Below are 57,671 nucleotides of genomic sequence, written 5' to 3'. Positions count from 1 at the left end.
GTCGTATTCGCTTCTTTCCGGCCAGCAGCATTTCTTTGGCTGAAATAAGGGTCAGCTTCTGCTCGGCGCTCAGGTGCATCACGCCGTGCTGCGCCTGAAACTGTACCGGACCTTGTGCCGAAATCAGTCTCAGCTTGCCGTGTTGGGCAAACATTCCCACGCTGTCGCCTGCCAGTCCGGTGATATGCCCTTCAGCCCCCATGCTGATGTCACCACCGGCATTCAGGGCGATATTCTTCGCTGCCGCCAGGTGCAGATGCTCTGCGCTGGTAAAAGCCATCCTCTCAGGGGCCGAGAAGTGGATCATCTCATTGAGGGTTTTCAGCCGTGTGGCGAACATCGTCTGCTGACTGGCAATGTCAGCTTCCAGGGCTTTTGCCTGCCGGGTGGCGCTGGCAAGCCCCTCGATTTGTGCGCGGACAGCCTCAATCTCCCGGAGTGCCACGTCCATATCCAGCACATCGCCTTCGCCGTGCACTTTGCCATCGGCTGTGACCAGCAGCCCTTTTGCCACACGGATAACCCCGAACTCATCGGTGCGCAGTTCGAACCCGGTTCCCCGTGGTTCGTTCTCCGTGTCGACGATGTGTCCCTGGTTCAGTTTGGCCTGGCGTATCCACAGGTAGTTATAGCCCTGTTCGGCGTCTTCGCGGCTGAAGTCCAGCTTCACCCGGTAGCGGCCCGTTTCGTCGAGATGGGCATACGGCGCATTCTTTTCGTCGCTCTCGACGCGGGCCGTAAGTGTCCCGGCAATCACCGGACGCGGCGTCGTTTTCGGGCGGAAGCAGTACTGTTCACTGTAAGGCATGCCCCATACCGAAACATGCAGACGGGTGTCCCGGGCCGCGCGGAAGGTGATGAGCGTAATGACCATTCCCTCTTTCAGCTCCGGCACATCACTGTCGCCGGTCTCCAGCACCATGCCCGGCGTCAGGTGGCTGGCGTTACTGAACAGGTGCAGGCGAATGGCATTATTGAGGGCGTGCTCATGCTGAATGCGGGCGTAAAAGGCGCCGCTTTCGGTTTCCGGCTCAGAGATGGTGTCATCCCCTGCTTCACGGTACGGGGCCGCGTAGTGATAATGTTCACCGGTGGTGGCCGCCTCATTTCTGACGCTGACCTGTGCATCCATCGGCGTACTGGCCGGGCATTAGCGGTTATGAATATGGGCGGATTACAGCTGTACCTGATGTTCGAGATAGTTTTGTTGTTTCATATGGCGAATTAAAACGCGTCCCTCGAGCATAAACTCAGTGCCATAGGGGGATTTTGATTCGTGGGGCACTTCCTTCATATTACGATTAAGCTCTATCCACTCAACATTAATATTGATTTAGCCATATCATTAATTATAAAGAGTCAAACTGTTCAAGACAATTCAAATACAACGATAACACGGTGGCAATACAATTAGTTATCTTTACTGCGCTGCTTAATAAAATCAATACATTCCTTTATTCATCGCGATACGCGAAACCATCGCAATTACGATAATCAAGTTTTTTTCAACTGCAATCGAATTTATTTCAATGGATGAATTTAAGAAAAAACTCACCCCATAACTTCCTATAGGCATAACACAAGTTCTCTTTCAATCAGAAAGCTAACATATGCTTCTAATTGCTCAACGCTTTCAACGCTAATCATGATCCTTTAGCTTTCCATAATTGAATAGCAGTTATAATCTGCCGAGGCCACTACGCATGCGAAGCATTATTTTCTTCATATCCCACACACCATCTGTACCCTGGCAATGACGGGATATCAAGTAATCGGCGTTATAGAATAAATAAAGGTGAAACACCCAAGAGTCACTATTTAGCAAGAGTCACTGACGGTTACAGGTTAAACATCAGGTTTTTCCAGTGAACGAATCACCAGGAAATCCTGAGAGATGCCAACATCATTTCCCGTTGCTTGTCTGTTATGAATAAACCAGGCATACATATCTGAGGGCGCATTATCTTCGGGGAAAGGCTGAGGCTGACCAAGATAAGCAGCATGGGCATAATCAAGAAAACGTCTCGCTCGCCTCAATGCAGGCCTGTAGATATCAGGCACGATTTGGATACGCTTATCATTTGGATTGTTTTCCATACTGTTCTTCATTCTTATTGCAGCATCATGGACATCGTCCAGCCACCCCCAATTTTTGTGCAACACATCGAGTTCATTCTGGTAGTGCCTTGAAGTTTCTTTTGCCTGTGGTGAAATCCCCAATAACCCGGCAGAAGCGCCGGCGGAGGCTAAAATATCGCCACGTTGTTTTTCATACTTCATGCATTCACAGCGGTATTGATAATATTGTCGCCCAAGCCACTCAATATAGCTGTCCAGATGACGGTTCTGCGCTCCGATACTGACGGCGTTAAAAGGCACCGCTTGCTGATACAGCTTTGTCCATTGAGCGACAGACTTGTTCTTAACCTTGTCCTGCATGATGAAATAGGCAGCAACATCAGTATCAGTCTGATCTAGTGTTTGTAAATCTGGAAATGGAACACCAGCCATCGTCGCGGTCCGGTACATCCGGTGAAGGGCCACCCGACAAAGTTCTGCACTCGGTTTTTGTTCATTTGGCTTCAGGCCTCCCCCTACATCCTCCGCGCAGCCGGGTAACAGCTCTTCCTTGTGCTTATTATTACTTCCCCCAAGACAATAGACGCTCCGCCATGGCCGGTTTTCATGGGCTGCGACCAGATGCAGTGCATTTTTAACCGTATCCGGCAATGCCGATTCCTGATCAACAGACTTATCGCCCATCAGCACGCTAATGCCTTTTATTGGCCCCCCGAAAGCAGAAATAAACCAGTCCACGCCATTATTATTACTGGCAGGTGTATGACGGGCACAATCAAACAGGCCTGTAAAAACAATCTCTACGGGGATCCCCTGATAACTATATTTATCTCCCTGTTTCTGGCAAATATCATCAAGCAGCGTATCAATAAATTTACGTGCAAGCGTTGCTCCGACATCATATCCAAAAAGCGAAATGGAGATCAGTTTTACAGGTACCGAGCTATTGGTTTTGGCTCGTTCAAAAAACCGCTCAAAACGTAATTTTGCCGAACTTATTCGTGTATCGACACCGGTAACTAGCATATCTGCAATCACGGGATTATCACGCAACCAGGGGGTTGCCTCAATACCAGATTTTTTTGCGGCATTTTTAGCTACATCGCCCACCAGCGTTTTCCACTCCGAAGGGCTTATCAGTTTTTTTCCGGAATCCTTTAGAACCTCCCACCAGTTACCACTTTTCAAATAATCCAGGCCGGCATCTTTAGCTATTTCTTTTGGCTGGTCTTTCAAATCATCCAGTACAGAGCTTTGCGCACTATCCATTATGGTATGCAACTTCTCAGTGAGTTCTTCCTGAAATGGTGTGCCAAGTCCTGATAAATAAAATTTATCATAGCTTACATCAACCGTGTTTTCTTGAGGGCTAGGGTATGCTCTGAATAATCTGGCTACGTTAGTAAGGCGCTGCTCCGACGCATCCTGTTGAATATTTCGATGGATACCATCAAAAAAGAAACCGACATGCCATGTCCGCGAGCAATTTTCCAATCCGACATCATCTGCCTGCTGGGCACGACTGGCAGCAGCAATAATACTTTCGATATCCATCAATTTTGCTCCTCCTTTGCAGTTTGACCTTGAGTATCAGGACGTTTTTCATAAGGCGACCAGGCATTATCGCTCCAGCCCAGTAGCACTTTATCTCCAGGCAAAAAGTGGACATGTAGATCATTCTCTCCCCACTTTCTTTCTGGCATTGGCATAACTATCCGACGAGTTTCTTTACGAAGGCCCGCATTGTACTGAGCACGTGTGGTGCTTAATGTCCATATTACTTCCGCCGTTTTCCCGCTGATGCTGCCGCAACAAGTAGCCGCTCCTCCGCCACCTGAATAAGGATTTTTTTTATATGCAGACGCATTGGGTCCCGCCACTCCGTTAACACTAAACCCCAAAATAGGCCTGTCAATTTCACTGTGAATGATCAATGTTACTGGACCCGTCGGCGGCCCCCAGACGGATGCCCAGATTAGCCAGCCACCGTATGCCAGAACCACCGCCAATAAACTGCCACAGATCCATTTACCCCAGCGGGCATAACCGCGATTCACGGCATTATTAACGTTGTCGTAAGACTTAAAAAATCCCATTTTTATTTCCCCAGCTCACCAGCTATTTAATATTTTCTGGCCGCTTTTCATAGGGAGACCAGGCATTATCACTCCAGCCCAGTAACACCTTATCCCCGGGCAAAAAGTGAACATGCAAATCATTCTCTCCCCACTTTCGTTCAGGTAAAGGCATTACAATACGGCGAGTTTCTTTGCGAAGTCCCGCATCGTACTGCACCCGCGTGGTGCTTAATGTCCATATTACTTCCGCTGTTTTCCCACTGATGCTGCCACAACATGTTGCTTTTCCACCACCGTGAGCAAACGCATTTGGCCCCGCCACACCATTCACACTGAATCCCAGAATTGGCCTGTCAATTTCACTGTGAATGATCAATGTTACTGGACCCGTCGGCGGCCCCCAGACTGCGGCCCAGATTAGCCAGCCACCGTATGCCAGAACCACTGCCAATAAACTGCCCCAGATCCATTTTTTACAGCGGGCATAGCCACGATTAACGGCGTTATCAATGTTGTCGTAAGTCTTAAAAAATCCCATTTATTATTTCTCTGATTGAAGCACACACCATTAACCGTTCAGATTTTCAGTACTGTATATCCGCAAGGTTAACCAACACCTCTGCCAGCGACTGTGTTCCATTCAGCACCTTTGGTAATGCAACCTTCAGTGCATCTGATTCCAGCTCCTGCCGCCCGCCATTAAGGTAATACAACACGTACAATTTCTGATCCGCAGGGGATAACGAACCCAACTCTTTACTTTTATTCAACACTTTGATCACCATCAGTCGCTGCGCGCATGGTGGAAATACTTTGCTAGTCGGCATCTTCTGCCATTCTTTCAGAATACTGGTCACTTCCGGCTTATCCGTAATCTGCTGCCAGGTCGCTTTATCAAGCCTGATAATATGATTAGTGGGCTTATCTACTTCAGAGGGCTTTATGGAAAGTGCCTGCCACTGCGTTTCTCCAGGTAACCACCACCGTGTGATGCCATTGAACAGAAAGGTATGCCAGTCACAGTCGGCACGCTGCGCCAGCGTTTCCATGACATGACTGGCATAGAAGCGCGTCAACTCTGTAGACCCATCTGGTTGAACAATGGTGCAGCCGCGGGATAGCTGCACTGCCAGCATTGATGGATAACACGTTGAAACAATGACTGCGGCGCATCCCTGCAAAGACGCCAGGTAGTCAGGTAGCCGCTCTGCATTATCAATTTCCAGCAACCAGGGACCGTAGTTCTGAAACTCTGTCAATTGAGGATGGATATACAGAGAATGCAGCCTGAGAGCATGCTGCACTTTAAATGCCAGAAAATCGGCCTCCGGCTGCGCACCCGCTTCAAACAGAAGGCAGATATTCTCGTCTGGACTGCAGGATAACGCTGTAATGAGTTCTGTACTGTCCATTGTTATGCTCCCTGCACTATCGCATCGTTCGCCTGTATCGCTTTAAGCAGACAAGGAATACAAATTTTATTTTCGATTGGCGGGTACAAGACTGGCATTTCTATCCTCTGCGAAGCACCACCTTCCGTGTCCAGTCGGCTGGCCTTGCGGGTGTACGTTCCCGCCGTTTCGTATTTGATTTGTCCCTGCTCAATGAGGATGGAACTCCCGCCTCCGACCAGACGTATTCGCTTTTTACCGGCCAGCAGCATCTCCGTTGCGGAGATAAGCGTGAGCTTCTGCTCCGCGCTCAAATGCATCGCCCCATTCTGCGCCTGAAACTGTACCTGCCCCTGTGCCGAAATCAGTCTCAGCTTGCCGTGTTGGGCAAACATTCCCACGCTGTCGCCTGCCAGTCCGGTGATATGCCCTTCAGCCCCCATGCTGATGTCACCACCGGCATTCAGGGCGACATTCTTCGTGGCCGCCAGGTGCAGATGCTCTGCACTGGTAAAAGCGATCCCCTCGGGTGCGGAGAAATGGATCATCTCATTGAGGGTTTTCAGCCGTGTGGCGAACATCGCCTGCTGGCTGGCAATGTCAGCTTCCAGGGCTTTCGCCTGGCGGGTGGCGCTGGCAAGCCCCTCGATTTGTGCGCGGACAGCCTCAATCTCCCGGAGTGCCACATCCATATCCAGCACATCGCCTTCACCCTGCACTTTGCCATCGGCGGTGACCAGCAGCCCTTTTGCCACACGTATAACCCCGAACTCATCGGTGCGCAGCTCAAACCCGGAGCCCCGTAGCGCGTTCTCCGCGTCCACGATGTGGCCCTGGTTCAGCGCCGTGGCCCCGAACGGCGTGCTGAGTGCGATATGCTCATTCTGGCGCTGGTCTTCCATCCGCAGTTCGTTCTGACCTGCGGTGCGCAGGATGTTCTGGCTGCGGTTATCGCGGGTGACCACATCTGGATGCTCAGAGTCATGGAACGCATAGGCGATGTACGGCCGGTCCGGGTCACCGCCGTCAAAGGCAATCCCCACTTCGGTGCCATCAATCAGCGGCGTGTGCCAGCCATAGGTTTCTCCGGCGTACGGTTTGGCCTGACGTATCCACAGGTAGTTATAGCCCGGCTCTGCGTCTTCACGGCTGAAGTCCAGCTTCACCCGGTAACGTCCCGTTTCATCGAGGTGCGCATACGGCGCATTCTTTTCGTCGCTCTCGACGCGGCCCGTAAGTGTCCCGGCAATCACCGGACGCGGCGTGGTTTTCGGGCGGAAGCAGTACTGTTCACTGTAAGGCATGCCCCATACCGAAACATGCAGACGGGTGTCCCGGGCCGCGCGGAAGGTGATGAGCGTAATGACCATTCCCTCTTTCAGCTCCGGCACATCACTGTCGCCGGTCTCCAGCACCATGCCCGGCGTCAGGTGGCTGGCGTTACTGAACAGGTGCAGGCGAATGGCATTATTGAGGGCGTGCTCATGCTGAATGCGGGCGTAAAAGGCGCCGCTTTCGGTTTCCGGCTCAGAGATGGTGTCATCCCCTGCTTCACGGTACGGGGCCGCGTAGTGATAATGTTCACCGGTGGTGGCCGCCTCATTTCTGACGCTGACCTGTGCATCCATCGGCGTACTGGCGGCGCGGTAGTTGTAATCTCGGGTGGCCACACTGCCGGTCACCGTGTGGTGCCATACCCTGGCATCCCATACGGCTTCAACCGCGCCGTCATGGAGGGCAGAAGGCTCACGGTATGGCAGGCGGACATCAAACTGATACTGCAACTGGCTGTCGGCGAAGGTCACCGTATCCAGCCCGGTGGTCGTGTTGACGCCGGTGCGGAACCAGATGCCGTCTTCGGCAAGGATACGCTGAATAAACTGCAGGTCGGTCTCACGCCACTGGGTTATCAGTTCGCGGACCGGGTAAGTCCGTTCCAGCCGGAATTCAAAATCTGCTCCTTCCAGCCCGTGGCTGCGCAGGACCTGCTCCACCAGTTCCGGTACCGAAACATTCTGCCAGACCGCGCAGCGCCGGGTATGGGCAAGCAGTGCCAGGCGCGAGGAAAGCGTTACGGCGAAATGCGTCCGGTCCACGGTTTCGTTGAGGACCTCAAAACCGGTGATGATGCCCTGCACCACCCGGCCTGAGAGCATGCTGAGTGTGCCATACTTCAGCATAACATCCTGACGGCTGATGCCTTTCTGTGGTGTGGTGAATTCAATGCGCCATTCGAACGGTTCATTCAGCGCCTCCCGCCCGTGGAAGTTCAGCACATCGGGCTTCAGGGTACTGTCGTTAATCTCTAGGCTGTAGCGGGTCTGTCCGTCAAACAGCGCCAGCCAGTTATCTGACGTCATATCCATTGCCTTACTCCTTCACCGGAACCAGAGTCAGCCCGGTGCTGTTGAGCTGAATAGTGCGCGGTTTGTCCGGGTCGAGGTCGTCGCGGCTCAGTACCAGCTTCCAGGTGTTGTTTTTGATATCCGGCCGATTAAACAGCCCCACCACCGCCACAAATTTCGCCTCTTCGCTCATCGGCATATTGAGGGTCATGCTGCCTTTAGGCATCACCAGCAGCGATTTGCTGGCGACGATGTCCTCTTTGAGGGTGTTATCTGCATCACGCAGCAGTTTCTGGTAGTCGGCAGCGTCCACCTTCTGGCGGTCTTTCAACTGGTAAACCTGCACCATGGTGGCAAGCGGCGTCTGGCTTTCATCGGCATTGGCAGCGGCACGTGGCTCGAAGTCCAGGTGCAGCACCTTTATTTTTTTGTAGAAGATGGCCCTGGTTGCGCTGACGGTGCCGTCCGACACGGCCTGAGTCAGGCCACATGCGGTCAACAGGGAACAGAGCAGCATCAGTGCGGCGCTGCGCGACAGGGAAGCGAAAGTCATTCGGAGAGTCCTTTTCAGCTTTCAGAAACAGGGGCGTATTGAATGTGTCTGGTGTTGGGTATTGCGTTCCGGAATATCAGTCGAAACGGTAGCCACCGGGCTCTGCCGGTCGCAGGGTCTCACAGGTCAGGCCTTCATAGGTGCCCAGGCTCACGGTCAGGTGCGTGCGGGTTGCGGGTTTGTCCCGCTTCAGGCCCAGCACGCCGGTACGTCCCAGTTGTACCCGGTGGGTCTTACCCAGACGGGGGTCAGGCAGGCAACTCACCGGCACCGTGAGGCGAAGACGCACATCGGAGCGATAACCCATGTACACCCGCAGCAGTACCATCAGGTCGGTGTGCAGTTGACCGCCGGGCAGCCAGCCCTGCGCTTCGTACGGGTTGTCGGTCGCCAGCATCAGCAGGATACGGCTGCAGGCTTCTTTGCCTGTTTTACCGAGGGTGGTGCGTTGTGACAGGGACACCCGGCTGGCTTTGCCAAGTCCGCTGCGATTCTCCACGGGGACTTTTACCGGGTCCGGGCTGATAACCGTGCTCAGGGTGTCCGGGGCCAGCAGACTCACCAACTGGCGGATGCCTTCGGCGTTTCGGGTGGGCAGCCGCATGGTGCCGAGCAGAGCCAGGAAGCGGGAAACCGGCGTGGCAATCTGCTCCGCCGTGCCCGGGATGCCAAGACCAACCAGCCCCAGCAGGCACTGGGAGGTGTCATCCACGCCGCCGGCTTCGAAGGTTGCCGGGTAAGCGTATTTGCGCCAGATACGGTAGTACTGGGTGTGGATACGGTGGCTGAAGATATCGAGAAACGCGGTGGTGGCTTCATACCCCTCCCGGCGCTGCGCAATATCATCGAGGTACGCCGTCGGTAGCGGGGAGTCCACCCCGTACATTCCGAGGAAAGTGGTCCGCACCGTCGGCGACAGGTCCGGGTGGTCCTCATCGGTTTCAACCGCTTTGAGTTCGCTGACCGGGAAGCCCATTCCCGGCCACGGGCGAAAACGCACCGGGTCAGCGGAGATTTTTTCGGTACTGCCGAGCTTCGGCGCGTCCGGGTTCTCCTGCTCCAGCAGCTGACAGAAGCGGTAGAAATTAACCTGCCAGATGTCGTCGCGAAGCGCTTCTGTCAGCCCGGAATGTGCTGGCTGTGGTTCTCTTTCCATCGCAGTCGTTTCCCTGTCGGTTGCAGGACCAGCGTGAGCTGATTGAAGAGGTGGACATCGGCATAAAGGGCAAAGAAGCGATGCAGCATCTCGCCAAACAGCGTGACGTCGCCCTCCCCGGCAAAGTTATCGGCATTAAGGGTGATTTCAATGTCCACCCCGCGCAGCATAAAGCCCTTTTCAAAGCGACGGATAAGCGTGTGCTTCACGGAAACAATCGCCTCCAGGCGGCGACGGTTCATCTCATCATCGGTCCAGTCATAGAGCGCCAGCGTGCCGCGCAGCACTTCCGGATTATCCATCATGCTTAAAAAGCTTGAACCCAGATGGCTCATCACCCGCCAGTGGAAGCGGTCATTTGCCGGTGGGTAAAGCGGCAAAGTTGGCACCTTCAGATTCATGACCTGAACCGGCACTTTGCCCGCTTTCACCACCCTGTCCAGCAGCGTGCTCTGGAGTGAGCGGCGCGGCAGCTGGCCGTTGGTACCTGTGATGCGGATGGAGAGCGACTCCGGGGCCTGTGACAGTTGCTCCAGTTCGAATGACTTACCGCCAAGGATAAGCCAGGTGTCATACAGCCCCGAGGGACCGCGCTTCACGCGGGTGTGGAAGTAACGCTCCGGCGCGTCATGGCGCATCATGCCACCGCGGTGGCGGAAACTGGTGAACGGTACGTACGGATGTTTGCCGTTTTTCACCGCACCGTGAATGGAATCCACACTGTAGATTTCCGTATGACCGTCCTGCACGCGCATCGGCCGCAGCAGGTATTCGTTCTGCAGCGGGTCAGGCGTCAGCGGGTCCGCTTCCAGTGAGAACAGGTTAATGACCGGCGCACAGTGCAGGCGGAAATTATCGGTCTCAAACGGCATGTCTGACGGCCAGCCGCCGTCGAGCACGATATCGGTCTCAAACCAGGTGGTTTTCTGACTCAGCCCTGCCAGCTCGAGGCCTCTGAGCTCCACGAACATAAACTTCTCGCGGAAGCTGAAATACTCCAGCAGCAGCTGGTAGCCACTGAACGCTGAGTCCCCTTTAGGCCACAGCCGGTCGGTATCATCAAAGCCCATGGGTTTACACCAGCCGTCAAAGCGTACCCGCTCAGTACGGGTCTCACTGTGGCGGACATACATCGCCTGCACCCGGCGCGTCAGCGCCAGATGCAGAGCCGAGGCCACCGGGCTGTCTGCATCGAGGTAAATAGCCACCTTATCAATCCCGGCTTTAGACCAGTCCACCTTGTCCGGGCATTCGAAACGCAGACGAATGGCGGCGCGTCCATCGGGCTCTGTCTGCAGGCGGGCCTCAGCCAGGTACAGCGGCTGCAGGAGCACTTCGCGGGTAGTGCGGTACTGACAGACCGTGTTATCGGGACCGACCGGACGCGATAGGACGGAAAAGCCGTTTTCAAGCACTTCCATTTTGCGAAGCTGGCGCCAGTCCGGCGTGAACGCCACTACCGACAGCGACGGAATGGTGCGCATGTAATGTGGCCACAGCAGGCTCACCAGCCCTTCGGTCAGTTCCGGCAGGTCATCATCGAGCTTTTCACGCAAACGGCCCATCAGGAAGGCAAAGCCCTCAAACAGGCGCTCCACATACGGATCACGGGCCCCGGTTTTATCCAGATTGAGCATCGCTGCCCGATCGGGGTGAGCGCGGGCAAATTCTTTACCGGCTTCGCGCAGGTAGCGCATCTCGGCTTCGTAATAGCGAAGGGTTAAATCATCCATATACGGAGATCCTGAGTGTAGAAAATATCAAAAAGAAAACAGATGGCGTCATCGGAGGTGATGGCCTGTAATGTCAGGGGAGGCTTATCCGCACAGCACCATTGCGCGTGCCGGATCGAGGGCAATCAGCCCGGCCAGCAGACTATCCATTTCCGGGGCAAAACGGGCTTTGTCACTTTCACTGCGCCCCGCTTTCATGCGCAGCAACCGCAGACGGCGGGCCTGCACGTCGAACAGCAGTCCCGGCTCCCACTCGCTGAGTGTCAGTTTCGGGGCGCTGTCGGTAAGTTCCCCCAGCAAATGGAGAGCGAGTTCATTACGCCCGTACTGCTCAGCCACCTTTGCCATCAGCAGACGCAGCAGCCAGCGGCTGCGGGGTGAGGCCATGTCCGGACGACTCTGCAGCCAGACCAGCGCAGCCTCCAGGCCCTCGGTGTCCCCCTTCTCCATCGCCTCCGTTTCCAGTGCCAGAATGTCATCTGTCTGAGCAGCGGTGGCCACTGCCGGCTCGTCACTGAATCCGGGCATGTCATCGTTGACCTTTTCGGCTATCCAGTTCAGTGTCACCTCATCGGCCAGCGGCGTACCATCGTTCCAGGCGAGTGTTTCCAGACCCGGCAGGCGTTTCAGTAACAGCTTCAGGTCGCTGAGTATGTACTCCGCCCAGTGCTCCCACGGCCCACCAGCCCGGCTCAGCCCCTGCCACAGATACCACTGCAAATCGAGCCAGAAGCGGTTACCGCCCTCAGAGAACATCACATCCACCTGCTCAACCAGTTCAGTCCAGCTCTGCTGCAGGTACAGACGTTTAAGCTGGGCGCGGTAGTCAGCCTTTGGCGGCAGCAGGCGTGTCCGCCCGGCTGCATCAAGAGCCGGAAGTTGCGTCACCATGTCCCAGCGGGCGGCCTTCATCATCCTGTGAGCGGCAAGCCAGCCCTGTGGCTGCTCAACCACCCAGCCGGACAGCACCCGCAGCTGACGGACCAGTTCCACTTCCGATTTGACAGCCACGGTTTCCGGTACAGCAGTGCCTGACGTCGGTGTGCTGTGGGTGCTTTCACCTGAGCCGTCCGGTCCTGATGAAGCCACCGGTGTATCCAGCCCGCCGCTACCAGCCAGGCGGGTTTCCAGCCTGCGCAGCAAACCGGCAAAATCAGGGCGTTCCGCATCCGGCAGCTGTTTCAGGGCCGTTTCCAGCAAGCACAGCGCGGCTGCTGTTCTGGCGGTCTCTTCACGCGTCACATCCGGCCAGCGCGAGAATGTATCGAGCACTTTCTCACTGTTCAGCCAGTCGAGTGCGGCCAGTCTTGCGGTGCTGCGCTGTGGGTGGCAGTGCCGCCCCGCCTGTTCCAGCATGGCTGCCAGCAGCAGGATGCCATCCGTCAGCCCGGTATCGCCATCGCGCTGCAGACGAGCCATGGTGTACCAAGTCACCACCCGGATGTCGCGGGCATGTCGGGTCAGAATGCTTTCCGCCAGGCGACAAAGCACCCCGGTATCGGTGCCAGAAAGCTTGTTGATCTCCTCGCGCATCAGCTGGAAATCATCCTCATAGGTAGGGTCATCTCCGGCTCCATTACCAGTCGGGAGTGGTGTCAGCCACGGCGACCACAGAGAGAGGCTTTCCCGGCTCTTAGCGAGCAGTGCGGTACGCTGGACCGCGCCCGGAAGACACAGGGTCAGGAGCGTTTCTGCAGTCGCCATTTATTCGTCTCCGGCAAGGGTGAGTGAGCCATCAGTCGCGCCCACGGAAAAAATAGTCTGCGGCAGACTGAAGCCCTGCAGTTTGAGCAGTGCCAGTGGCCCGTCACCGAGCTCACTGCGCATGATGAATTTCAGCGGATTGCCATCCGGAGTGATCCACACCAGTTGTGTCCGGCTGCTGTCGAGCGGGGTGATAAGCGCCTTATCCAGCAAACGGATAAAGCCCCAGTTTCCCTGATTACTGGCATACAGGCGCATTTCTGTATTGACTGAGCGCCAGCTCAGATCCACACCGGGGTAATACGTATTGCCCGGCCAGGTGAAGCTCTGCCAGCTTTCCATCTGGTTGAAGTAATCCAGTTTCTGACCATCGAGCGTCAGCTGGGTGCGGGCCACATCGCGTGACGGTCGGGCCATCAGTTCGAAATGAACCCCGGCATCGCCCTGAGCAAAGACGATATCCGAGATATCGGCAAGCTTGTTGATGGCGGCAAGAAACGCCGGACTGATGCTCATTCCCTGACTGGCAGCCGGATCCACCACCCAGTGGTTGCCTTCCTGATGCAGCATGCCCCCGAGGTTGGTTTTGATAAATGCCGCGATACGCCCGGAGTCGCTGCGCAGGAACTGGGCCAGCAGTGGCAGTGAAGCATCGCTGCCGGTGGCCTTAAATGGATAGCGTCCGGCAAAGGCAGTGTTCCACTGCGAAACAATGGTGCTCTGCCAGCGGGCATTGAGGCTGCCTGCCGCCGGAGCCAGCACCTGACGCCAGGCCAGATCGAGCGGCTGCACAAACAATGCTTGCCCGAAACCGTTCCACTCCTGCCCGAGACTTGCCGCTACCAGAGAGCCGTAGTCACGGGTGTCGGTCAGATCGATGGCTTTTCCCTGGAAAACAGTCTGGGCCAGCATCTGCGCCATCGCCTGCGGATCAGGGGCGCTGGTCACCTGCTGCAGCTTGAGACGCACCTGGGTTACACGGGCAAGCCAGGACTGGAAGCTGAGGTTACCGTTTGAGCCGGTACCGTCCTTGCCGGCCATCAGCCCCGTGAGTGGACCAAAGACGCCATCCAGCGGCCCTTTCGGCCCCTGCGCCTGTTTAATAAACTGTTTTGCACTCTTCTGACGCCCCACCAGTTTTTTCGCCGAGTCCACCAGGGTGTCAGCCAGAGCCTCTCCTTTTGTCCCGGTCTGTCCCTGCCAGGCAAGTGTATTCATCAGCGCCACCAGAGGGGACTGACGCACATCTGCCAGCAGGTTCAGCTGCGCAATGGCCTCCGAAAGCGATGACGCTTCGTGCCACTGAATGCTGTTGGCCATGTTGAGCCAGGCGTTGCCAAAGTCAGTGAAGTAACGCTCGGTCAGGCGCTGTTTCAGCGCTTCCGGTGACACATCACTGCCCGGCTGACGGGTTTTGTCGGTGAGCACCCAGTCAATTTCATCACGGCGGGTCTTCACTACCTGATCAATCGCATCTTCAACCTGCTCTTCCCACGCCTGACGGGTGAACATCCCCGGCACCACCTCTTCCGAGGAGAACAGGGTTGACGCATCCGTATCGCCGGTCATGTCAGACAGGGTTAAATCCGGCCAGTTACGGGCAATGCGCCCGAGCATCTCCTGGTACAGACCGCTTTCCGCGTTACGCTGACCAATCTGTTTGAGCAGGATCTGACGTACTGTGCCCACCAGTTCGCGGTCAGGAGAGATTTTCCACTCCGGGTGTGCCGGTAAGTTCTGCGCCCAGAAGCCGAGCAGCTTCGGCGCCTGGGTCTGCCATACGCTGTCCGGCACGCCGCTGCGTTGCGGCCAGGCCTTCAGCATATTGCCGGCAAGCCACTCCGCATCCGCTTTGTCTGGACGGGCCAGCATCAGGTAGCCTTTAAGCAAACCGTAGGTCTTCTGAGTGGCAGACGTGCGCGCATCGCTTGCCGGAGACAACTGCACGAAAGCGTTGAGCTGACGGTGAAGTTCGTCAGCCAGTGCATCACGCATCAGCGCCTGATTGTTACGGGCATACAATGGCCAGAGCAGCTTCAGCGTGTCGCTGTCCTGGTTCAGGCCAAAGCGGGTGTACCACGGCGCACCGTACACTTCGCGGTTCTGCAGGCGGGCGATGGTCTGCTGCAGAGCTAACTGGTTACGCAGGCGATCCGACAGAGGCTGTTTAGTGTCAGCAGCAATCCGGGCCGTATCCTGAGCCAGCCAGATTTGGGTGCGGTTGACGGACAGGGACATTAGCGTACCCGCCCCCCAGAGCAGTACCAGACCGAGCAGCACCAGGCGCAGCACCTTTTGCCAGTGGAAACCGATTTTACGGGCATGCACCTGCAGGCTGTCGTTTTCGAGCGCCTGCCAGACCGGTGGTGAAAGGCGCGCATGCGGCACCGTTTCGGTCCCTGGCAATGCCGGACTGAACATCACCCCACGCAGACGGTATGGGGCTGGCCCTGACATCAGCGTGGTCAGCAGCGGGATCAGGGATCGTCGCAACGAGCCGCGCAGGGCTTTCGACAGGCTCAACAGCCAGTGGTGCTGAGAGTTCTCCAGCAGCGCCGACACGCCTGGGGTTTGCAGGTCTGACGAGAGTGAGGTCAATGTCGAACGGACCTCTTCCGTTGTCGCACCTGGACCAAACAGCGCGCCGGCTGGAGGTACACCCACTCCATCCTGGTCCCAAGAGCCTTCCCGGACAAGCCACAGCCAGACCGGCAGCTGCCAGCCCAACTGAGTATCGGTTTTCTGACGTACACGCACCAGCGTGTCCTGCTTCGCTGTATCGGGCAGTGCAGCCGTGTTCATCACCTGCACCACACCATCCAGCGGACGCTGTGGTCGCACTGCTTTCAGCACGGACAGGAACTCATCATCCGGCACGCTTTCCGCCAGACCGCCGTAAATAATCACAATCCCGTCACTTTCCTGCCAGTGATCGCCCTTAAGACCCGGCACCACCTTTTCGATATCACTGTCGGTACCCTGTACCAGCAACAGGCGAACTTTGGCTTTCCAGCGACGGCGGTAGCGCAGGCGCAGATGATCGACCAGCGCCTCAGCCACAAACCGGGAGGTGTCCGCGTCGGTATGCTTTGCTTCAGGCTGGGATGCAGCAGCCTGCTGTCCGGAGGCGACCACATCCAGCTTTCCCAGCTTCTCACCGTTCTTCGTGAATACAGTTTCAAGTACCCAACCGATGATCACTGCCGCCAGCATCAGCAGCAGGCTGATTATCACTATGCCGGTCGTACTGAATGGCCCGATATTGAAGGTGTGCTTAACCCACTCCGGCCATAACAAGAGTGCGCCGCCAATGAGGCAGACAGATAGTGCGCCCAGAAGCAGCGCAAGCAGAAAAGTGGATGCGATTTTCATAACGAAGGAGAGCAATCCCTTGAGAGTTATTCCGGGGTGACAATACAGAGTTGTCGGTTGTCTTCTGAAAGTTCGGTGACAATTAGCTGGGCTTCGCTGTCGCTCAAACACTGACGCGCTGCCAGCTGTAACGCCTGCCAGGGAGCGGCTACGCCCGCAAACCCGACAACCGTATCAATATGGGTAATTTTATCGGCTTTAAGCCCCGGGGCATGTGCCTCCCGGGCCTTGCTGAAGATATCGCCGGAGGCCATCTGGCCGCCGCTGGTCCATGCCTGCTTCAGTGCTGTTTTTTCCAGTCCTGACCACATCATGACGAGCTCAAATGCCCGGTCGAGATTGCCATCGCGACACATCTGCGGCCGGTGAACTTTGACTGACGCATCCGGGATATCCTTCAGGCGGCAGTTGGTCAGCAGTAACACTGAAATGGCTTCGCCACTGTCCTCTGGCGGGTTTTCGTAAAGCTGAGCGCTGATCACCAGTAACGCAGCAGCACGGTCATAATGGCAATCCAGCCAGTAGTCGAGGATTTCCAGCCCCGTCATTTCGCGAATGCGCACCAGCGGATGGGACACGCTTTTTTGCAGGAGGGACGGCAATGTCGAAAACTGTTCGCCGGTATCCACCGCCAGATAGCAGGTCAGCGTCGGAGGGAGCAACGCCACCAGATTCTGGATGTGGGCGATTACCTCCTGAAAATAATGCGCTTCCCGGTCAGCCATTTCCCCGGTGGCCGCCAGCGCGCGGTGACGAACCGGATTGCCGCCATTAACGGGCTCGCAGGGCATCATCAGGGGCTTTTTGGCTAGTACAGCCTCATGCGCCATCGGACTGGCAGACCCCAGCCCGTTAATCAGTACTTCGCCGATAAGCCATGCAAAGCGCTGTCCGCGAGCAACGTCTGCGCGGTACCGGGCGGCGGTTGTGGCATTCTTCTTAACACAACGCCCGCGCAGTAACGCATAACCAAAATAGCGCCCGACAACCAACAGGCCCCACAACAGGACAGGCACACCTGCGGCCAGCCCCCAGAATGCTGCACCTGAACGCTCACCCTGCCAGAACAGGAATGTCACTGCAGCACCCACCAACAGCATCACAATGCCCAGGAGCAGCCAGCGTTTAAAACGCGGACGAGGCGGCAGTCTCTCCTGCTCGGGGGTGCGCTCAAGTTCAACCGGCACGTTTACCCCACCAGTGCATTAGGCAGTGAACTGATAAGTGTGCAGCCACAGCCACACTTGTGCCCGTGGAAAGCCACAGGAACACCGCGATCGCGGTAATTTGGGTTACCTTCAACGATAGTGGTATCACCATGCTCAGGGCAGGAAACACGATCACCTTTACGGGCTACACCGATATCGCCAAAGAGCATGGTTGTTGAGCAGGACAAAACAGCCCCACCGTGGGTGGTTTTGTCACCGAGACGAATAATTCCTTGCATCAGCATTCCTATTGTTACACTTAGAATAATATAGAAACATTACTTCCACACACAATCTGAACGATCATCATTGTATGCACCTATGTTTTCAGAGAATTCAGTAACTTTTCCTTTTAATGATTTATAATCAAACTGATAAAAACGAGCACCTTGTGACATTACCGTATAATAACCATTTACTTTTCCGTTAAGCATTTCATTCCAATCGGTTGTAAAAGATGAGGGACGGTCAGCTGAATCTTGTTCTTCTGTTTTTACAAAAAGCAATGGAATAGCTGATTTCGAATGTTCGTACTTAACATACCCAATATCCAATCCTTCCTGAGATATTTTGACGAATTTGACATTCATCTTCCCTGCACTAAAACATCCTACAGTTTCACTCGCATGAGCCATGAAACTGAGTGACATAATAAATACTGAAAAAATCGCAACAAATACTTTCATTAAGATACCTCTAGGGCTGTAATTCTACCATCTATGTAATTGAGTACCTCTTGATACTCAACTCCGTAAATTTTTCTATGTGCCTGCCTTGCAGGGAAAGGGTTTGCATTTATGAGTTCTTTTGCACGCTTGTAGCCGGCCAATGCTTTATCTTTGTTCTTCTCTGTACCTTGTCGTCTTGACCCTGGATCATGCCAAAGCCCCCATCCAAATGAGTAAATCTTACTATTGTATATTTCACTGATCGTAAATGGATATGTTCCAGCTTCGTTCTTTTTATTCAAATGCTCTGTATGAAGACTTTTCACAGCCTTATTAAATATATTTAGGCGATCATCATACCCATTAAAACCACCATTAATGACTGCAGTTATTTTGTTGAAGTCATCATCTCCAGAGAGAATATCCAAAGATTTATGAACCTTGAAAAACCAGAATGCAGAAAGAACACTATGAGGCAGCACAGTTAACTTATCTCTGGCTGAGTCGGATGATGACACATCCTCTCCAATATAACACCCATAACTGTCATAATTGGTTTGCAGAGTAATTTGGATTAATCCCCTGCCGTACCACGGTTGATAAGAGGCTCTTTCTCCATTAATTTCTTTAGTGAATCTAAAATTTCCACTTTCGTGCAAAACTTGTGCTAAGAAATGGGCTTTATCTCGACATTTAGTGATTTCAAATCGCTTAAAGCCTGCATTTAACCCATCCAAATAACTTTTAAGCGTGTCAATATTCACACCTTGCGCTATTTTTTGCAGTTCCTCAATAGTGATATCTCGATTACATGCACATATCCCATGATCATTAATTGCATCTAAAAATGTCACGGGATGCATATGCCAGACAGGCGCACCGCTGCTGAATCCGTCCACCTTGCTCATCCACTCCATGTCGTTAAACCACTTTTTAACATAGCTGACACAGAGGGGATCCAGCTGCTTTAAAAACGTTCTCCAGCGGTGATGGCTGCTGCCGCCAAACCATTCACTGTCGTGTCTGACCACCATTCGCGCCGCGATATCCCTGACATCCAGCTCCGCATAATTAACCGCCTGGCGTAGCTCTGCACCGGAAAGGTCGCCACTGTTATCGCTGTCCATTTTCTGCAGCAGGGCTTTGTAGTAGTCAGAGACCTGTTTTTCCCGGATACCGCGCTCAGGGCGTACCCACTCTGCAATCCTGGTGAACCCGTCTTTAATCCACCCTTCACGCAGGGATTCCGTCATATCGGATGTGGACGGCTCCTCAAATGCTTTAAAGCCCAGTTTATCCAGGTGTACTGGCCAAATAAACATTCACGTCTTCTGAAAAAATGCAAAAAAATGGAGGGCACAAGCAGATAATAATGATGCTATTTTCAATTTCATTGCTAATGCCGCTCTGAAGTTTACCGGCTAAGTCTGATAGTTTATCGATATCATTTCTCCTACAATCGTATAAATATTCATTTTGAGTTTGATTACAGTAGCGCCTCATGTAATAACTCCACTGTCACAATCACCAAAAGGTAAACATTTAAAACCATTTCATCCAAAACTTACCTTTTTGAGGTTAATGTAATCATTTTTTACACCTGAAGATATAACGCATATCAAAAGCAAATTCACATTAAGCTTAAACCTACACATTAATTTTATTTATAACAAATATCTTTTCGAGCATTAAAATGCAAGGTTGAAACGTTCAACCTTGACTTCTAATCATCGAAAAATTAGCTCCATCCACAAACGACCTTTTATGGAAGAATACTATTAAAATATTCAGCTTCCTTCAGATATTCATTGGTGATGCATTGGTTAAATTCAGCAGTTTTAGCATCCGTACCATTTGATTCAAAAGTTTCCAGCTGGCACTTTTTATCAATCATTATATCCCATGATGCTCTCAGGTCTGAGATTTGCTTTTTCATCTCTAAATTATTATCAATCTTCCTCATCTCTGCTTTATCTAATTTTTTTAGAGCTTCGCTAACTTTGGTTTGGGTTTCAGAGTTTATATCTGAAAGCTGCTTACTTTCATTTTGATTAAAAGCAGAGAAGCCAGAAAAAGAAAACAAAACCAATAATGACAATAAAATTCCTCTAGTTTTCATAAAAATAAACCCTTTTATTAAATCTATCATATGGAACATTTGACCAGTTAATTCGGCTCCGGAAAGGCAGACAGCGGAGCAAGCCCGATATACAGCGAGTAAAAATCGAGGCCGTTGTCCTTCTTTTCAGGATCCGGAGTACAGGTCGATTTGACCAGCACAAACGTACTGGAATACTGCAGCGGGTTATTGATGTATTTACTGGTCAGATAGTCTTGATTAACACGCCAGGCCACGACTTCGCCACCCGCCATAAACTGAAGCGGCACCGCAGTATCTGCCGTCTCGTTTGTCAGCACGGAACCCGGGGCGCTCTTACTGGTGATGTGGATCCCGCCGTGCCACATGTTATTCGTTCCGGCCAGCCAGGAGCCGTGTGGCTCCTGACAGAGCGGCTGCATCATTTCATCCAGGGTGGCGTATTGTTCACCATTCGCTTTTCGGGCAGGAAAACAGATTTTCATTTCGGTTATCCTTAACGTGAAGGAAGTATCACGCTACTGGGCCGGGATGCGCTCAAGTTCAACCGACACGTTTACCCTACCAGAGCATTGGGCAGTAAACTGATAAGCGTGCAGCCACAGCCACACTTGTGACCATGGAACGCCACGGGAACACCGCGATCGCGATAATTTGGGTTACCCTCAACGATAGTGGTATCACCATGCTCAGGGCAGGAAACTCGATCACCTTTTCGGGCCACGCCAATATCGCCAAAGAACATGGTTGTTGAACAGGACAACACTGCCCCACCGTGAGTAGTTTTATCGCCGAGCCTGATTATTCCTTGCATATTCACACCTATTCTCAACAAATCAGCAATTTCAATCGTTAGTATCTCAAGAAAGATTAGTTAAAAAGATTCAAGTCCTGACAAGAAATGTACCCATCAATAATTTTATTCTTAGCATTAGTATATTCAATCAAACACCTATTCTCACCGATGTTTAAGAGGGTTATTTTATCACCCTTAACCAAATAAGATTTCATCTTCTTCCCAGTCGATGACAGAAAATAAGCTCTTGAGGATTTAACTTCAAAGGGTGAATGCCCATCAGTGACCAAATCTACTTTTTTAGCATTAGCCTTCTCAAAAGTAGACTTGCCATTTGAAATCTTCAAGACATCAAAGTCTATTGATGGATTTGGAGTGTTCCGAATTACCACCCAGGTATCACTCCCATATAGCTCACAAGCGCCGCTATTATTTTCACAAGAAATTATTTTATAGTTCCCATTCCCTAAGTCGCTTTTGCTTTCATATAACTTATATGCATATCGATTTTCATTTTGAAATAATATTATTGGCAAGTACTTAACCTTATCATTTATAAAGTACGATGTCTGGATTTTGTTATTGTGACTAATGATTCCATTGATAAAATCGTCTCCTTCGCCCCCTGAAACAGATGATTTATTATCAATTTTCTTATCTAATCCACAAAGTCCCTCTTTGGACACAATTCCATTGCTGCCGCTTTTAAAATCCGCATAAATGCAGTTAATTCTAAAGTTAATGTTATCTCGTTCGATTACTGAGAACATAGAGTAAGAGTCCGAAGAGTCACTATCATGCACAACAGAGGGTTTTCCTCCGAAGTAGTCAAAATAATACGATGTATTCCCTTCATCCTGCTCTTCAAATTTGAGAAACGATCGACCATCATCTGATTTAATTTGCTGCGAATTTTTATCGTAAGATAATTTAGAGCCCGTATCATTGACCGCAAATGCCACACTTTCACTGCAAATAAAAAAGCTGATAATAAATGCATTTGTTTTTGTTATATCAAAATTCATTTACACCCCATATTTACTGTATAAATATTTCTTTATTTTAATTGCATTATCCAATGCGTAGTTCGAAATCTCCCCGTTAATCATAGTTTGATAGCCAGACAAAGCAGCATCCTTATCTGAATCAAGATATAACTCATAGCCTGATCCCTCATTACGGCGATAGGTTTTAACTTCATAGTGATATGGGTACAGAATTCCATTTGTGGAATAGTTCACACTCCAGCGAAGAAGCACCACTACATATCTTTCACCTGCAATAGGTGTAAAGAAAACCGATAAGACCTCTGCTGGCGCATCTGCGTAGTTAAAGGTATCAACCTTGCGATTGTATTCGCCATTTGTTTTTGAGTAACTTTGATAAAAATCCACATTTCTTTTATCTTTTGAGTTCTGAAAACAAATAAGCCCATTATTAAACGCACTATCTTTGAATGGACCTTGAACCATTGTACTCTGGGGTTATCACCACAAGCATAAGTTAATATTGACGCTAATAGAAGGCGCAATAAATAGTTATTAACACTATCAAATCCCATACTCAACCCATAACAATTCATTTGAATTTTTTGAGGTATTCGATCCGCTCATTTGTTTTATCCAACAAGCATTTCTCATATATACTGGAAAATGCAGTCCCTGTTTTGGATTCATAAGTCTCATAATCACAACTAGCATCTCGCATTTTTATCCATGCCAGTTGAGATTTTTTAAGGTATATGTCACGTGGCTCATTCTGTCCATAAAACTCCGCTCCCTCTTTTTTATACTCCTGAATTTGCTTATTATATACAGAATTCAATTCAGTATCTGCTTTGGAATATGCACCTTTTATTTGCTCATAATTAATTTTTTCACTTGAAGAGTCAGCTTTTGCAATTGGAGACAATACAAACACCGTGAGAGCAAGAATAATAACTTTCTTCATCATAAATATCCTTTTCTTTCGTTAAATCTTTGAGTTGGAACCCCAAATGAAGACTTCCAGTGAGAGTTGGAAATATTAACTTTAAAATCACCCTCACTAGATTTCAGATCTTTCATAAAGTACTGTCTTGTTCTTGAGGAGTTATCTCCACGAAATGTCAAATCTACGAGGACATCTTGAACTTTTTGGCTGTAATCCTCAAGATTGACTGAGATTTGATGACCATCAATATTTGCACCCTTCGCTACAACTCGCTTTGTTACGCTGTATAAATGATCATACACAGCATTAAAGAGAAAGTGCTGCTGTTTTCTAGTTAAATACTGGTCTGATTTTGGCACGTCATTGTTAATGCCTTGGCAATAAGTTAATGCAGACGTCCCTTTCAATCCGACACTTCCAAGGAGCCATGCTCTAAGTTTGGATGGTAAAGGCTTTGTGTTTTTTTCCATTTCATTAAAAAGGCTTTCAATATACGATTTTGATTGCTGCTCAAAGTCGAGTCCACGACCAAATGTCACACCAGAGAGACCTATAACAACACCTTTATTATTAGGAACATGAGGATGGCGTGAGAAGTAAATGCTATTTTCAATATCGTTCCCTTCAGCATTAAAGGTAAGCTGCCCTTTCGGTACTGTTAGCCATTTTTTATCCATCTCATCGCCGTCGGAATCACAAATACTATCCAAAAACGTCACAGGATGCATATGCCAGACAGGCGCACCACTGCTGAATCCGTCAACCTTGCTCATCCATTCCATGTCGTCAAACCACTGTCTGACATAGCTGACACAGAGGGGATCCAGCTGCTTTAAAAACGTTCTCCAGCGGTGATGGCTGCTGCCGCCAAACCACTCAATGTCGTGCTTCACCACCATCCGCGCCGCGATATCCCTGACATCCATCTCCGGGAAATTATTTTAATTCATTATTCACAGGCGTTAGTTCCAGAGTAATAATTTAACTCATCATCTTCTAATTTCAAATTGATAGAGTTATAACCAAGCCCATCAAATAAAGTTAGTTATATTTGCTTTTAATGTATTGTTTAATAGATGCTGTGGTTTTATATTTAAAATGCACCTCTTCACCACTAAACTCACCATCCATACCGTTTAGCGCAGGATCCTTTGTGATTACATCATTTAAAACCAATGAGTCATTAGTGTATTTATAAGCATAGACTTGATAAGTATTCCCATTGATGGACTCAGCTTGATGCAATTGGTGCCAAGATATTAAGACAATAACGTTTTTTACATTATGAATCTTCATAAAAACACAGTATCAACATTTGGAGTATCCCCATCCATTTCATATTTATCAACTTGAGTTTTTTTTGTTCCTGAATCGTAGTACAAACCGAGAGGGAAATCAGGATTTGGTTCTCTCTGAAAGTAGATTGCTTTTTCGCCGTCAATTTTGAATGGCCCTTGAACTATCTCATTCTGCCCATATGAAGGCAATGAGCAGAATGCAAATAATAAAATGCAGAGTATTTTGGAAAACATATATTCGTCCTTATTAATATTGAGCAACTCTGCAATATTGTTAAACCTAATCTGACGTTCATCATATCCGTTAGAGAGCCAATTATGACCTTAACTAAAGAGCTAACGTTGTACTCGCTTCAATGATTCATATTGAATCCACCATCTTCACTTCAGTTCGAAATCGTCAGACTTAATCCAATATGACATCTTTTCCCCAGATGATGTTGTGTATTCAATTTGATAAAACGATCCATCATCGGTCATATCAGATAGCTTGAACCCATCCCCCTTAACTAAGTATGCCTTTAATTTCCCTTGCTCATCTGGTTGAGAATACAAAGAGGATTTTTGAACTAACACAATACCATTCAACGGTTTTCTTTTTGAGTAATCATCACCTTCTGACACTAATTCCTGATGACTTCGAATACCATTTGCATAATAAACTCGCTTTACCTGCTGACAATCAGCGCAGAAATCAGAAAACAGCAGATCCCAATTTTTCCCTGATACAATTTTATACACATCATTAATCCATGCCCCCTGGTCTCGGTAGGAACTTATAACATGGTCATTTACTGATGACATATTGCATAACTTACCTTCTTCGCCAGCAAAAGGTGAAGCATCTATTTCATTGTTATTAATCTCAAATATCACCGAGCATTTATTAACATCATTTTCACTACTAAGAAAAAGATATTTATTATCATTTAATATTTTAACCTCTACATCTGAATAACCTTTTTTTACAAACTTTTGAGAAGATGCAGGTAACTTCATCCCATCACATATCTTTGCCATGCAATCAGTTGCGTAACTATTTGCGCTTATACTGATTAAACTTAGAGTAGTAAGCATTATGATTTTTTTAAGTAACATTACTCCAACCCCCATTCTTTTTTAATTGCATCGAAATACCCCTGTCTTTCCGCCAAGCCATTTTTACCACCATTGACAGCAAGAGTAATCAATTCAACATTATTTTTTTCACTATCAATCAAGATATTAACATCACCTCTAGCATCATACTTTTTGTGAACACCACCATTATTACGCCAGAACCAGCAAGACGCCTTAATTGCATTACTCATCACCGAAGCGACTAACTCAGAGTTAGCGACACAATCAACGCCAGAGTAACTAGAGAAACGTCGATAGTTATTTTTCCATGTTAACTGAATCAGTCCTCTGCCTTTATAACGAGGACCGTCACCGACAACAGTATTTCCATTCTTAACGGCATCTTTATGCTGCCCTGGATCATAATTACGTCCAGAACCAAACTCTAGCGTTGTATCAAAGTGCGCTGACTCATGCAAACATTGGGAAAGGAAATGTGCTTTATGATAAGCACCTGTAATACCATATGCAATTAATTGCTCATTAAATTCGCTCACAAAACTTTGCTTATCAAATTCATAAACTTCAGGATAATTATTTTTGAAATGGGTCGAAAATGCCTTCCCGCCTCTTTTACCTGTAAACCAAGGATTAGTATGCCCTAATAATTTTTCAATCAGCTCAACAGTGACTTCGTACTCCGAACCTACGTTTATTAAATCCAAAAACACCACCGGATGCATATGCCAGACAGGCGCACCGCTGCTGAATCCGTCCACCTTGCTCATCCATTCCATGTCGTCAAACCACTGTCTGACATAGCTGACACAGAGGGGATCCAGCTGCTTTAAAAACGTTCTCCAGCGGTGATGACTGCTGCCGCCAAACCATTCACTGTCGTGTCTGACCACCATTCGCGCCGCGATATCCCTGACACCCAGTTCCGCGTAATTCACCGCGAGACGCAGTTCTTCGCCGGAAAGGTCGCCGCTGTTATCGCTGTCCATTTTCCGCAGCAGGGCTTTGTAGTAGTCAGAGACCTGTTTTTCCCGGATACCGCGCTCAGGGCGTACCCACTCTGCAATCCTGGTGAACCCGTCTTTAATCCACCCTTCACGCAGGGATTTCGTCATATCGGATGTGGACGGCTCTTCAAATGCTTTAAAGCCAAGTTTATCCAGGTCGTACTGGCCGATATCCGCATCCACATCGGTACCACTTACCCAGGCCCCGTCTCCGATATCAAACCAGCGCTTACCGCTGCTGTCGGTGAACGGTTGGCATTTGTCCTGCGGCATGATTTTGTGAATATCTTTCTTCACCTTCCCTTTGGTCTGGGTGAAGGTATCGCCGGAGCGGGCATAAACGGGACTTTCCGGATGAATATGAACGTATTTCGGGCCGCTCTTCACCTGCGCCTTATTGCTCAGAAAATCGATCATCCGGCTGTCAGTGCTCAGCACTTCAACGTGTACGAACGCGCTTTTTTCCACACCGTGTAAGTCGCAGGGGGCAATGTCCTCCGCCAGATAGCCCACAGCATCACCCGCCGCGACTTCGAGCTTCATTGCCGGTTTGACAACAGCATCAAATGCCCCTTGTGCAACAGCCTGCTGCATCCAGGCCGGAAGGTGCGCCATTTGCTCACCATCAGGTGTCACAAATTGCGAGTCAAGCGACACCCAGTATGCCTTGCCGGTCATTTCGGATTTGCTGTTCAACACCCGGGCAAGTCCGAACGTCTGCGTCTGTCCCTTCAGATCGAAGGTAATCTCACGCAGCACAATGACGCGGTCGCCCGTTTTCAGTTTACTCTTCGCAACCGGTGCCTTATCTCCATCTTTTTCTTTGCCGGTATATTCACGCTGACTGAGCCCGTCACCCTTGTCAGTAACCTGATACAACTTGTGCTCCGGAAAGGCAGACAGCGGAGCAAGCCCGATATACAGCGAGTAAAAATCGAGGCCGTTGTCCTTCTTTTCAGGATCCGGAGTACAGGTCGATTTGACCAGCACAAACGTACTGGAATACTGCAGCGGGTTATTGATGTATTTACTGGTCAGATAGTCCTGATTAATACGCCAGGCCACCACTTCGCCGCCCGCCATAAACTGAATCGGTACCGCCGTGTCTGCCATCTCGTTTGTCAGCACGGAACCCGGGGCACTCTTACGGGTAATGTGGATCCCGCCGTGCCACATGTTATTCGTTCCGGCCAGCCAGGAGCCGTGTGGCTCCTGACAGAGCGGCTGCATCATGTCATCCACAGTGGCGTATTGTTCACCATTCGCTTTTCGGGCAGGAAAACAGATTTTCATTTCGGTCATCCTTAACGTGAAGGAAGTATCACCCTACTGGGCCGGGATGCGCTCAAGTTCAACCGACACGTTTACCCCACCAGAGCATTGGGCAGTGAACTGATAAGCGTGCAGCCACACTTGTGACCATGGAACGCCACGGGAACACCGCGATCGCGATAATTTGGGTTACCTTCGACGATAGTGGTATCGCCATGTTCCGGGCAGGAAACACGGTCACCATTGCGGGCCACGCCGATATCACCAAAGAACATGGTTGCTGAGCAGGATAACACTGCACCACCATGAGTGGTTTTGTCACCAAGACGAATTATCCCTTGCATATTTATCCTTTAAGTTAGTAATTTCCGTTGGTAGGTACATATTCTGATGGTCATCTCAATCAATCGACTGTCAGAACGTCAATTCTTTGTAATGTCATTTTTGTTTGACATTCATAAATTGATTTTTTTCATTGAGCAAAATTTTACTTTTCTCGAGTCCTTCAACCTTGCCACAGATTTAATTTTTATCGTTCAGTAACAACATCGTAACGCGAGGTCTGCGTATTGAATTTATAATTAACACTCACATCAGGCCCAGTACTGTAACAATTCAATCGAATTTGAGAGCCATCACTTTCTATATTTTGAAAAATAGACGTCATATACGAACCAAATTCACAGTCATTCATCTGCGGGTTGATAACCTGTATTAACTTACCACTTTGTTTATCGATAACATTTACTTTATTAATTACAATACCATCTGTACTCGCTTCATAAACACCAATGAAACCATGTTGTTTAGTCTGACCCCAAAATGGAATATCCAATGTCTTAGCACTTCCATTTATAACACCATCACTAACTTCAACTGTCTCCTTTAAATCCACTTTTAAAGCTGACCGTTCATTGTGCCACTCACCAAGAAAACCAGTAGATTTCCGTGTTAGATTGAAAGGGCATTTTGAGACTTCAACCCCCCCTCCTTGAACAATATATTTTTCGAAACTTTCATCGCTGACAGCCTCACATAATACAATTGAACCTGATTCGTTTACGCCATATAGAGGAATAGGGGACCTGTGGTTATCGTAATAGTAGCTCCCCTCTACATTTACCTTTTTCCCAAAGTCATAAAACTGTAGAGACAAATGCACGGGATATTCCCCGATATAACCTTCATAATTTTTTACGACATATGGCATGTATGCAGCTTGAATTGAAGCACTCAGGAATAGTGCAAAAAAACAAAAAGAAACTTTAATTTTAGTCATCGTTTCACCTCGATTTTTAATCAATTAAAACGCATCAGCAAAGACGTTAGTTGATTTGATTTTTTCAAAATGTTCGCGTCGCTTTGCATAGCTAGTTGTATCCAGATTCACTTTTGCCGTGATTTTATCTACTACTGCTCCCGTATCACCCTGATCAGCAAGATCATAAAGTTTTTCACGGAGCCAAAAGTAAACAGCTGAACGTACGCAATAGGTCCCTTCCTCAAGCATTGATGGATTGCTTATAAAATCAACATCATTACTCCAGTTCTTTTTATAGTAATCAGAAAACCCTTGGTAATTTACTTTTCCTGTGAGATGAATACCACCTCTGCCTCTGTATGTACTACCATCACCTGACGCAACATTCCCATTCCCTAATCTGTTAGCATAAACTCTATCAGCAATAGCAATCTCATTTGCATGTTTCGTAATTTTCCCATTAACTTTCGTATATGAGTATTCTTTTGCTTCTGCAGGATGCGATCTAAAATAGCTAAAATTAGCCTTTAAACCTTCTTCGCTATAATTAAGGCCTTCAAATGGACTTGCAGCACCGCCCATTTCCTCTCTTATCTGTGCGAAAAAATGGTTAACTCTCGAAATGGTATCCAGTTTATATTCACTTGCATGATTGTTAATCTCATCTGCAATTTCCTGCAGAAAGGAAAACTTCGCAGGTGATTTTAAACCATTAAAGACTTTATAAAGCATGTTCGGAGTTATATGGATAGTAAATTTGTCTCTAACTGAATCCAAAAACACCACCGGATGCATATGCCAGACAGGCGCACCGCTGCTAAATCCGTCCACCTTGCTCATCCATTCCATGTCGTCAAACCACTGTCTGACATAGCTGACACAGAGGGGATCCATCTGCTTTAAAAACGTTCTCCAGCGGTGATGGCTGCTGCCGCCAAACCATTCACTGTCGTGTCTGACCACCATTCGCGCCGCGATATCCCTGACATCCAGCTCCGCGTAATTCACCGCGAGACGCAGTTCTGCACCCGAAAGGTCGCCACTGTTATCGCTGTCCATTTTCCGCAGCAGGGCTTTGTAGTAGTCAGAGACCTGTTTTTCCCGGATACCGCGCTCAGGGCGTACCCACTCTGCAATCCTGGTGAACCCGTCTTTAATCCACCCTTCACGCAGGGATTCCGTCATATCGGATGTGGACGGCTCCTCAAATGCTTTAAAGCCCAGTTTATCCAGGTCGTACTGGCAGATATCCGCATCCACATCGGTACCACTGACCCAGGCCCCATCCCCGATATCAAACCAGCGCTTACCGTCTTTGTCTGTGAACGGTTGGCATTTGTCCTGCGGCATGATTTTGTGAATATCTTTCTTCACCTTCCCTTTGGTCTGGGTGAAGGTATCGCCGGAGCGGGCATAAACGGGACTTTCCGGATGGATATGAACGTATTTCGGGCCGCTCTTCACCTGCGCCTTATTGCTCAGAAAATCGATCATCCGGCTGTCAGTGCTCAGCACTTCAACGTGTACGAACGCGCTTTTTTCCACACCGTGTAAGTCGCAGGGGGCAATGTCCTCCGCCAGATAGCCCACAGCATCACCCGCCGCGACTTCGAGCTTCATTGCCGATTTGACAACAGCATCAAATGCCCCTTGTGCAACAGCCTGCTGCATCCAGGCCGGAAGGTGCGCCATTTGCTCACCATCAGGTGTCACAAATTGCGAGTCAAGCGACACCCAGTATGCCTTGCCGGTCATTTCGGATTTGCTGTTCAACACCCGGGCAAGTCCGAACGTCTGCGTCTGTCCCTTCAGATCGAAGGTGATCTCACGCAGCACAATGACGCGGTCGCCCGTTTTCAGTTTACTCTTCGCAACCGGTGCCTTATCTCCATCTTTTTCTTTGCCGGTATATTCACGCTGACTGAGCCCGTCGCCCTTCTCTGTGACCTGATACAGCTTATGTTTCGCAAAAGCCGACAGCGGAGCAAGCCCAATATACAGCGTGTAAAAGTCGAGGCTGTTGGCCTTCTTTTCGGGATCCGGGGTGCAGGTGGATTTGACCAGCACAAAGGTACTGGAATACTGCAGCGGCTTATTCATGTACGTGGAAGTCAGGTAATCCTGATTAACACGCCAGGCCACGACTTCGCCACCCGCCATAAACTGAAGCGGCACCGCAGTATCTGCCGTCTCGTTTGTCAGCACGGAACCGGGGGCACTCTTACTGGTGATGTGGATCCCGCCGTGCCACATGTTGTTTGTTCCGGCCAGCCAGGAGCCGTGTGGCTCCTGACAGAGCGGCTGCATCATTTCATCCAGGGTGGCGTATTGTTCACCATTCGCTTTTCGGGCAGGAAAACAGATTTTCATTTCGGTTATCCTTAACGTGAAGGGATATTACGTGTTTTGGGCGGCGTCACGCTGGCGTTTGTCTGGCTAAACCTGGGCGGCGTAATGTCCATGCTGCCACCCGCCATCGGTGAGCGGTAATGCGCGGATTTGACCAGGTAATCCCCTGGGGTTTCTTCCAGAATGCCGCGGTTGTCCAGCGTGATACTGGAGCCGCCGCCGTTAAGTCGCAGTTTAGGCGCACTGATGAGCAGTTCATCCTTGTTACTGCTGATGGTAAACAGTAGCTCAGATGTCATCTCCATCGAACTTGCTTCAGCGCGGATCTCAACATCACCCTGATTAGCAATCATCTTCGCCCCGGACTGATGAGCAAACAGCCCGACAGACTCACTGGCAGCCAGCGTGATGTTCTTCATTGCTCCCATATCCAGATGCTGACCTGCACTCAGGATGGTGTTCAGCTTGCTGGTCATCTGAAGATGCTCACCCGAGGTGAACGCCACGCCCTGCGGTGCGCTGCCCAGCAGTGCCGCGGACTGAAGGTCTCTCAGGCGGTTTTCCAGCAGTCTGTTCTGGCTTTCGAGGTCACAGGTGAGTGCCTGAGCCTGCTGCGCGAGAAGATTAAGGCGGTTCATTTCTGCTGCCGACTGGTTAAGGCGCTCAATGGCCGGTGCCATATCCAGCACTTTACCCTGCGCCGCCGGCTGTGCATCGGCGGTCAGGAACATCCCCCGTCCGGCACGCAGCGCCCCGTACTCATCGGTACGCAGTTCAAACCCGGTACCGCGGGGCTCACGCTCACTGTCCACGACGTGGCCGCCGTTGAGTTGCGTCTTACCAAACGGCGTCGCGAGCTTGAAATGCTCTTCCTGACGCTTGTCTTCCAGGCGGAATTTATTGTCCCCGGCCGTTCGCCAGATGTTGCGCGTGTGGTTGTCGCGGGTGACGTGGTCAGGGTGTTCTGAATCATGCTGCGCGTGGGCGATGTACGGACGGTCCGGGTCGCCGCCGTCGAACATCACCGAGACTTCGGTACCGTCGAGCAACGGGGAGTGGAAGCCGTAGGTATCCCCGGCATAAGGTTTTGCCATACGCAGCCAGAGGTAGGCATTACCCTGTTCGGTGCTGTTACGGTCAAAGTCGAGCCGGACGCGGTAACGCCCCTGATTGTCGAGGTACGCATAGGTGTCATGCTTCTCATCGCTTTCCACCCGGGCAGGCAGGGAGCCGGCCATCACCGGGCGGTTCAGCAGTGCCGGGCGGTAGCAGACCGTTTCACTGTACGGAATACCCGTAAAGCGCAGCTGAAAGCCTTTGTCACGTGCACCTGAGCTGTGAACCCCGGTGATGACGATGCCGTCTTTTAATGAATTGACAAGGCCACTACCCTGCGGCTCCAGGACTTCGCCCGGGGCCAGTACCGGGCTGCTCGCACGTCCCGTGACGGTCTGCTGGGCATTCAGGTAGCGTTCATGGCGCAGCCGGGCAAACCAGGCACCGCCTTCCGGGGTTTCGGTATCCCCTTCGCTCAGGAACGGCTCAGCATAGTGATACACCTCACCGGTGGTCGCCCCGCCTTCCTGGCGGACGGTGACAGAACTGTCCTGCGGGGTCAGCGCGTCACGGTAGTTATAGTCGCGGGTGGCTACGCCACCCGTCACCACGCGGTCTGTCGAACGAATATCCCAGACGCTCTCCTGGCCGTTATCACTGGTACGTGACGGCGGGATAATCGGCAGCTTCACGCCAAACTGATACTGCATCTGGCTGTCCTGGAAAATCACCACATCCTGTTCAATGCGGCCATCCATCTCAAAGCGCCAGAAGATGCCGACTTCGGCCAGCAGTCGCTGAACAAAGGCCAAATCCGTTTCACGCCACTGGGTAATCAGCTCGCGAGCCGGGTAGGCCTGCGACAGACGAAATTCGAAATCCGCCCCTTCCAGCCCATGGGAACGCAGAATTTGCTCCACCACTTCCGGCACCGACTGGTTCAGATATACCGCACAGCGCTCGGTATGCTGCATGAGCGCAATACGCGGCACCAGTCGCAGGGCATAGGTAATTTCATCCCCCGAGACAGAGATACGGCGAAAATCATCCACCACCCCGTAGACCGTGCGCACCGGCACCGCCGGCGTACCGTCATAGAGCGGTGTCTGGAAGGTAAAGGAGGCCGGTTTAAGCATCAGCTCACTGCCGGCAATATTTGCCGCACAGGTGACGGTGATGTCATAGCGCCACGGCTGGCTCAGGGTTTCACTGGCGCGAAAACGCAGGACATCGAGAAAATGCGGGCACTCATGAACATCCACGCGATAGCGGGACAGCCCCAGAGCCTCATCAATTTTCTTCTGCGCCAGACTGGCAATGCTTTCCGTCATCACGCCTCCTCTCGGGTATCCGTGGCATCAAATTCCAGCCCAACCCCTTCTTCATCACTCCAGCCGAGCGTCAGGGAGTGTGGTTTCTGTTTCGCAGCCATGTGGGTCAGCAGCTGCTGACTCAGCACCGGCAGAATTTGCTGATTGAGCAGGCTGTCAACATTGCGTGCGCCGGTATCCGGCAGCAGGCAGGCGGCGACCAGCGCGTCATACAGGCTCTCATCAATCTGCGTGGTCAAACCGTAGTGACGATGTAAGCGCTTGCTGACCTGTGATAGCTTCATTTCCACGATGGTACGCATGGTCGCTTCGGCCAGAGGGCGGTAAATCACGGTCTGGAAACGGGCCAGCAGTGCCGGCTGGAAGTGGTCGCGTAAAATCGGGCGCAGCAGTTCGTGCAGATCCGCTTCGGTGGCGTCCGGCTGCTCATCCAGCAGCTGCATGATGTGGTCACTGCCGAGGTTCGAGGTCATCAGGATAACTGTGTTACGGAAGTCGATTTCACGCCCTTCTCCGTCGCGCATAAAGCCGCGGTCAAACACCTGATAGAACAGGTTCATCACGTCACGGTGCGCCTTTTCCACTTCATCGAGCAGCACGACGCTGTACGGGCGCTTGCGCACGGCTTCGGTGAGAATGCCGCCCTGCCCGTAGCCCACGTATCCCGGCGGTGAGCCTTTCAGCTGTGAAACCGTGTGCGACTCCTGGTACTCGGACAGGTTGATGGTGATGAGTGACTTCTCGCCACCGTACAGCACATCCGCCAGCGCCAGCGCGGTTTCGGTCTTACCGACGCCGCTCGGGCCGACCAGCAGAAAGACACCCTGCGGACCATTTTCTGAGGTGAGGCCTGTTTTCGCAGCACGCAGGCGCTGAGCGATGGCGGCCAGAGGAACATTCTGGCCTACCACTCGCTGGCCAATTTCGTTTTCCAGCGTCAGCAGCTCGGTCTGTTCGTCTTTCATCAGGGAAGACAGCGGCACGCCGGTCCAGTCGGCAATCACGGTGGCAACGGTGCGTACGTCCACATCAACGGAAAGCAGCGGGTTGCTGTGCTGCATGCCCTTCAGCTCCTGTTGCAGCGTGTGCGTCTCGCTACGACGGGAGATGTCCTGCCGGCTTTCCAGCAGTTGTCCGGTGAGTTTCAGTTCCTGACCGTACTGGGTTTGAAGCTCGTCGAGTGCAACGATGAGATCGTTCTCTTCCTGCTCAATGGCGGTCAGGCGTTCACCATGACTCTGATTGCCGACTGCGATATCTTCCTGCAGCGCCTGCTTCTCCATTTCAAGAGAGGTAATCTGCGAGCGAATGCGGGTCAGCTGTTCCGGCACGGTGTCGAGGCTCATGCGCACGCGCGCAGCGGCGGTATCCAGCAGGTCAACGGCCTTGTCCGGCAGCTGGCGACCTGTCAGGTAGCGACGGGACAGCGTGACCGCAGCGCGCACCGCATCGTCAGTGATGTGTACATTGTGGTGTTCGGCATAGCGGGATTTGAGGCCACGCAGCATCAGACACGCCGTCTCATCGTCCGGCTCGTCCACCAACACCCGCTGGAATCGGCGCTCCAGCGCGGCATCGCGCTCGAAGTACTGCTTGTATTCGGACCAGGTTGTCGCAGCAATGGTGCGCAGTTCGCCGCGAGCCAGCGCTGGCTTCAGCAGGTTGGCCGCATCGGCTCCGCCCGCCTGGTTACCGGCACCAATGATGGTATGCGCTTCGTCGATAAACAGCAGAACCGGCACCGGCGACTGCTGAACCGCATCGATGACGTTTTTCAGGCGTTGTTCAAATTCACCTTTCACGCCTGCGCCCGCCTGCAACAGACCGAGGTCAAGGGTGCGCAGGATGACCGGTTTGAGGGATTCAGGTACGTTGCCCTCGGCAATACGCAGCGCCAGACCTTCGACCAGAGCCGTTTTACCGACACCCGGTTCACCGACCAGAATCGGGTTGTTCTTACGACGGCGCGAGAGAATGTCGACCATCTGGCGGATTTCGGTATCACGGCCGAACACGGGGTCAATCTTGCCCTCCTTCGCTTTGGCGGTGACATCCAGAGTGAATTTATCCAGCGCGTTCTGCAGCGCCAGGTTCAGCTCCCCGACGTTCAGCTCTGCACCGACCGGGCGGCCAACAAACTCGACCTCACCGCCGTGGCTCTGCGCCAGTTCTGCTTCCTGCTGCACTTCCGGACGTTCATCCGACTGCCCATCAAGCAGCGGACGCAGACGCTCCAGCTGACTCTGGCCCAGCGTCAGCAGCGGCCACAGCCCGTCACAGCGAACCAGTTTCTGTTTGTAAACCAGCGCCATCAGTAGATGAATGCTGCGGATTTGTTCCTCGCCGTTAAGAGAAGCAATCAGCCAGGCTTCCTGCATCAGCGTCTGAATGGCATCAGACAACTGTGGACGTTGACGTACTGAACGCGGCTGTTTATCCAGCCAGGCAAGCAAATCCTGCCAAAGCTGGTCCATATCCCACTCATAGCGGCGGGCCAGCACCGTCAGGTCACCTTCCCCCTGTTCGAGCAGCTTCAGCAGCCAGTGCTCCGGCAAAATTTCTGCGTGTGCACGGGTCTGACACAGAGAGGCCGCCCCTTCCATTGCGCAGGCGCAGTAAGGGTTGAGACGTCGAAGAAGGATTGCCGGGTTTTCCATGTTTGCTTGCTCGCTGTTGAGGACCGTTCAGGCACGCTACCGCCCCTGGCCGTTACCGAGGCCCATAAGGTCTGTTTCCGGGATGTGATGTTTTTTGCTCAGCGCCCGCGTGGGCAGACGTTCAGCAAAGACAAAAAAGCGGACAGAGAAGACTGTCCGCTTGTGAGTTACGCGGTGGCGCGTTCGTTCCAGGAATCGGAATGAATGATGTTGCCGTCTTTGTAGGTCCAGGTGATTTTTTCGTAACGCAGCTCGACTTGCTCGAGGTGGTTGTGCTTCTCGAAAGCTGGGTTTTTGATGTCGTGCATCACCGGATTCACTTTAACGACCTTCACGTTTTCCAGTTTGGTGTTGAAGTACTCCACTTCCTGGCCCGCGTCGTTGATTTTGTACCACCTGAATTCCGCAGACTTGAGGGTCTGACCGGTGGTCACAGCCTTGTACAGGTACGGGCTGGACGAGTCGATTTCCTTGGTGAACAGGAACGGGGTGTGGATACGGGTCCCGGTCAGCTTGCCAGTGTTGTTGTCGGTCGGGATGTACAGGTTATGCTCCTGCGCCACCACTTCGATGCTGCCATCACGATCCTGAACGTCCACGGACCCTTTAATGTCCGCGCCGCCGTCGTCTTTCAGCCAAAGATAAACAGGAATTGCCATGGAATTACTCTCCATTGTGTTGTGATGCGCCATCATCCTGCGATGACGCTGAGGGTTGGCCCGGTATCTGGCAGGCATTCGCCTGCGGTACCAGACTGATTTCGACACGGCGGTTGAGCGCACGGCCCTCCGTAGTGTCATTGGTTGCGACAGGACGGCTTGCGCCATAGCCCTGCACCGCAAAACAGCTTTCCGGTACATCACCGGTATCACGCATCCAGTCGCGTACCGCTTCGGCACGTTTCTGAGAGAGCGTCTGGTTCAGTTGTGCATTACCGGTGTTATCGGTATGCCCACTCACCACAATCAGCCAGCCTGGCTTCGCCTTGATACCGACCAGGGAGTTGACCAGCATTTTGGTGGAGCCAGCCTTCAGCACGGATTTGCCGGAATCGAACAGCGACATACTGTCGAGACGGACAATTTTCGGTACCGGCTTTGGCTTCGGTTTTGGCGGTGGCGGAGGAGGCACATAGGTATCAATGGCCTGTTGCACCGCCAGCCACAGGCGGTTGCCCGGATACAGCCCGAGCCCGTAGCGATGGGGTTCTCCCTGACGCTGCCAGCGCTCCAGCAACAGTGCATCCTGCTGCAGGGCATGCAGGGCCTGCGCTTTCGGGGCATAGTGGGTCATCGGGATAGCCTGCCAGCGCTGAAGGTCGGCGCTGACCTTACGGATAAGCGACTGGTTATGCCGCACGGACAGCGCAATGGCACCCAGGGCGCAGAACAGCATTACCATCACCACCCGACGCCCGGTTTTGCCACCCTGCAACGAAGTGGTATACGGGGCCAGCAGGGGGAGCACCGCATCGGCAAAATGCCAGCGTGGCTCACAGGCAGTGACACGGCCGGCAGGAGCAATGCGGGTCTGGCGGAACAATAACTGTGGCCACAGCGCACCTGTTGAGGTGGATACCGCCCCGAGACGCAGGGTGACAGCAAACGGTCGTATGGCCGGACACAGCCTGTCCGCTTTACCCAGTTCATCCAGCATCACGGCGTGAAGCAGCGATGTCGCCTGGGTCAGGTATGGCTGAATAAGAGCCGTCTGCGGGGAATGCTGCCATTCGCTGAGGGTGACAGCAGGTTCGTTTTCAGGACATACCAGGGTCGTATTTCCCCGTACCACTATCCAGGGCGTTTCCGGACCGCTGAATTGGGCACTCAGGACCACCGGCACGCTAAAGCCGGTCAGGTCCCGCAACTGCTTCATCTGCAGGCGCAATGCTTTCAAAGAGGCACGCAACAGCGCCTCATCTTCATGCTGGTCCGGCAAACAGCGGTACATTACGGTGAGCTGGCCTGCCATCGTCGGCGTACGGGCCAGCAGACGCTCTGCAAAAGGCGTGAGTCCGGTCAGTTCCGCTATCTGCAGATACCAGCCCTGCGCCGTGCCCCGGCACGGGCCTCCCGCAAACATGGCATCATCCAGATCACCGCAGACCAGCACCACCGGTCCGGTATGGCTTTCCGGTGGGAAGTGACCGGCGTCATCGGTCTGCTGTGCAGGTCGTTTTTGACGGTAACGGCGACGGGCAAGCATGCCCGCAACCAGCAAGGCCACCAGGGTCAGGAAGACTTTCCCGGCAACCAGCCAGGTCAGGAATCCCCATACCAGCCACAGCACGGCGGCCAGGCAGACCAGCACCGGAAACGCAGCCCGGGCAAGTGTTCGTCCATGCATCAGGGCTGCTCCGGCAGTTGCTGGCGCAGCAGATCCTGCAACCACAAATGACCGCCCAGCCACACCGCACCGGTCAGGATCACCGCCAGCACAATCCAGAACCAGACGGACCGCAGCAGGTTGTAACGACGGCGTCCGGTCTTCTGAACCACCAGTGATGCCCCGCTTTCCAGCGGTGGCACTCGCTCATTCAGGGCAGCGATCACTTCATCGCGCTGTGACTGTCCCACCCCGGAGAGGCTGTATTGCCCCTGAAACCCGAGCGCCAGCACCCGCTGGTAGCAGGTCAGCACCGCAGGCTCCGGCGCAGGCTGACGCAGCACCTCTGCAATACGATCGTACAAGGCCCCGCCTGCTCTCAGGGAGCCGAAGTAAACCGCCTGCAGTGGCGCAGAGCGCCAGGCGCGTTGCCCGGCGTCAAGCGTCATATTCAGCGCATCGGGTGCACTGTCGCCGGACACAACCGCTTGCGCATTTTCCGCTTGCTGAACCTCCGACTTACGGTTCATGACGGTTTCGTCCAGCAGGGCGCACTGGGCATAAGTGATGTGATCAATACTTTCAGCACCCAGCCCCTCGCGCTCCAGCGCCTCGCGTACGCTTTCCACCTGCGCTTTACAGGCCGCATACAGCGCAGGGCCATCCGTCACCAGCCCACCATGGCGCAGCTGCGCCACGGTAAGCCAGGTCTGTGCCATCAGGGCATCAATGTCGATAACCTTATTCATGAGCGCAGCACCGCAAACAGTTCAAGCTCCAGCTCGCCGAGCAGAGATGGAACGTAGAATACGCACACACCCTGATCCAGCATTTCGCGGGCTGCCGGGCTTTCCATATCCAGCACGAAGTACTGGTTTTCCAGACGCACCGGCAGTGCCGCCGGGACACGGCTAAGGGCAATGAGACCAATCCCCTCGACGGCCACACCAGACACTTCGCCGACATTTGCCGGCGCACCGGCAATACACATCTCAGCGAACCGTTCGGCAATCTGCCATGCCGGCTGACTGGCTCGTACGGAAAGGTAAAAATCCGCTTCATCGCGCAGACGAATATCATGCAGTACCGCTTTCCAGGTTTCCGGATCCAGACGATCCATCCGGACCGCTACCACACGTGACGGCAGGCTGGCTTCCAGCAGCTCACTGATAAGATCAAACAGCGGCGGGAAAGTCTTTTCCGGTGCCCGGTGGTCATACCCCGGAATGGCTTCCAGATCGTGCTCCAGCGAGAAGGTCAACATACTGCCGGCCAGACGGACTAGCTCTGCCCAGACCTGTTCAGGGTGCCGGTTCGGAAAACGCTCAAACTCGGAGAGAACCCGGGCATGGGAGTTCAGGGCATTCAGCAGCCAGAACAGCGAAACATCAGCGACCGCGAAATCGGCCATCCTGTCGTTGCTTTCACGACGCATGGACATCAGACGCTGACGGCGGGAGCGCAGCTGGCGATTCAGCAGTGCCAGGCGCTCACACAGATTACGGCTTGCCGAGAACAGCGCCATCGGCGGGATAAAGTCAGGGTCCTGACGCCAACCCCCCTGCCCGTCCTGTAACAGACGGGCAATGGCGCAGGTTTCCCAGGTGCCGTTGTCTTCATGTCCGAAACGGAATGCCAGATTAAACCGGGCCACCGCCATCGACTCTTCTTCCTGACCGAAGCGGTCGGCGATTGTCTCCCACGCTTCCCGATAGCGCAGCGGGCGCTCTGCAGGTAGCGTGTCTGTCTGCACATTCACGATCCCGGCCTGCATCACCGGTAACGCCACATACACTGTCACCGGGGCATTGCCGGCAGAAGCCGGTGCCTCGATTTCACGTGGCTCTGGAGGCAGGTCACTGAATCGGGTATCAACCAGTGTGTCATCCGGTAGCCAGAGACGAAGTGACTGCGCCTGCACGCGGCCGGAGGCCAGCATCGCGTCATCAAGCTCAACCCGACCAACACCCCAAGGGAAAGCATTTCCGCGGGCGGCAATACCGACCCGGGAAAATGCATCCCATTCAGACTGCTGCTGGAACTGCTGAGGGGCCAGAAGCGCCCCTTCATTCCATAACGGACGATGAATTTTCATCCCTGCTCTCCTTCGCCTCAGGATTTAGCTTTCGGCATCTGGGAGACCAGCGACAGGTTGACGTCCATCCCTTCCACCTGGAAGTGCGGCACGGCATAGAGCTTCACGCGGAAGAAACCCGGGTTGTCCTCGATATCCTCCACCGTCACTTTCGCGTCGCGCAGCGGGTGAGAAGCCTGCAGCTCGTCGCCCGGATCGGTCATTTCAGTCACCAGACTACGAACCCAGGTGTTCAGCTCAAGCTCCAGCAGACGACGGTCTTTGGTAGTCCCGATATTTTCCCGCTGTATAAGCTTCAGGTAGTGGGCAATACGCGACAGCAGGAAGATGTACGGCAGACGCGCATTGATGCGGCTGTTGGCTGTCGCATCTGCGGTGTCATACAGGGCTGGCTTCTGGGTCGAGTTCGCCGAGAAGAAGCACGCGTAGTCGCGGTTCTTGTAGTAGGAGAGCGGAATAAAGCCGAGATTGGCGAACTCAAATTCGCGGGTTTCCGGGATCATCACTTCAGAGGGAATTTTCACCTGATTGCCGGTGCCGAGGTCATACAGGTGGATAGGCAGATCCTGAACGGCACCACCGGCCTGCGGGCCACGGATTTGCACACACCAGCCGTTATTGATAAAGCTGCGCACCATGTTGGATGCAAAGGCGAAGGATGCGTTGGCCCAGAGGTATTTGTCGTGATCCGGGCCTTTCACTTCTTCAACATAGTTGAAGCTGCGCACGGGTACGGTATCCGGGCCATACGGCAGGCGGCCCAGCACACGCGGCATCACCAGACCGATATAGCGGGAATCATCCGTCTCACGAAACGATTTCCACTTGATGTACTCGGCACGGTCAAAGTAGTTACCGATATCTTTTATAGCCGCCACTTCCTCCATCGAATCCTTGAGGAAAAATTTGGGGCCGGCGGAGCCGATAAACGGCATATGCGCAGCAGCAGACACTTTAGAGATGTTGCGCAGAAGCGTTACATCCTGAGCGGAAGCATCAAACTCGTAGGCGGAAATCAGCGCGGCAATCGGCTCTCCACCCGGGGTGTCATACTCATCAATATAGGTATGTTTATACAGTCCGCTCTGGATAATTTCCGGGCAGTCTTCGAAGTCCTGTCGCAGGTCTTCTTTGGACATATCCAGCAGTTCAACCTTCACGTTCTGACGGAAATCGGTTTTATCGACCAGGGATTTCACGCCGCGCCACAGACTTTCTACCGCCTGGAAGTCCTCATGGTGCATGACAGCATCAAGCTGACGACTAATCTGGTAGTCCAGCTCAGCGATATGATGGTCAATCAGGTTTTTGTCGAGTTTTTCAACTTTTGAGCCCGCTTTTGTCAGGCACTCCAGGAACACCTGCATTCCGGCCGTTAAACGCTCATCCGCAGTCGCATCCGACATCGCCTGCGCATCCTGCCAGATATCCAGTGCACTGAGTTCGGAGACCGGGTTCAGATTGATTTTTTTAAACAGAGACGCATAAACCCCACCAGCGGCCGGACGTTCCAGCACCACACTCTCGCCACCCGCGGCATTCTCATTTTTTACAGACATCAACATCTTCCTTATTAATCCGTTAAAACATCCTGACCGTTATGGCTGTTTAGGGGCCAGAGCAGACAACTCAGATCTGAGTTCTGCGCTTAATGCCGGGTCGAGCAGAATTTTTTCAAGCTCTTTCCGGAAAGCCTGATTGTCCAGCAGGTTAGCTTTTAAATCGCGAAGCAGATTACGCATGGAAAGCATCGCCTTCAGCTGAGGGATCTGCCGGGAAACCTGCTCAGGGGTGAAATCCTTCATGCTCTGGAATGTCAGATTGATATTGTCTTCGCTACCGTCACCGGCAAGCGTGTTTTTAACGGTGAGATTTACTTTTGGGGAATATTCGGAAAGTACTGAGTCAAAGTTATTTTTGTTCAGATTAACTTTTTTGCGTTCAGAGAGTGGCGCGGACTCCTGACCATTACTGAAGTCGCCCGCCACCAGTAATTTCAGGGGGAGTTCGGTTTTCTTGCTCGCCCCGCCCGTATGCAAATCAAGTTTTAAATTGATACGTGCCTTGGGTATTTCGGACTGAAAGGAAGAGTTAGACATGGCTGTCCCTGTTCTATGGAGTGATAGAAACCGCCACAGCCAGTGTCAAATATTAAGAATGGCTTACCCTGCCATAAAACATTCCTGCTATTAAACATTCAATGAAAAGCAGGACCTGCGGTCAGAAGCGAGTACATTCCATTTACTGGCGATATGACGCGATGAAAGAGCGTAAATCCTGAATTTATTTTTCAGATAAACACCCATGGCGCGAGTTTAGAAATAGTGGGTCAGCTAAAGGAAATGATAATATGTAACCATATGTAACAAAGTAATCTTGCCAGAAAATATCTTATACTGATCTGATATATAAGATTTTTCTTAATATTTCGGCTGTGAGGCGCATGATAGCTGGGACTAAAAAATGTTTCAGTGAATAGTTCATTGCGGGATTGAGCAGAGAAATTACCCAATGCTAAAAAGTGCGGTTCATGCTTTTTTTACAGGATAGCGGCAGAAAGTGAAAACGAGAACCAGCCCAAACGGGTTAGTTTGCATGATAAGTTATGTTAATGATTTGTGGCACTGTTATACGCTGCTAATGTGCCTGTTGCCGCTAAGAAGTTCATCGACTTTCCCGACGACACGCTGAGGGCGTCATGCCATAAACCTGCCGGAAACGATGGCTGAAGTGGGCTGAAGAGTGGTAACCACACTGAAGGGCAATATCGGTCAGCGTCAGCTCGGGCCGCTCAAGCAATATCCTTGCACGATCCATACGACGGCGCATCACGAACTGGTGTGGTGCCTCGCCAGTGGTATGACGGAACATTCTGGCAAAGTGAAACTCACTCAATGCCGCTTCCTGCGCCAGCACAGACAGGGTTAAAGGCTGATCGAGATGGGTTTCAATAAATTCCAGAACCCGCCGTAATACCGCGGGAGCCAGTCCACCCCGCACCTGGGGCAGTTGCCACTTTACTTCACTGTAGTGCTGCAGCAGATGGGTCAGCAAGAGTGTTGATGCGCTGCTCAGCGTCAGCTGGCTGGCGGGCTGTTGCCAGTCGCTGCTCAGCAGAAAGTGTCGATAGAGCTGGGTAATGCGGTCATCAGCAGAAAAGACTTTCTCATGCAGGTTTAACTGCGCCGGACTGCGGTCCCAGACCCGTTCGGCCAGTTGCCGTAGCTGGTTCTCGCTGCAATAGAGATGAACAAAGGCGAGATCCGCACGCAGATCCCAGGTCGATTCCGTGCCTGCCGGCATCAGACAGAAGCGGTCCGGTGCGCCACCGTTACGCCAGCCATGCGGGGTTTTATGCCAGGTATCGTAGCCGCCCGCCACGTAAAGGCTCAGCGTGTGATGGTCGCTGAGGTTTGTCACGCGATCGCCACTATTAAACCAGGCTGCCAGCTGAATGCCGCTGTGAAGCTGCACCTGATCGCGCAGTTGTGCTTTGTGTCGTTGCAGCATGTCAAAGGTCTGGAAGCGACTCATCGGGGTATCAGTTCAGATAAACAGAGTGCCAGTTTACGGATTGCGCGGGACAGAAAACAGAGCACATCGGGACAGAGAGTAAAAATGCGCAAGATTTTGCAAACCCTGCGCAATCCGCTGCAAGACCAGGGAGCGTTGCGGGTGCAGACTCGGCGTTTTGCGGTGGAGAATCTGGTAATGAACCTGTTTTTGTATCTCTCAGTCGTGCTGATCTGGGGCACGACCTGGATTGCGATTTATGCGCAACAGTCTGCAGGCATCAGCGCCGTAACTGTCGCTGTCTTCTGGCGTTTTTTGCTGGCCTCGCTGGTCATGTTATTGCTGCTTAAGCTGATAAAGCGTCTGCACAGGCTGACGCTGCAGGATCACCTCTTCTGTGTGCTGCAGGGCTGTTGCGTTTTTGGCTTTAACTTTGTCTGCTTTTATTACGCCTCTGGCTATATCAGCAGCGGACTGGAGTCGGTCATTTTCTCTATGGCTGTGATGTATAACGCCATTAACAGCTGGATATTTTTCCGTCAGCGCCCTTCCGCACGTCTGATTCCGGCGATAGTGCTCGGCATGGCGGGTATTGTTGCGTTGTTCTGGCACGATCTGCGCAGCACTCAGGCCTCGGCCGGCTTGATGTGGGGCATTGGGTTAAGTGCGCTGGGCACCCTGGGATTTTCATTCGGCAATATGATCAGTCAGCGGCATCAGCGTCTGCAACGTGACGTGCTGACAACCAACAGTTACGGCATGTTATACGGTGCGCTGATCATGGCACTGGTCTCGCTGCTGCAGGGTGTTTCGCTGCAGCCGACATGGAATACACAGTGGTTTGGGGCATTGATCTATCTGGCTATCGTGGGATCGGTGATGGGATTCGGGGCCTATTTTACGCTGGTGGGACGTATCGGAGCCAGTCGGGCTGCCTATACAACGGTGCTGTTTCCGCTGGTGGCGCTGGCACTCTCTACCCGTTATGAAGGATATGAGTGGCATGCCAGCGCCATCCCTGGCCTTGTCATGATTTTACTGGGCAATGTCGTGATGTTTGCCCGTTGGCCGGCAAGTCGCCGCCGGATAATCATCTGACGCGGAGGCGGGCTGAAGCCCGCGTCCGGATGGGCGTTATGCCCACTGCTGCTGAAGGAGTTTCTGTGGTTTATTGATCGCTTTACGCGCAATCCAGTAGAGCAGAACACGCTCATCGTCACTATCACGATCGGCCATCGACAGCAGTTTTAATGCCAGCGTCGATTTGGTCACAGGCTGTTGTTCTGTACTGAGTTCAATCACCGCCTGACCGATGATGCAGCAAACTTCATCCTCACTGGTGCTGGATTCATATGTCCGGTCTTTCATATTTCCTCCTGATAAGTGAACTCTTAGCCTGGCAAATAATCTGTAAACCTGCTCACAGAATCATCTTAATGAAACATTATCTTACGGCTAATTACGCTTAATCATTAAGCTGCCGTTTTGCTTACTTTTGACGCGACGTTGCCAACCCCCTCCGATGCCGTTCATACCGCCTGAATGGCATTTCATTCCCCGATCCGTTCCGTTCATGCCTTTACTGCTCACGCGCGCGAATCACTGCTTTATTCTGACCGCAGTTTCCAGATTCCCGGACGGGAGAGATAAATTATGAACCAGACTCAACAGGCTTCTTACCAGCGTGCTCGCTGGCTTACATTGTTCGGAACGGTAATCACTCAGTTCGCACTGGGGTCAGTCTACACATGGAGTTTGTTCAACGGCCAGCTGTCACAGAAGCTGGATGCGACGGTCAGTCAGGTTGCTTTTTCGTTTGGTCTGCTGAGTCTGGGGCTGGCTATTGCCTCCTCGCTGGCCGGTAAATTACAGGAACGTTTTGGCGTACGCCGCGTCACTATCGGGGCGGGTGTGCTGATGGCGCTGGGTTTCTGGCTTACTGCGCATGCTAATAACCTGATGATGCTCTATTTCAGCGCCGGGCTGCTGGTGGGTCTGGCGGATGGCGCAGGTTACCTGATGACGCTCTCAAACTGCGTGAAGTGGTTTCCGGAGCGCAAAGGGATGATCTCTGCCTGTGCGATTGGCGCTTACGGTCTTGGCAGTCTGGGATTCAAATTTATCTGCGGGGCGTTGCTGGCAACGGTGGGTCTGGAGCAGACCTTTATGATCTGGGGCGTGCTCGCGATGTCGATGATTATCCTCGGTGCACTGCTGATGCGTGATGCCCCCCTTCAGGATACCGGGAGCAGCACGAATGGTCAGCAACATGCGCGGGATTACACGCTGGCACAGTCGGTGCGTCTGCCTCAGTACTGGATGCTGGCACTGATGTTCCTGACAGCCTGCATGAGCGGTCTCTATGTGATAGGCGTTGCCAAAGATATCGGCGAAGGGCTGGTGCATCTGACTACGCAGACTGCTGCCAGTGCGGTAACGGTGATTGCGATTGCCAACCTGAGTGGCCGTCTGGTGCTGGGCATACTGTCTGACAAAATGATGCGCATCCGGGTTATTTCACTGGCGCAAATCGTGTCGCTGATCGGGATGAGCGTGCTGCTGTTTACCCGAATGAATGAGATCACCTTCTTCCTGTCACTCGCCTGTGTAGCCTTCAGCTTTGGCGGTACCATCACGGTATTCCCGTCGCTAGTCAGTGACTTTTTCGGCCTCAACAACCTGACAAAAAACTATGGTCTGCTCTATCTCGGATTTGGTATCGGAAGCGTGCTGGGCTCACTGGTCGCCTCGCTGTTTGGCGGGTTCACCGTCACCTTCAGCCTGATTATGACGCTGCTGGTCATCTCCCTGTTCCTGTCACTCACCATCCGCTTACCACAGAGTTCTGTTACAGCAACACCTGTATTGCAACGTCATTAACCATCACGACGGGCCGCGCCAGAGCGGCCCGTTCACGTTTAGCCGCGGAATCGCGGCTCTGCCATGCCCGCCACCGAGACGTCCACCGCAAAGATATCGCCTGACTGCGGATAGCGTGCCAGCTCCTCTTCGGTGCGATCTTCCCGTGAACTGGTAATAAACAGCGTTTTAAGATCGGCGCCACCAAAGGCCACCATGGTTGGCCACTTCACCGGCAGCAGGATCTCATCGACGATTTCGCTGCTCTGGGGATCGATGCGTACTACGCGACCGCCATCAAACTGTGCGGACCAGTAAAATCCTTCGCTATCCACTGCGGCACCATCCGGCAATCCACCTTTAGCGTCGAAACGGCGGAACAGGGTGCGTTCGCCCGGTTCGCCCTGCGCATTTAATGGATAGCGATAGAGCGCTTCATTCGGCGTGTCACTGTGATACATCCAGCGCCGGTCGGGAGAGAAGGCCAGCCCGTTGGAAATTTTAATGTCACGCGCTTTGACCTCCAGCTTCAGGTCAGGCGTCACGCGGCACAGCAGCCCGCCATTTTTGTCCTGCGGTTCCCACAGGCTGCCGCACCAGAAATTCCCCCAGGGATCAACGCGGCCATCATTAAATCGGCTTTGCGCAGCCTCACCGGGATTTTCTGCGATCTTTTTCTCTGGCTTGCCCTGCGCATCCAGCAGCCAGACACCGCCACGCAATGCAGCTATCAGGCCGCCCTGCTCACGCAGACCGATGCATCCCACCTCTTCCGCCTGCGGGAAGGTTTGCAGTTCACCGCTGACCGGATCAAAACGGTGAATGGCGGGTGCCAGAATATCGACACAGTACAGCACCTGTTCTTCCACTGACCAGAGCGGGCATTCGCCCAGTTCAGCCTGTAAAGCCAGAATATTTTTAACGTCATGCGCCATGTTTCTCTCCCATTGAACTGACATGCTAATAATGTAGTTGTAAAAACTTTCAAATGAGAATTATTTTCGCTTGATTTTGAGACTATTCTCTTTGATAGTATTTACTATTCAGTTCATTCTTATTTCTTTATTATTCTCCGCTGCAAAACGCAGCACTCTGAAATATTCCGTCATACCTTCTTAAATAACTCTACAAAGCCTGCATCTTCACTCCACTTTTCCAGCGTAGTGTCATAGTCATTGGAAAAGAGGAGAAGCTTCCGATGAAGAGATTAATTAAAGTCGCTTCGGTGGTTGCGCTGATGACCTTATTAAGTGGTTGTATCATCAGCCCCAGACACGACAATGGCTGGCACCGCGGGGGTGGCGGCGGATATCATGGAGGCTACTATGGAGGTTATCACGGTGGGTATCATGGCGGTCACCATCGCCGCTAACGGGCAAAGATGTCACACAGCATAAAATAAAAGCATTAAACTTTAAGGGCGGGATAATTATCCCGCCCGTTTTATTTAGCTTTTTACAGCATAATTACACTGGAACCACGCTTTCTGCAGTCCCGGAATATGACTCTCCTGCACAGGTAACGCCTCGACTTTATCAAAGCCTTTATTGCTGCAGTAATTCGCCAGATCAATATTCATTGCATCACGATTGACCTTTACCGGGTCAAAACGGTACTGCACGGTATTTGAGCCTGGATCTTCATCTACACGTTCAAATGCCCCGGGTTTGCTGGCAGTACATCCACTCAGCAAAATCAGCGCCAGTGCGCCGGTTATTAGTTTTTTCATTAAGTTATCCTCACGTTGCCGCGCAGTTTATGACGCAGCATGCCGCGCATCCATAGGATTAATGCGCGAAAGTTCAAAACTTGAGAAGCTTTTACCGATTAATGTAATACGATTAAACGGCTATCACTATCATTCACGGCGTGACAAGATGCATTCAGACAAAACGAAGACTGCACCACACCAGGAAATGCCAAAAATAAAAATCTGTTCCTCTCTTCCCTGCCCGCGCTTAGCGGGCTTTTTTTCGCCCGCTATTCCGCTATTCCGCTGCCGCTTACTGGCCAGTAAGTGCAATCATTCTACGTAACAGGTTAGCGGCGCGCTTGTCAGGTAATGCCAGAATCGCGCTGTAGAGATCAATCGACATGGCACACAGCGATGAGCGATCAACCGCCGTGTCGGCAGGCATATTCAGCTGCTGCAGCTTATCCCCCCACTGCTGATAGAGCCGGGCGACAATTTTTTGCAGATCATCCTGCGCCAGCGCCTTATCCAGTGGCTGATCGGGCAATGGACTGTTCAGCAGCAGCTGCTCCATGGCGTCCGCCTCTTTGCGATTCAGCGACGGCGGCAGCGTGGTCAGCAGATTGATGCCACCACTCACCTGCGGATAGAGATAACGGAAGCAGAGGCCCGGATCGATTTGGTTCAGCGCCCGCATCTCTTCAACCGAGACGCTGATATAGTTGACGACCGCCGCATCAGTTCCGCGCATCAGACGCTGATTAATCACCTCAATCAGCCAGCCACGTAGCTCGCCCGTCGCCTTCTCAGCTGGTTCCCCCGCCCGGATGCGCCGGGTCAGCTCCTGGGTCAGCAACAGCCATAACGCCGGTTCCTGAGTCTGCAGCACCCGATAACCGGGCATCTTTGCCAGTTGATTTACCGCCTGCTCACGCTGACTGGCCTGCAACTGATGCGGCGCAACCCAGCTGAACCAGAGCAGATTCGCCAGTATCAGGGGCAGCAGAAAGATGATCAGCCCCTGCCACAAACGCAGCCGGGTGGTTTTGATCAGCACAATAACAATCAGCGCCAGCAGCGCAAACGCGGCCAGCGTAATAAAAAGCAGAGCATTCATGCGGCGGGATTAATCCTTACGCACATCGATCAGCACAGGACAGTGAGCACGCTCAATAACCGATGCGCTGACCGAGCCTTTTAACAGCCGATTCAAAGAGGAGAGATGGCGACGTCCCATGATAATCATGCTGGCCTTAAGCTGTTGCGACTGGGCAACGATAGTATCTGCCGCGTCACCCGCCAGAATCATGCCCCGCGCATTAATGCCCGCGCGCAGTAACGGAGCCAGTGCATGGCGCACCACCATTTCTGCCGTATTCTGCTCATCCTGCGCAGCCACAAAATCGGCCGGATCTTCACCCGCATCGATTTCCATTGGCTGATTACAGGAGGAGTAAGCGGGATCGACGCAGCACAGCACGACCACCTCGGCGCGATGCGCCAGCGCTTCTTCAATGGTTAAGGCGACCACTTTTTCCGCTACCGGAGAGTGATCAATGGCCATCAGCAGGGTTTTCATCGAATGCTTATCCTTCTATCGCGGCGACTTTGCCGATTTCACGCACCAGTGCCTCTTTACACTTCAGCATCTCGTCACGAAAACGGGCTTCGTGTCGCAGAAAACGTGCAGAAGGCACCAGCAAAGAGACAGAAAAGCGACCAAACAGCGTATCCAGCGCAAACGCCATGGTAGAGATACCTTCCAGCGTTTCACCGCGATCCACGGCGATACCGGTTTCGCGCACTTCCCTGATAAGTTGCAGCAACTGAGGCAGCGTTTTCACCGTCATATCGGTTAACTCCTGCCAGGCGTCGCCAACGATCGTCCGTACATCTTTTTCACACTCCAGCGCCAGCAACGCCCGTCCACCGGAGGTGCTGTAGAGCGGCAGATTGAGTCCCATATGCGGAACCACCCGAAGCTCACGCGACGCCACCACGTGGTGAATAATCGCCAGCTGACTGCCGCTGGCGCGCGCCAGCGAGACGGTTTCATTGGTGTCGGAAGAGAGTTTTTCCAGCAGCGGACTGACCAGATCAACCACATCGGTATGTACGCTGGAGATCAGTTTTAACAGCGCTGGCCCCAGACGCAGTCCGCCCGCCCCGCTGCTGCGCACCAGCTCTGCACTGTCGAGCGCGGCAACAATACGCTGCACCGTTGAGCGCGGCAGTTCGACCGCCTGAGCGATCTCACCGAGGCTCATGCCGCCGGGCTGTTCGCCAAGCGCATTAAGAATTTTTGCCGCACGGGCGATGACCTGTATACCGCCCGTTTTTTCATCCTCGCGGCTGGAGGGTTGATGTGCCATAGCGTCGTCCTGTTTGAGCTGCCTTACTGTAGCGCGAATGCCGCACTTTTTACAGCCTGTACCACATTGCAATACAGTATACCGGGATGTAATATTACGATCTGTATCACATCGCAGTACACTGCATCATAATAACGAGATCGCCTGCAATGAACGCTATGCCTGCCGCCGCGCCGGCCCCTCATCCTTTTACACTGCAACTGGCACTGGGATTAGTCGGCGTGCTCATCGCCGCCCTGACCTCCGGGCTGAACGATCGCGTCAGTGATATCGCGCTGGCCGATATCCGTGCCGCGATCGGCATCAGTTACGATCAGGGTAGCTGGATTATCTCTGGCTATCAGGCGGCAGAAGTGGCCGCCATGATGATTGCGCCCTGGTTTGCCGTCACCCTGTCGCTGCGGCGTTTTACGTTAGGCGTGTCGGCGGGATTTATGCTGACTGGCATTCTGCTGCCGCTGGTGCGGGATCCGACGCTATTTATCAGCCTGCGCGTATTGCAGGGCCTGTTTGGCGGCGCCTTACCGCCAATGCTGATGACGGTCGCCCTGCGCTTTCTGCCGCCGCCCTTTAAACTTTTTGGCCTGGCGGGCTATGCCCTGACTGCGACGTTTGGCCCCAATATGGCGGCCTCGCTGGCCTCGTTGTGGACCGATCACGTCAGCTGGATGATGGTGTTCTGGCAGGTCGTGCCGTTGATGCTGATCGCTATGCTGCTGACAGGATGGGGATTGCCCCAGGATCCGCTGCGACCGGAACGCTTTCAGCAGATCGATCTGTTCGGCATGGTGACCGGCTGCAGTGGTGTTGCGCTGCTGATTCTGGTGCTGACCCAGGGTGAACGCCTCGACTGGCTGAACTCGCCACTGATTACCGGTATGTTGCTCACCGCGCTGCCGCTGCTGCTGGTTTTCCTGATTAATGAGTGGTTTCACCCGCTGCCGCTGTTTAAATTGCAGATGCTCCGACGGCCAAATCTGGCGCATGGCTTGCTGGGCCTGGCCTGCGTGCTCATCCTTGGGCTTTCTGGCTCCGCGCTGCCTTCGGCCTATTTTGCTCAGGTCAGCGGCTTTCGCACCCTTGAGTTTGCCCCGCTGGCGCTGGCGGTGGGCCTGCCGCAGCTGCTGATCGCACCGCTGATTGCGGCCCTGCTGAATATCCGCTGGATCGACTGCCGCTGGATGCTGACGGCGGGCGTTGGCTTGCTGGTGACCTCCTGTCTGCTGGGCACACAGATCACCAGTGACTGGGCGAGACAGAATTTCTGGCTGCTGCAGATCCTGCAGGCGTTCGGACAACCGATGATCATTTTGCCGATACTGATGAGCGCCACCAGCGTTGTGGCCCCGCCAGAAGGCCCGTTTGCCTCGGCGATGTTTAATACGGTGCGCGGCTTTTCCAGCATCGCTGCCTCTACGCTGGTTGAGGTTTTCCTTTCGCATCGTGAGCAGTTTCACTCCAGTGTGCTGATTAATCAGGCGGCCAGTCGCAGCTGGCTGATGACAGCGCCGACGGCCAGTCAGGCCAGCAGCAGCTTGCCGCTGTTGCCGGATGGCAGCATCAGCGCCGCCGATAATCTCAGCGGATTCGCTTCCCTGGTCAGGCATCAGGCCACGATCCTTGGTCTGAGCGACAGCTGGCTGATGCTGACCGGCTTTGCCGCCTGCCTGTTATTGCTTACCGCCATCCTGCCAAAACGGGTGTGGCCGCCTCAAACTTTGATTCAAAACCCTTCCCGGAATAACTGAATATGCGTGCTTTCGAAATGAAAAGAACCCTGCTGCTGAGTCTGTTGCTGCTGGTGTTACTGGCCATCGCTTTTGTGGTCTGGTCACTGATGACCGGCAACGATCACCGCACCAACGACGCTTACGTCAATGCGGACTACACCCTTGTGGCACCGAAAGTCTCGGGCTACATCAGCCATGTGCAGGTGCAGGATAATCAGCAGGTCAAAGCGGGTCAGCTGCTGGCGACGCTGGACGATCGTGACTATCGTGTGGCGCTGGAGAGTGCGGAGGCTGACCTGCAGGTGAGCCAGGCGAAACTGCTGAGCAGCCAGGCACAGCTGGAGCAGCAGCAGTCGGTGATTGATCAGCAGAAAGCCAGCGTCGCGGCCAGCGAAGCCTCTGCGCAGTATGCCGGTCAGAGCGCCGATCGTTATAACCGCCTCTATAAAAGCGGTACCGTGGCAGCCGACGATCAGCAGAAAGCCAGCTCAAACCAGCGCTCGGCGCTGGCAGCCGTGCATCAGAGTCAGGCCGCGCTGGCGTCAGCAGTAAAACAGGTGGGAGTGCTACAGGCGGCGGTGCGTTCAGCAGAAGCAGACGTTGCAGCGGCGAAGGCCAGCGTCGATCAGGCCAGGCTGAATCTCTCCTACACGCGCATTACTGCGCCCGTTGACGGCATGGTAGGTCAGCGCTCGGTGCGGACCGGCGCGTACGTATCAGCCGGCACCCGTCTGCTGGCGGTGGTGCCACTGCAGCAAACCTACATTACCGCTAACTATCTTGAGACGCAGTTAAGCGATGTGCGTCCCGGCCAGCGGGTGCGGATTCGGGTGGACGCCCTGCCGGGCGAGACCTTTACCGGTCATGTGGACAGCATCGCACCGGCCACTGGCGCAACTTTTTCGGCGATCTCTCCCGATAACGCCACCGGCAACTACACTAAAGTCGTTCAACGTCTGCCGGTGAAAATTGTGCTGGATGGCGACCAACAGCATCTGGCTCAGTTACGTGTAGGCATGTCGGCGATCCCTGAAATCGAAGTGCCGTAAAATTGTGAGCATTATCTCAGAACGGACCTATTTCATTTGGGGAGGATTCCGCGTAAATTAGCGCTCGATCCTGTTCTGAGTTATTCAGATCAACCCGGAAAAGAGCAGACCATGACTGTAAATGGCGATCTCTTTTCCACATCTGTTCGCGTTGCACTGGTTTGGGATCGCCATCATCGTAACCGCTCAGAGGAGTTGCTTTGTGAAATATGCCTTGATGGGAATATCTTTTTTCGCGTTACTTTGGTTCGGAACCTTTGTTCTGCTGCTGAAGTAATGGCGTGACAGTGCCGCCACGGGGCGACCCCTGAGTCGCCCCTGCTGGCTGTCAGCGTTCTTCTTCCATTTTTATGCTGCCTGGCAATATGCCATCGGCACGAAACATCGCTTTAATTCCCCGTACCGCCTGACGAATACGATCGCTGTTCTCTATCAGCGCAAAACGCACGTGCGTGTCACCATAGTCGCCAAACCCGATACCGGGCGAGACACAGACTTTCGCCTCCTGCAGCAGTTTCTTGGCAAACTCCAGCGACCCCAGATGTGCGTAATGGTCCGGTATTTTTGCCCAGACGTACATTGAGGCTTTCGGGTTATCCACCATCCAGCCCGCTTCATGCAATCCTTTGACCAGCACATCACGGCGGCGTTTGTACTGCTCTGCGATGTCGCGCACGCACTGTTGATCCCCTTCCAGCGCCGCAATCGCCGCCACCTGCAGTGGCGTAAAGGTGCCGTAGTCATGATAACTTTTGATTCGCGCCAGCGCGGCGACCAGCTCTTTGTTGCCCACCATGAAACCGATGCGCCAGCCTGCCATGTTGTAGCTTTTTGACAGGGTAAAGAATTCGACGGCGACATCACGCGCGCCCGGCACCTGCATAATCGATGGCGCTTTCCAGCCATCGTAGACGATGTCGGCATAGGCCAGATCGTGGATCACCAGCACGTTGTACTGCTTCGCCAGCGCAATCACCCGTTCGAAAAAGTCGAGCTCCACACACTGTGCGGTGGGGTTGGACGGGAAGCCAAGGATCATCATTTTTGGCTTGGGATAGCTCTCGCGAATGGCGCGTTCCAGCTCATTGAAGAAGTCGACACCCGCCACCAGCGGCACCGAGCGTACCTGCGCCCCGGCAATCACCGCACCGTAGATATGGATCGGATAGCTGGGATTGGGCACCAGCACGGTATCACCGTGATCCAGCGTCGCCAGCATCAGGTGCGCCAGCCCCTCTTTGGAACCGATGGTGACAATCGCCTCTGATTCAGGATCGATCTCAACCTGATAGCGATCGGCGTACCAGCGCGAGATCGCCCGGCGCAGGCGCGGAATACCGCGAGAAGTGGAATAACCGTGGGTATCGTCACGCTGCGCCACCTGGCATAACTTTTCGACGATGTGCGGCGGAGTCGGGCCATCCGGGTTGCCCATTGAAAAGTCGATGATATCTTCGCCGCGCCGACGCGCAGCCATCTTCAGTTCAGCGGTGATGTTGAAAACGTAAGGGGGTAAGCGTTCGATACGCGAGAAACGACGGGGTGTGCTGTTATCAGCCATGATGTCCTCTGGATTACGTAAGCGCCCGGACCGTCCGAGCGACGCGGGTCACTGTGGTGACCCGTTACGAACATAACGTGGCGAGGATCATTTTGTCGAGGGTGGCGGAAAATATTTTTATTTTTGCGGATTCAGCCGCCCCAGCAGCCAATCGTTCACCCAGCAGCCGTTCAGCAGATAATTATCCCGTAGCGTGCCCTCCAGCTGAAAGCCGTTTTTCTCCAGAATACGGCGTGACGCCCAGTTCCCTTCAATCACCATCGCTTTGAGTTTGTGGAAATCGGCTTCAAGCAAAAACTTGCACAGCGCAGCCAGGGCTTCGCTGCCATATCCCTGCCCACAGTGGCAATGCAGCAGCATATAGCCCACCTCCGCCTGACGGTATGGCTCCCATTCGGGGCTGCAGCCAAACAGGCCAATCGGCTCACCATTGTCACGACGTCGCGCAACCAGGCAGAGCATATGAAAACTGCTCGCCTGCCAGGGGGCCAGACGCTCGGTGAAGCGCTGGCGGATATCCGCTTCATCGGGGATTTCGCTCACCCAGGTCATGGTGTCGCGATCTTCATGGACGGCACGAAACAGTTGCCAGTCTTCTGGCTGTAATTTACTCAGGGTTAATCTGGCGGTGACTAGTTGCATCTGCTGCTCCCGATGGGCGCGGTTTTCCAGCGGTCACTGGCGCACCTCATCGCGCAACATAGCAAAACACCACCTTAGCGACCAGCCTCTGCAGGGCGAAAAACTGTTCCCCTTTAATGCACTCAACCTTTCCTCTTTTTGCCCATATGCCGTAAAAATTGATCTGAAGCACTAACTCCCACCGTGATTGATCGGGACGCTAGCGGTTCGCGATCACATTTTTTATCATAGAGGCACTTTCCATTGCCGACGAGTCGCCTGTGTCCTCCCACTTCACGATGTTACTGGCAGTATTTGACCGCGCCGCCCTGATGCTGATCTGCCTGTTCTTCCTGACACGCACCCGCCCGTTTCGTCAGCTGCTGCAAAAAGATGAACACACCCGTGCGGAGAAAGTGGCGGTTACTGCCATCTTTTCCCTGTTTGCGCTGTTCAGTACCTGGTCGGGTGTCGATGTCGATGGTTCACTGCTGAATGTGCGGGTCATCGCCGTGATGGCGGGTGGCATTCTGTTTGGTCCCTGGGTCGGGATCGCCACCGGGGTTATTGCCGGTCTGCACCGTTTTCTGATCGATATTCACGGCGTAACCTCCGTGCCCTGCCTGATTACCAGCATCATTGCCGGTATCGTCGCGGGCGGTATTAATCGCCGGGTACTGAAAGAGCACCGCTGGCGTGCCGGTATCGTCGGCGGCATGCTCTGTGAAGCCCTGACGATGTTGTTGATTGTTGTGTGGGCGCGCCCCACCTCACTCGGGCTGGCGATTGTGTCGGAAATTGCCCTGCCGATGATCCTCGGTGCCTCCAGTATCGGTATCATTGTGCTGCTGGTGCAGAGCGTTGAGGGTGAGAAAGAGGCGATTGCTGCCCGCCAGGCCAAGCTGGCGCTGGAGATCGCCAATAAAACCCTGCCGCTGTTTCGTCAGGTGAACAGCGACTCGCTGCGCAACATCTGTGACATTATCCGACGGGAGATCAAAGCCGATGCGGTGGCGATGACCGATAAAAAACAGATTCTGGCCTACGTCGGCTATGGCGAACACAATTATAAACATGGGGATGATGGCATCAGCCCCACCACGGCGCAGTCGATCGCCAGCGGTAAAATTATCATTAAGAACAACGATGAAGCGCATCGCACCAAAGATATTCACTCCATGATCGTGATCCCGCTGTGGGAGAAAGGCAAAGTCACCGGCACGCTGAAAATCTACTATCGCCGCGCACACCGTATTACCGGCTCGCTGAAGGAGATGGCGATCGGCCTGTCACAAATCATCTCAACCCAACTTGAAGTGTCGCGTGCCGAGCAGCTGCGCGAGATGGCTAATAAAGCGGAACTGCGCGCGCTGCAAAGTAAAATAAATCCTCATTTCCTGTTCAACGCCCTGAATGCTATCTCCTCTTCTAT

Annotated in this window: 50 protein-coding genes and 2 pseudogenes (2 of these 52 only partly in view); 6 read left to right on the top strand and 46 right to left on the bottom strand. The window is 52.8% G+C overall.

Features of this window, described 5'->3' with window-relative positions:
- The 38 genes and pseudogenes from ACVKSX_RS18660 to ACVKSX_RS18475 form a co-directional block, all read right to left on the bottom strand.
- Window positions 1–1,144: pseudogene (locus ACVKSX_RS18660) on the bottom strand (DUF2345 domain-containing protein); its annotated part reaches 440 nt to the left of the window's first position; the annotation flags it as partial.
- A 701-nt stretch (window positions 1,145–1,845) separates the two neighbouring features.
- Window positions 1,846–3,633: a DUF2235 domain-containing protein gene (locus ACVKSX_RS18655; protein WP_354438121.1), complete on the bottom strand. Its 1,788-nt coding sequence runs from the start codon at window positions 3,631–3,633 to the stop codon at window positions 1,846–1,848.
- On the bottom strand, window positions 3,633–4,175 hold the full coding sequence (locus tag ACVKSX_RS18650; RefSeq protein WP_071785059.1) for a DUF3304 domain-containing protein: 543 nt from the start codon (window positions 4,173–4,175) through the stop codon (window positions 3,633–3,635). The genes ACVKSX_RS18655 and ACVKSX_RS18650 overlap by 1 nt, the downstream gene beginning before the upstream one ends.
- 22 nt (window positions 4,176–4,197) lie before the next feature.
- Complete coding sequence (locus tag ACVKSX_RS18645) at window positions 4,198–4,695, bottom strand: DUF3304 domain-containing protein (protein WP_022625118.1); 498 nt, start codon at window positions 4,693–4,695, stop codon at window positions 4,198–4,200.
- A 46-nt stretch (window positions 4,696–4,741) separates the two neighbouring features.
- Complete coding sequence (locus ACVKSX_RS18640; protein WP_354438119.1) at window positions 4,742–5,569, bottom strand: DUF4123 domain-containing protein; 828 nt, start codon at window positions 5,567–5,569, stop codon at window positions 4,742–4,744.
- A gap of 2 nt (window positions 5,570–5,571) precedes the next feature.
- A complete protein-coding gene (locus ACVKSX_RS18635; RefSeq protein WP_354438118.1) occupies window positions 5,572–7,914 on the bottom strand; it encodes a type VI secretion system Vgr family protein in 2,343 nt (780 codons plus the stop codon).
- 4 nt (window positions 7,915–7,918) lie between these two features.
- Window positions 7,919–8,446 carry a type VI secretion system lipoprotein TssJ gene (tssJ, locus tag ACVKSX_RS18630; protein WP_022625121.1) on the bottom strand — a complete coding sequence of 176 codons (528 nt, stop codon included), beginning with the start codon at window positions 8,444–8,446 and terminating at the stop codon, window positions 7,919–7,921.
- A gap of 76 nt (window positions 8,447–8,522) precedes the next feature.
- Complete coding sequence (tssG, locus tag ACVKSX_RS18625; RefSeq protein ID WP_354438116.1) at window positions 8,523–9,602, bottom strand: type VI secretion system baseplate subunit TssG; 1,080 nt, start codon at window positions 9,600–9,602, stop codon at window positions 8,523–8,525.
- Window positions 9,566–11,335, bottom strand: coding sequence for a type VI secretion system baseplate subunit TssF (tssF, locus tag ACVKSX_RS18620; protein WP_111534437.1), 1,770 nt, complete (start codon window positions 11,333–11,335; stop codon window positions 9,566–9,568). The genes tssG and tssF overlap by 37 nt, the downstream gene beginning before the upstream one ends.
- A gap of 84 nt (window positions 11,336–11,419) precedes the next feature.
- Window positions 11,420–13,039 carry a type VI secretion system protein TssA gene (tssA, locus tag ACVKSX_RS18615; protein WP_354438115.1) on the bottom strand — a complete coding sequence of 540 codons (1,620 nt, stop codon included), beginning with the start codon at window positions 13,037–13,039 and terminating at the stop codon, window positions 11,420–11,422.
- Window positions 13,040–16,411 (bottom strand): ImcF-related family protein, encoded by a 3,372-nt coding sequence (locus ACVKSX_RS18610; protein ID WP_354438114.1) that lies wholly within the window; start codon window positions 16,409–16,411, stop codon window positions 13,040–13,042.
- 26 nt (window positions 16,412–16,437) lie between these two features.
- The gene (locus tag ACVKSX_RS18605) at window positions 16,438–17,598 is read right to left on the bottom strand and encodes a hypothetical protein (RefSeq protein ID WP_354438112.1); all 1,161 of its coding nucleotides are present in this window, start codon (window positions 17,596–17,598) and stop codon (window positions 16,438–16,440) included.
- A 2-nt stretch (window positions 17,599–17,600) separates the two neighbouring features.
- Complete coding sequence (locus tag ACVKSX_RS18600; protein WP_072000524.1) at window positions 17,601–17,858, bottom strand: PAAR domain-containing protein; 258 nt, start codon at window positions 17,856–17,858, stop codon at window positions 17,601–17,603.
- 39 nt (window positions 17,859–17,897) lie between these two features.
- Window positions 17,898–18,305 carry a hypothetical protein gene (locus ACVKSX_RS18595; protein ID WP_022625128.1) on the bottom strand — a complete coding sequence of 136 codons (408 nt, stop codon included), beginning with the start codon at window positions 18,303–18,305 and terminating at the stop codon, window positions 17,898–17,900.
- Window positions 18,305–19,609: a hypothetical protein gene (locus ACVKSX_RS18590; RefSeq protein WP_354438111.1), complete on the bottom strand. Its 1,305-nt coding sequence runs from the start codon at window positions 19,607–19,609 to the stop codon at window positions 18,305–18,307. Before ACVKSX_RS18590 ends, ACVKSX_RS18595 begins: the two co-directional genes overlap by 1 nt.
- Window positions 19,610–20,049: 440 nt before the next feature.
- Window positions 20,050–20,406, bottom strand: coding sequence for a hypothetical protein (locus ACVKSX_RS18585; RefSeq protein ID WP_031292743.1), 357 nt, complete (start codon window positions 20,404–20,406; stop codon window positions 20,050–20,052).
- A 62-nt stretch (window positions 20,407–20,468) separates the two neighbouring features.
- A pseudogene (locus ACVKSX_RS18580) lies at window positions 20,469–20,870 on the bottom strand (hypothetical protein); the annotation flags it as partial.
- A 71-nt stretch (window positions 20,871–20,941) separates the two neighbouring features.
- Entirely contained in the window at window positions 20,942–21,199 is a 258-nt protein-coding gene (locus ACVKSX_RS18575; RefSeq protein WP_354438109.1) for a PAAR domain-containing protein, read from the bottom strand.
- A 56-nt stretch (window positions 21,200–21,255) separates the two neighbouring features.
- Window positions 21,256–22,206, bottom strand: coding sequence for a hypothetical protein (locus ACVKSX_RS18570; RefSeq protein ID WP_022625130.1), 951 nt, complete (start codon window positions 22,204–22,206; stop codon window positions 21,256–21,258).
- Entirely contained in the window at window positions 22,207–22,653 is a 447-nt protein-coding gene (locus ACVKSX_RS18565) for a hypothetical protein (protein ID WP_144266840.1), read from the bottom strand.
- A 106-nt stretch (window positions 22,654–22,759) separates the two neighbouring features.
- Window positions 22,760–23,134 (bottom strand): lysozyme inhibitor LprI family protein, encoded by a 375-nt coding sequence (locus ACVKSX_RS18560; RefSeq protein ID WP_354438108.1) that lies wholly within the window; start codon window positions 23,132–23,134, stop codon window positions 22,760–22,762.
- A complete protein-coding gene (locus ACVKSX_RS18555) occupies window positions 23,131–24,039 on the bottom strand; it encodes a pesticin C-terminus-like muramidase (RefSeq protein ID WP_022625134.1) in 909 nt (302 codons plus the stop codon). Before ACVKSX_RS18555 ends, ACVKSX_RS18560 begins: the two co-directional genes overlap by 4 nt.
- Window positions 24,040–24,154: 115 nt before the next feature.
- A complete protein-coding gene (locus ACVKSX_RS18550; protein ID WP_022625135.1) occupies window positions 24,155–24,409 on the bottom strand; it encodes a hypothetical protein in 255 nt (84 codons plus the stop codon).
- Window positions 24,406–24,645, bottom strand: coding sequence for a hypothetical protein (locus tag ACVKSX_RS18545; RefSeq protein WP_022625136.1), 240 nt, complete (start codon window positions 24,643–24,645; stop codon window positions 24,406–24,408). The genes ACVKSX_RS18550 and ACVKSX_RS18545 overlap by 4 nt, the downstream gene beginning before the upstream one ends.
- A gap of 147 nt (window positions 24,646–24,792) precedes the next feature.
- Window positions 24,793–25,509 carry a hypothetical protein gene (locus tag ACVKSX_RS18540; protein WP_354438107.1) on the bottom strand — a complete coding sequence of 239 codons (717 nt, stop codon included), beginning with the start codon at window positions 25,507–25,509 and terminating at the stop codon, window positions 24,793–24,795.
- Entirely contained in the window at window positions 25,509–27,788 is a 2,280-nt protein-coding gene (locus ACVKSX_RS18535) for a glycoside hydrolase family 19 protein (RefSeq protein ID WP_354438105.1), read from the bottom strand. Before ACVKSX_RS18535 ends, ACVKSX_RS18540 begins: the two co-directional genes overlap by 1 nt.
- A gap of 71 nt (window positions 27,789–27,859) precedes the next feature.
- Window positions 27,860–28,111 carry a PAAR domain-containing protein gene (locus tag ACVKSX_RS18530; RefSeq protein ID WP_031292088.1) on the bottom strand — a complete coding sequence of 84 codons (252 nt, stop codon included), beginning with the start codon at window positions 28,109–28,111 and terminating at the stop codon, window positions 27,860–27,862.
- 185 nt (window positions 28,112–28,296) lie between these two features.
- Window positions 28,297–29,046 (bottom strand): hypothetical protein, encoded by a 750-nt coding sequence (locus tag ACVKSX_RS18525; RefSeq protein ID WP_354438103.1) that lies wholly within the window; start codon window positions 29,044–29,046, stop codon window positions 28,297–28,299.
- 24 nt (window positions 29,047–29,070) lie between these two features.
- On the bottom strand, window positions 29,071–31,398 hold the full coding sequence (locus ACVKSX_RS18520) for a hypothetical protein (RefSeq protein WP_354438101.1): 2,328 nt from the start codon (window positions 31,396–31,398) through the stop codon (window positions 29,071–29,073).
- An 11-nt stretch (window positions 31,399–31,409) separates the two neighbouring features.
- Window positions 31,410–33,764 carry a type VI secretion system Vgr family protein gene (locus ACVKSX_RS18515; protein ID WP_354438100.1) on the bottom strand — a complete coding sequence of 785 codons (2,355 nt, stop codon included), beginning with the start codon at window positions 33,762–33,764 and terminating at the stop codon, window positions 31,410–31,412.
- Window positions 33,764–36,421, bottom strand: a complete 2,658-nt coding sequence (gene tssH, locus ACVKSX_RS18510) for a type VI secretion system ATPase TssH (RefSeq protein ID WP_354438098.1) — start codon at window positions 36,419–36,421, stop codon at window positions 33,764–33,766. The genes ACVKSX_RS18515 and tssH overlap by 1 nt, the downstream gene beginning before the upstream one ends.
- A gap of 167 nt (window positions 36,422–36,588) precedes the next feature.
- The gene (gene hcp / locus ACVKSX_RS18505; protein WP_022624183.1) at window positions 36,589–37,080 is read right to left on the bottom strand and encodes a type VI secretion system effector Hcp; all 492 of its coding nucleotides are present in this window, start codon (window positions 37,078–37,080) and stop codon (window positions 36,589–36,591) included.
- 4 nt (window positions 37,081–37,084) lie between these two features.
- On the bottom strand, window positions 37,085–38,767 hold the full coding sequence (locus ACVKSX_RS18500; protein ID WP_354438097.1) for an OmpA family protein: 1,683 nt from the start codon (window positions 38,765–38,767) through the stop codon (window positions 37,085–37,087).
- Window positions 38,767–39,495 (bottom strand): type VI secretion system protein TssL, short form, encoded by a 729-nt coding sequence (gene tssL / locus ACVKSX_RS18495; RefSeq protein WP_111534430.1) that lies wholly within the window; start codon window positions 39,493–39,495, stop codon window positions 38,767–38,769. Before tssL ends, ACVKSX_RS18500 begins: the two co-directional genes overlap by 1 nt.
- Window positions 39,492–40,841, bottom strand: a complete 1,350-nt coding sequence (gene tssK / locus ACVKSX_RS18490) for a type VI secretion system baseplate subunit TssK (protein WP_033769746.1) — start codon at window positions 40,839–40,841, stop codon at window positions 39,492–39,494. The genes tssL and tssK overlap by 4 nt, the downstream gene beginning before the upstream one ends.
- Before the next feature lie 17 nt (window positions 40,842–40,858).
- Window positions 40,859–42,406: a type VI secretion system contractile sheath large subunit gene (tssC, locus tag ACVKSX_RS18485; RefSeq protein WP_010671385.1), complete on the bottom strand. Its 1,548-nt coding sequence runs from the start codon at window positions 42,404–42,406 to the stop codon at window positions 40,859–40,861.
- 33 nt (window positions 42,407–42,439) lie between these two features.
- The gene (tssB, locus tag ACVKSX_RS18480) at window positions 42,440–42,940 is read right to left on the bottom strand and encodes a type VI secretion system contractile sheath small subunit (RefSeq protein ID WP_010671384.1); all 501 of its coding nucleotides are present in this window, start codon (window positions 42,938–42,940) and stop codon (window positions 42,440–42,442) included.
- A gap of 565 nt (window positions 42,941–43,505) precedes the next feature.
- Window positions 43,506–44,375, bottom strand: a complete 870-nt coding sequence (locus ACVKSX_RS18475; protein WP_187506598.1) for a helix-turn-helix domain-containing protein — start codon at window positions 44,373–44,375, stop codon at window positions 43,506–43,508.
- Between the two features lie 177 nt (window positions 44,376–44,552).
- Between ACVKSX_RS18475 and ACVKSX_RS18470 the strand changes: the two genes are divergently transcribed.
- Window positions 44,553–45,452, top strand: coding sequence for a DMT family transporter (locus ACVKSX_RS18470; RefSeq protein WP_050679758.1), 900 nt, complete (start codon window positions 44,553–44,555; stop codon window positions 45,450–45,452).
- A 36-nt stretch (window positions 45,453–45,488) separates the two neighbouring features.
- Here the strand turns inward: ACVKSX_RS18470 and ACVKSX_RS18465 are convergent, their stop codons facing one another.
- Window positions 45,489–45,722, bottom strand: a complete 234-nt coding sequence (locus tag ACVKSX_RS18465) for a hypothetical protein (protein WP_010257893.1) — start codon at window positions 45,720–45,722, stop codon at window positions 45,489–45,491.
- Between the two features lie 285 nt (window positions 45,723–46,007).
- On the opposite strand from ACVKSX_RS18465, the gene ACVKSX_RS18460 reads away from it, so the two are divergent.
- Window positions 46,008–47,234, top strand: coding sequence for an L-lactate MFS transporter (locus tag ACVKSX_RS18460; protein ID WP_022624176.1), 1,227 nt, complete (start codon window positions 46,008–46,010; stop codon window positions 47,232–47,234).
- A 38-nt stretch (window positions 47,235–47,272) separates the two neighbouring features.
- Here the strand turns inward: ACVKSX_RS18460 and ACVKSX_RS18455 are convergent, their stop codons facing one another.
- From ACVKSX_RS18455 to ACVKSX_RS18435, 5 genes are all read right to left on the bottom strand, one after another.
- Window positions 47,273–48,148 carry an SMP-30/gluconolactonase/LRE family protein gene (locus tag ACVKSX_RS18455; RefSeq protein ID WP_022624175.1) on the bottom strand — a complete coding sequence of 292 codons (876 nt, stop codon included), beginning with the start codon at window positions 48,146–48,148 and terminating at the stop codon, window positions 47,273–47,275.
- Between the two features lie 512 nt (window positions 48,149–48,660).
- Window positions 48,661–48,942: a putative periplasmic lipoprotein gene (locus ACVKSX_RS18450; RefSeq protein WP_010671379.1), complete on the bottom strand. Its 282-nt coding sequence runs from the start codon at window positions 48,940–48,942 to the stop codon at window positions 48,661–48,663.
- A gap of 274 nt (window positions 48,943–49,216) precedes the next feature.
- Complete coding sequence (locus ACVKSX_RS18445) at window positions 49,217–50,023, bottom strand: hypothetical protein (protein ID WP_010257881.1); 807 nt, start codon at window positions 50,021–50,023, stop codon at window positions 49,217–49,219.
- 9 nt (window positions 50,024–50,032) lie between these two features.
- Entirely contained in the window at window positions 50,033–50,485 is a 453-nt protein-coding gene (locus ACVKSX_RS18440; protein ID WP_010257878.1) for a universal stress protein, read from the bottom strand.
- A 7-nt stretch (window positions 50,486–50,492) separates the two neighbouring features.
- The gene (locus ACVKSX_RS18435) at window positions 50,493–51,278 is read right to left on the bottom strand and encodes an IclR family transcriptional regulator (RefSeq protein WP_010257875.1); all 786 of its coding nucleotides are present in this window, start codon (window positions 51,276–51,278) and stop codon (window positions 50,493–50,495) included.
- Between the two features lie 149 nt (window positions 51,279–51,427).
- Here ACVKSX_RS18435 and ACVKSX_RS18430 point away from each other — a divergent pair, with 149 nt between their 5' ends.
- From ACVKSX_RS18430 to ypdK, 3 genes are all read left to right on the top strand, one after another.
- Window positions 51,428–53,026 carry an MFS transporter gene (locus tag ACVKSX_RS18430; protein ID WP_045139782.1) on the top strand — a complete coding sequence of 533 codons (1,599 nt, stop codon included), beginning with the start codon at window positions 51,428–51,430 and terminating at the stop codon, window positions 53,024–53,026.
- A 2-nt stretch (window positions 53,027–53,028) separates the two neighbouring features.
- On the top strand, window positions 53,029–54,057 hold the full coding sequence (locus tag ACVKSX_RS18425) for an HlyD family secretion protein (RefSeq protein ID WP_010257869.1): 1,029 nt from the start codon (window positions 53,029–53,031) through the stop codon (window positions 54,055–54,057).
- A 202-nt stretch (window positions 54,058–54,259) separates the two neighbouring features.
- Complete coding sequence (gene ypdK, locus ACVKSX_RS18420) at window positions 54,260–54,334, top strand: membrane protein YpdK (protein WP_099257831.1); 75 nt, start codon at window positions 54,260–54,262, stop codon at window positions 54,332–54,334.
- Between the two features lie 51 nt (window positions 54,335–54,385).
- Here ypdK and alaC read toward each other — a convergent pair whose 3' ends face one another.
- Entirely contained in the window at window positions 54,386–55,618 is a 1,233-nt protein-coding gene (gene alaC, locus ACVKSX_RS18415) for an alanine transaminase (RefSeq protein WP_033744233.1), read from the bottom strand.
- Window positions 55,619–55,735: 117 nt separating this feature from the next.
- On the bottom strand, window positions 55,736–56,260 hold the full coding sequence (locus ACVKSX_RS18410; protein WP_354438094.1) for a GNAT family N-acetyltransferase: 525 nt from the start codon (window positions 56,258–56,260) through the stop codon (window positions 55,736–55,738).
- Window positions 56,261–56,538: 278 nt separating this feature from the next.
- Between ACVKSX_RS18410 and ACVKSX_RS18405 the strand changes: the two genes are divergently transcribed.
- Window positions 56,539–57,671, top strand: the 5' portion of a protein-coding gene (locus ACVKSX_RS18405) for a sensor histidine kinase (RefSeq protein ID WP_010257859.1). The gene runs 538 nt beyond the window's last position; 1,133 of the gene's 1,671 nt are visible here — the first part of the coding sequence; the start codon lies at window positions 56,539–56,541; the stop codon falls past the right edge of the window.

Source organism: Pantoea sp. PvP021 (assembly GCF_054056055.1).
The sequence above is the reverse complement of the archived record's forward strand: the minus strand, read 5'-3'. Positions and strand labels throughout refer to the sequence as shown.

What these genes read in the sequence shown, in the direction of transcription:
- ACVKSX_RS18655 (WP_354438121.1), bottom strand. Translation starts at nt 3,633, where the DNA reads ATGGATATCGAAAGTATTATTGCTGCTGCCAGTCGTGCCCAGCAGGCA.
- ACVKSX_RS18650 (WP_071785059.1), bottom strand. Translation starts at nt 4,175, where the DNA reads ATGGGATTTTTTAAGTCTTACGACAACGTTAATAATGCCGTGAATCGC.
- ACVKSX_RS18645 (WP_022625118.1), bottom strand. Translation starts at nt 4,695, where the DNA reads ATGGGATTTTTTAAGACTTACGACAACATTGATAACGCCGTTAATCGT.
- ACVKSX_RS18640 (WP_354438119.1), bottom strand. Translation starts at nt 5,569, where the DNA reads ATGGACAGTACAGAACTCATTACAGCGTTATCCTGCAGTCCAGACGAG.
- ACVKSX_RS18635 (WP_354438118.1), bottom strand. Translation starts at nt 7,914, where the DNA reads ATGGATATGACGTCAGATAACTGGCTGGCGCTGTTTGACGGACAGACC.
- tssJ (WP_022625121.1), bottom strand. Translation starts at nt 8,446, where the DNA reads ATGACTTTCGCTTCCCTGTCGCGCAGCGCCGCACTGATGCTGCTCTGT.
- tssG (WP_354438116.1), bottom strand. Translation starts at nt 9,602, where the DNA reads ATGGAAAGAGAACCACAGCCAGCACATTCCGGGCTGACAGAAGCGCTT.
- tssF (WP_111534437.1), bottom strand. Translation starts at nt 11,335, where the DNA reads ATGGATGATTTAACCCTTCGCTATTACGAAGCCGAGATGCGCTACCTG.
- tssA (WP_354438115.1), bottom strand. Translation starts at nt 13,039, where the DNA reads ATGGCGACTGCAGAAACGCTCCTGACCCTGTGTCTTCCGGGCGCGGTC.
- ACVKSX_RS18610 (WP_354438114.1), bottom strand. Translation starts at nt 16,411, where the DNA reads ATGAAAATCGCATCCACTTTTCTGCTTGCGCTGCTTCTGGGCGCACTA.
- ACVKSX_RS18600 (WP_072000524.1), bottom strand. Translation starts at nt 17,858, where the DNA reads ATGCAAGGAATTATTCGTCTCGGTGACAAAACCACCCACGGTGGGGCT.
- ACVKSX_RS18595 (WP_022625128.1), bottom strand. Translation starts at nt 18,305, where the DNA reads ATGAAAGTATTTGTTGCGATTTTTTCAGTATTTATTATGTCACTCAGT.
- ACVKSX_RS18590 (WP_354438111.1), bottom strand. Translation starts at nt 19,609, where the DNA reads ATGTTTATTTGGCCAGTACACCTGGATAAACTGGGCTTTAAAGCATTT.
- ACVKSX_RS18585 (WP_031292743.1), bottom strand. Translation starts at nt 20,406, where the DNA reads ATGAAAACTAGAGGAATTTTATTGTCATTATTGGTTTTGTTTTCTTTT.
- ACVKSX_RS18575 (WP_354438109.1), bottom strand. Translation starts at nt 21,199, where the DNA reads ATGCAAGGAATAATCAGGCTCGGCGATAAAACTACTCACGGTGGGGCA.
- ACVKSX_RS18570 (WP_022625130.1), bottom strand. Translation starts at nt 22,206, where the DNA reads ATGAATTTTGATATAACAAAAACAAATGCATTTATTATCAGCTTTTTT.
- ACVKSX_RS18565 (WP_144266840.1), bottom strand. Translation starts at nt 22,653, where the DNA reads ATGGTTCAAGGTCCATTCAAAGATAGTGCGTTTAATAATGGGCTTATT.
- ACVKSX_RS18560 (WP_354438108.1), bottom strand. Translation starts at nt 23,134, where the DNA reads ATGATGAAGAAAGTTATTATTCTTGCTCTCACGGTGTTTGTATTGTCT.
- ACVKSX_RS18555 (WP_022625134.1), bottom strand. Translation starts at nt 24,039, where the DNA reads ATGGATGTCAGGGATATCGCGGCGCGGATGGTGGTGAAGCACGACATT.
- ACVKSX_RS18550 (WP_022625135.1), bottom strand. Translation starts at nt 24,409, where the DNA reads ATGAAGATTCATAATGTAAAAAACGTTATTGTCTTAATATCTTGGCAC.
- ACVKSX_RS18545 (WP_022625136.1), bottom strand. Translation starts at nt 24,645, where the DNA reads ATGTTTTCCAAAATACTCTGCATTTTATTATTTGCATTCTGCTCATTG.
- ACVKSX_RS18540 (WP_354438107.1), bottom strand. Translation starts at nt 25,509, where the DNA reads ATGTTACTTAAAAAAATCATAATGCTTACTACTCTAAGTTTAATCAGT.
- ACVKSX_RS18535 (WP_354438105.1), bottom strand. Translation starts at nt 27,788, where the DNA reads ATGAAAATCTGTTTTCCTGCCCGAAAAGCGAATGGTGAACAATACGCC.
- ACVKSX_RS18530 (WP_031292088.1), bottom strand. Translation starts at nt 28,111, where the DNA reads ATGCAAGGGATAATTCGTCTTGGTGACAAAACCACTCATGGTGGTGCA.
- ACVKSX_RS18525 (WP_354438103.1), bottom strand. Translation starts at nt 29,046, where the DNA reads ATGACTAAAATTAAAGTTTCTTTTTGTTTTTTTGCACTATTCCTGAGT.
- ACVKSX_RS18520 (WP_354438101.1), bottom strand. Translation starts at nt 31,398, where the DNA reads ATGAAAATCTGTTTTCCTGCCCGAAAAGCGAATGGTGAACAATACGCC.
- ACVKSX_RS18515 (WP_354438100.1), bottom strand. Translation starts at nt 33,764, where the DNA reads ATGACGGAAAGCATTGCCAGTCTGGCGCAGAAGAAAATTGATGAGGCT.
- tssH (WP_354438098.1), bottom strand. Translation starts at nt 36,421, where the DNA reads ATGGAAAACCCGGCAATCCTTCTTCGACGTCTCAACCCTTACTGCGCC.
- hcp (WP_022624183.1), bottom strand. Translation starts at nt 37,080, where the DNA reads ATGGCAATTCCTGTTTATCTTTGGCTGAAAGACGACGGCGGCGCGGAC.
- ACVKSX_RS18500 (WP_354438097.1), bottom strand. Translation starts at nt 38,767, where the DNA reads ATGCATGGACGAACACTTGCCCGGGCTGCGTTTCCGGTGCTGGTCTGC.
- tssL (WP_111534430.1), bottom strand. Translation starts at nt 39,495, where the DNA reads ATGAATAAGGTTATCGACATTGATGCCCTGATGGCACAGACCTGGCTT.
- tssK (WP_033769746.1), bottom strand. Translation starts at nt 40,841, where the DNA reads ATGAAAATTCATCGTCCGTTATGGAATGAAGGGGCGCTTCTGGCCCCT.
- tssC (WP_010671385.1), bottom strand. Translation starts at nt 42,406, where the DNA reads ATGTTGATGTCTGTAAAAAATGAGAATGCCGCGGGTGGCGAGAGTGTG.
- tssB (WP_010671384.1), bottom strand. Translation starts at nt 42,940, where the DNA reads ATGTCTAACTCTTCCTTTCAGTCCGAAATACCCAAGGCACGTATCAAT.
- ACVKSX_RS18475 (WP_187506598.1), bottom strand. Translation starts at nt 44,375, where the DNA reads ATGAGTCGCTTCCAGACCTTTGACATGCTGCAACGACACAAAGCACAA.
- ACVKSX_RS18470 (WP_050679758.1), top strand. Translation starts at nt 44,553, where the DNA reads ATGAACCTGTTTTTGTATCTCTCAGTCGTGCTGATCTGGGGCACGACC.
- ACVKSX_RS18465 (WP_010257893.1), bottom strand. Translation starts at nt 45,722, where the DNA reads ATGAAAGACCGGACATATGAATCCAGCACCAGTGAGGATGAAGTTTGC.
- ACVKSX_RS18460 (WP_022624176.1), top strand. Translation starts at nt 46,008, where the DNA reads ATGAACCAGACTCAACAGGCTTCTTACCAGCGTGCTCGCTGGCTTACA.
- ACVKSX_RS18455 (WP_022624175.1), bottom strand. Translation starts at nt 48,148, where the DNA reads ATGGCGCATGACGTTAAAAATATTCTGGCTTTACAGGCTGAACTGGGC.
- ACVKSX_RS18450 (WP_010671379.1), bottom strand. Translation starts at nt 48,942, where the DNA reads ATGAAAAAACTAATAACCGGCGCACTGGCGCTGATTTTGCTGAGTGGA.
- ACVKSX_RS18445 (WP_010257881.1), bottom strand. Translation starts at nt 50,023, where the DNA reads ATGAATGCTCTGCTTTTTATTACGCTGGCCGCGTTTGCGCTGCTGGCG.
- ACVKSX_RS18440 (WP_010257878.1), bottom strand. Translation starts at nt 50,485, where the DNA reads ATGAAAACCCTGCTGATGGCCATTGATCACTCTCCGGTAGCGGAAAAA.
- ACVKSX_RS18435 (WP_010257875.1), bottom strand. Translation starts at nt 51,278, where the DNA reads ATGGCACATCAACCCTCCAGCCGCGAGGATGAAAAAACGGGCGGTATA.
- ACVKSX_RS18430 (WP_045139782.1), top strand. Translation starts at nt 51,428, where the DNA reads ATGAACGCTATGCCTGCCGCCGCGCCGGCCCCTCATCCTTTTACACTG.
- ACVKSX_RS18425 (WP_010257869.1), top strand. Translation starts at nt 53,029, where the DNA reads ATGCGTGCTTTCGAAATGAAAAGAACCCTGCTGCTGAGTCTGTTGCTG.
- alaC (WP_033744233.1), bottom strand. Translation starts at nt 55,618, where the DNA reads ATGGCTGATAACAGCACACCCCGTCGTTTCTCGCGTATCGAACGCTTA.
- ACVKSX_RS18410 (WP_354438094.1), bottom strand. Translation starts at nt 56,260, where the DNA reads ATGCAACTAGTCACCGCCAGATTAACCCTGAGTAAATTACAGCCAGAA.